Origin of the sequence: Blastococcus sp. CT_GayMR16 (assembly GCF_004570875.1) — a bacterium.
Classification (GTDB): Bacteria; Actinomycetota; Actinomycetes; order Mycobacteriales; family Geodermatophilaceae; genus Blastococcus_B.
Genome location: NZ_SPQK01000003.1, coordinates 281871 through 323382 on the forward strand (window position 1 = coordinate 281871; position 41512 = coordinate 323382).

47 protein-coding genes and 1 pseudogene (1 of these 48 running past the window's edge) are annotated in these 41512 nt (G+C 70.9%); 24 read left to right on the plus strand and 24 right to left on the minus strand.

From position 1 onward, the window contains the following. Window positions 1–663, plus strand: the 3' end of a protein-coding gene (locus tag E4P38_RS06150) for a multicopper oxidase family protein (protein WP_209308961.1). It extends 756 nt beyond the left edge of the window; the window shows 663 of its 1419 coding nt (coding positions 757–1419); its start codon lies beyond the left edge, outside the window; it ends in the stop codon at window positions 661–663. Here E4P38_RS06150 and E4P38_RS06155 read toward each other — a convergent pair. After that, on the minus strand, window positions 624–1280 hold the full coding sequence (locus tag E4P38_RS06155) for a TetR/AcrR family transcriptional regulator (protein ID WP_209308962.1): 657 nt from the start codon (window positions 1278–1280) through the stop codon (window positions 624–626). The genes E4P38_RS06150 and E4P38_RS06155 overlap by 40 nt on opposite strands. Before the next feature lie 72 nt (window positions 1281–1352). Between E4P38_RS06155 and E4P38_RS06160 the strand changes: the two genes are divergently transcribed. Then, window positions 1353–1841: a cupin domain-containing protein gene (locus E4P38_RS06160; RefSeq protein WP_135130874.1), complete on the plus strand. Its 489-nt coding sequence runs from the start codon at window positions 1353–1355 to the stop codon at window positions 1839–1841. A gap of 33 nt (window positions 1842–1874) precedes the next feature. Here E4P38_RS06160 and E4P38_RS06165 read toward each other — a convergent pair whose 3' ends face one another. The 3 genes from E4P38_RS06165 to E4P38_RS06175 all read right to left on the minus strand — a co-directional run bounded on the left by E4P38_RS06165 (window position 1875) and on the right by E4P38_RS06175 (window position 3486). Continuing rightward, complete coding sequence (locus tag E4P38_RS06165; protein WP_245160838.1) at window positions 1875–2486, minus strand: hypothetical protein; 612 nt, start codon at window positions 2484–2486, stop codon at window positions 1875–1877. Window positions 2487–2594: 108 nt separating this feature from the next. Continuing rightward, window positions 2595–2843 (minus strand): hypothetical protein, encoded by a 249-nt coding sequence (locus E4P38_RS06170; protein WP_135130875.1) that lies wholly within the window; start codon window positions 2841–2843, stop codon window positions 2595–2597. A 106-nt stretch (window positions 2844–2949) separates the two neighbouring features. Beyond that, window positions 2950–3486 (minus strand): glutathione peroxidase, encoded by a 537-nt coding sequence (locus tag E4P38_RS06175; protein ID WP_135130876.1) that lies wholly within the window; start codon window positions 3484–3486, stop codon window positions 2950–2952. 154 nt (window positions 3487–3640) lie between these two features. Between E4P38_RS06175 and E4P38_RS06180 the strand changes: the two genes are divergently transcribed. From E4P38_RS06180 to E4P38_RS06205, 6 genes are all read left to right on the plus strand, one after another. After that, a complete protein-coding gene (locus E4P38_RS06180) occupies window positions 3641–4261 on the plus strand; it encodes a malonic semialdehyde reductase (protein ID WP_209308964.1) in 621 nt (206 codons plus the stop codon). Beyond that, the gene (locus E4P38_RS06185) at window positions 4258–4722 is read left to right on the plus strand and encodes a nuclear transport factor 2 family protein (RefSeq protein ID WP_167760464.1); all 465 of its coding nucleotides are present in this window, start codon (window positions 4258–4260) and stop codon (window positions 4720–4722) included. Before E4P38_RS06180 ends, E4P38_RS06185 begins: the two co-directional genes overlap by 4 nt. 74 nt (window positions 4723–4796) lie before the next feature. Beyond that, entirely contained in the window at window positions 4797–6296 is a 1500-nt protein-coding gene (locus tag E4P38_RS06190) for an MFS transporter (RefSeq protein ID WP_135130879.1), read from the plus strand. 330 nt (window positions 6297–6626) lie between these two features. After that, window positions 6627–7166: a hypothetical protein gene (locus E4P38_RS06195; protein ID WP_135130880.1), complete on the plus strand. Its 540-nt coding sequence runs from the start codon at window positions 6627–6629 to the stop codon at window positions 7164–7166. Beyond that, window positions 7159–8001 carry an alpha/beta hydrolase gene (locus tag E4P38_RS06200; protein ID WP_135130881.1) on the plus strand — a complete coding sequence of 281 codons (843 nt, stop codon included), beginning with the start codon at window positions 7159–7161 and terminating at the stop codon, window positions 7999–8001. Before E4P38_RS06195 ends, E4P38_RS06200 begins: the two co-directional genes overlap by 8 nt. Beyond that, window positions 7998–8807, plus strand: a complete 810-nt coding sequence (locus E4P38_RS06205; protein WP_135130882.1) for an acyl-CoA thioesterase domain-containing protein — start codon at window positions 7998–8000, stop codon at window positions 8805–8807. The genes E4P38_RS06200 and E4P38_RS06205 overlap by 4 nt, the downstream gene beginning before the upstream one ends. Here E4P38_RS06205 and E4P38_RS06210 read toward each other — a convergent pair. The 4 genes from E4P38_RS06210 to E4P38_RS06225 form a co-directional block, all read right to left on the minus strand. Beyond that, window positions 8764–9516, minus strand: a complete 753-nt coding sequence (locus E4P38_RS06210) for a TetR family transcriptional regulator (protein WP_135130883.1) — start codon at window positions 9514–9516, stop codon at window positions 8764–8766. The two genes, E4P38_RS06205 and E4P38_RS06210, sit on opposite strands and share 44 nt — an antisense overlap. Then, window positions 9411–10577, minus strand: coding sequence for a thiolase family protein (locus E4P38_RS06215; protein ID WP_135130884.1), 1167 nt, complete (start codon window positions 10575–10577; stop codon window positions 9411–9413). Before E4P38_RS06215 ends, E4P38_RS06210 begins: the two co-directional genes overlap by 106 nt. A 46-nt stretch (window positions 10578–10623) precedes the next feature. Then, window positions 10624–11046 (minus strand): Zn-ribbon domain-containing OB-fold protein, encoded by a 423-nt coding sequence (locus E4P38_RS06220; protein ID WP_167760465.1) that lies wholly within the window; start codon window positions 11044–11046, stop codon window positions 10624–10626. Between the two features lie 162 nt (window positions 11047–11208). Beyond that, entirely contained in the window at window positions 11209–11430 is a 222-nt protein-coding gene (locus E4P38_RS06225; protein WP_135130886.1) for a hypothetical protein, read from the minus strand. Between the two features lie 107 nt (window positions 11431–11537). On the opposite strand from E4P38_RS06225, the gene E4P38_RS22835 reads away from it, so the two are divergent. Genes E4P38_RS22835 through E4P38_RS06240 form a run of 4 tightly spaced genes read left to right on the plus strand, consistent with a single transcriptional unit; the run spans window position 11538 to window position 15068 of the window. Beyond that, entirely contained in the window at window positions 11538–11693 is a 156-nt protein-coding gene (locus E4P38_RS22835) for a hypothetical protein (protein WP_167760466.1), read from the plus strand. A 29-nt stretch (window positions 11694–11722) separates the two neighbouring features. Beyond that, on the plus strand, window positions 11723–12520 hold the full coding sequence (locus tag E4P38_RS06230; RefSeq protein ID WP_167760467.1) for a hypothetical protein: 798 nt from the start codon (window positions 11723–11725) through the stop codon (window positions 12518–12520). Next, window positions 12520–14316, plus strand: a complete 1797-nt coding sequence (locus E4P38_RS06235; protein ID WP_209308965.1) for a fumarate reductase/succinate dehydrogenase flavoprotein subunit — start codon at window positions 12520–12522, stop codon at window positions 14314–14316. Before E4P38_RS06230 ends, E4P38_RS06235 begins: the two co-directional genes overlap by 1 nt. Beyond that, a complete protein-coding gene (locus E4P38_RS06240; RefSeq protein ID WP_135130888.1) occupies window positions 14313–15068 on the plus strand; it encodes a succinate dehydrogenase/fumarate reductase iron-sulfur subunit in 756 nt (251 codons plus the stop codon). Before E4P38_RS06235 ends, E4P38_RS06240 begins: the two co-directional genes overlap by 4 nt. Before the next feature lie 36 nt (window positions 15069–15104). Here the strand turns inward: E4P38_RS06240 and E4P38_RS06245 are convergent, their stop codons facing one another. The 3 genes from E4P38_RS06245 to E4P38_RS06255 all read right to left on the minus strand — a co-directional run bounded on the left by E4P38_RS06245 (window position 15105) and on the right by E4P38_RS06255 (window position 17623). Continuing rightward, on the minus strand, window positions 15105–15461 hold the full coding sequence (locus E4P38_RS06245) for a thioredoxin domain-containing protein (RefSeq protein WP_135130889.1): 357 nt from the start codon (window positions 15459–15461) through the stop codon (window positions 15105–15107). 147 nt (window positions 15462–15608) lie between these two features. Next, complete coding sequence (locus E4P38_RS23795) at window positions 15609–16871, minus strand: flagellin (RefSeq protein ID WP_135130890.1); 1263 nt, start codon at window positions 16869–16871, stop codon at window positions 15609–15611. Between the two features lie 422 nt (window positions 16872–17293). Continuing rightward, complete coding sequence (locus E4P38_RS06255) at window positions 17294–17623, minus strand: hypothetical protein (RefSeq protein ID WP_135130891.1); 330 nt, start codon at window positions 17621–17623, stop codon at window positions 17294–17296. Between the two features lie 118 nt (window positions 17624–17741). On the opposite strand from E4P38_RS06255, the gene E4P38_RS06260 reads away from it, so the two are divergent. The 5 genes from E4P38_RS06260 (at window position 17742) to E4P38_RS06280 (ending at window position 22692) form a co-directional block, all read left to right on the plus strand. Next, window positions 17742–18269 (plus strand): inorganic diphosphatase, encoded by a 528-nt coding sequence (locus tag E4P38_RS06260; protein WP_135130892.1) that lies wholly within the window; start codon window positions 17742–17744, stop codon window positions 18267–18269. Window positions 18270–18381: 112 nt separating this feature from the next. After that, window positions 18382–19086: a hypothetical protein gene (locus tag E4P38_RS06265; RefSeq protein WP_135130893.1), complete on the plus strand. Its 705-nt coding sequence runs from the start codon at window positions 18382–18384 to the stop codon at window positions 19084–19086. A 42-nt stretch (window positions 19087–19128) separates the two neighbouring features. Beyond that, entirely contained in the window at window positions 19129–21201 is a 2073-nt protein-coding gene (locus E4P38_RS06270) for a histidine kinase (RefSeq protein WP_135130894.1), read from the plus strand. Beyond that, window positions 21198–21851, plus strand: coding sequence for a response regulator transcription factor (locus E4P38_RS06275; RefSeq protein WP_135130895.1), 654 nt, complete (start codon window positions 21198–21200; stop codon window positions 21849–21851). The genes E4P38_RS06270 and E4P38_RS06275 overlap by 4 nt, the downstream gene beginning before the upstream one ends. Before the next feature lie 190 nt (window positions 21852–22041). Continuing rightward, window positions 22042–22692, plus strand: a complete 651-nt coding sequence (locus E4P38_RS06280; RefSeq protein WP_135130896.1) for a PilZ domain-containing protein — start codon at window positions 22042–22044, stop codon at window positions 22690–22692. Window positions 22693–23059: 367 nt separating this feature from the next. Here the strand turns inward: E4P38_RS06280 and E4P38_RS06285 are convergent, their stop codons facing one another. Further along, on the minus strand, window positions 23060–23794 hold the full coding sequence (locus tag E4P38_RS06285) for a hypothetical protein (protein WP_135130897.1): 735 nt from the start codon (window positions 23792–23794) through the stop codon (window positions 23060–23062). Between the two features lie 195 nt (window positions 23795–23989). On the opposite strand from E4P38_RS06285, the gene E4P38_RS06290 reads away from it, so the two are divergent. Then, the gene (locus E4P38_RS06290; protein WP_135130898.1) at window positions 23990–24508 is read left to right on the plus strand and encodes a hypothetical protein; all 519 of its coding nucleotides are present in this window, start codon (window positions 23990–23992) and stop codon (window positions 24506–24508) included. Window positions 24509–24620: 112 nt separating this feature from the next. Further along, entirely contained in the window at window positions 24621–25184 is a 564-nt protein-coding gene (locus tag E4P38_RS06295) for a hypothetical protein (RefSeq protein ID WP_135130899.1), read from the plus strand. 73 nt (window positions 25185–25257) lie between these two features. Here E4P38_RS06295 and E4P38_RS06300 read toward each other — a convergent pair whose 3' ends face one another. Beyond that, window positions 25258–25467, minus strand: a complete 210-nt coding sequence (locus tag E4P38_RS06300) for a hypothetical protein (protein ID WP_135130900.1) — start codon at window positions 25465–25467, stop codon at window positions 25258–25260. 373 nt (window positions 25468–25840) lie between these two features. Here E4P38_RS06300 and E4P38_RS23160 point away from each other — a divergent pair, with 373 nt between their 5' ends. The 3 genes from E4P38_RS23160 (at window position 25841) to E4P38_RS06315 (ending at window position 27917) form a co-directional block, all read left to right on the plus strand. Then, complete coding sequence (locus E4P38_RS23160; RefSeq protein ID WP_209308967.1) at window positions 25841–26377, plus strand: hypothetical protein; 537 nt, start codon at window positions 25841–25843, stop codon at window positions 26375–26377. A gap of 181 nt (window positions 26378–26558) precedes the next feature. After that, window positions 26559–26729 carry a helix-turn-helix domain-containing protein gene (locus E4P38_RS06310; RefSeq protein WP_135130945.1) on the plus strand — a complete coding sequence of 57 codons (171 nt, stop codon included), beginning with the start codon at window positions 26559–26561 and terminating at the stop codon, window positions 26727–26729. A gap of 192 nt (window positions 26730–26921) precedes the next feature. Beyond that, window positions 26922–27917: a site-specific integrase gene (locus tag E4P38_RS06315; protein WP_245160833.1), complete on the plus strand. Its 996-nt coding sequence runs from the start codon at window positions 26922–26924 to the stop codon at window positions 27915–27917. 55 nt (window positions 27918–27972) lie between these two features. Here E4P38_RS06315 and ychF read toward each other — a convergent pair whose 3' ends face one another. The 11 genes and pseudogenes from ychF to E4P38_RS06375 all read right to left on the minus strand — a co-directional run bounded on the left by ychF (window position 27973) and on the right by E4P38_RS06375 (window position 39438). Next, window positions 27973–29046, minus strand: a complete 1074-nt coding sequence (ychF, locus tag E4P38_RS06320; protein WP_135130902.1) for a redox-regulated ATPase YchF — start codon at window positions 29044–29046, stop codon at window positions 27973–27975. A 52-nt stretch (window positions 29047–29098) separates the two neighbouring features. Then, a complete protein-coding gene (locus tag E4P38_RS06325; RefSeq protein ID WP_135130946.1) occupies window positions 29099–30304 on the minus strand; it encodes an HNH endonuclease signature motif containing protein in 1206 nt (401 codons plus the stop codon). Between the two features lie 164 nt (window positions 30305–30468). Continuing rightward, window positions 30469–31587, minus strand: a pseudogene (locus E4P38_RS23965) (ResA-like WAxxUGC motif-containing protein). 49 nt (window positions 31588–31636) lie between these two features. After that, on the minus strand, window positions 31637–32383 hold the full coding sequence (locus E4P38_RS06340; protein ID WP_135130905.1) for a GAF and ANTAR domain-containing protein: 747 nt from the start codon (window positions 32381–32383) through the stop codon (window positions 31637–31639). Next, the gene (locus E4P38_RS06345) at window positions 32380–33174 is read right to left on the minus strand and encodes a GAF and ANTAR domain-containing protein (protein WP_209308968.1); all 795 of its coding nucleotides are present in this window, start codon (window positions 33172–33174) and stop codon (window positions 32380–32382) included. Before E4P38_RS06345 ends, E4P38_RS06340 begins: the two co-directional genes overlap by 4 nt. Window positions 33175–33188: 14 nt before the next feature. Further along, a complete protein-coding gene (locus tag E4P38_RS06350) occupies window positions 33189–33557 on the minus strand; it encodes an STAS domain-containing protein (RefSeq protein WP_167760468.1) in 369 nt (122 codons plus the stop codon). A 230-nt stretch (window positions 33558–33787) separates the two neighbouring features. Further along, window positions 33788–35695: an EAL domain-containing protein gene (locus tag E4P38_RS06355; RefSeq protein ID WP_135130907.1), complete on the minus strand. Its 1908-nt coding sequence runs from the start codon at window positions 35693–35695 to the stop codon at window positions 33788–33790. 137 nt (window positions 35696–35832) lie between these two features. Then, on the minus strand, window positions 35833–36465 hold the full coding sequence (locus E4P38_RS06360; protein WP_135130908.1) for a response regulator transcription factor: 633 nt from the start codon (window positions 36463–36465) through the stop codon (window positions 35833–35835). Continuing rightward, window positions 36462–37703 carry a sensor histidine kinase gene (locus tag E4P38_RS06365; RefSeq protein WP_135130909.1) on the minus strand — a complete coding sequence of 414 codons (1242 nt, stop codon included), beginning with the start codon at window positions 37701–37703 and terminating at the stop codon, window positions 36462–36464. Before E4P38_RS06365 ends, E4P38_RS06360 begins: the two co-directional genes overlap by 4 nt. Beyond that, on the minus strand, window positions 37700–38524 hold the full coding sequence (locus E4P38_RS06370; protein ID WP_135130910.1) for an ABC transporter permease: 825 nt from the start codon (window positions 38522–38524) through the stop codon (window positions 37700–37702). The genes E4P38_RS06365 and E4P38_RS06370 overlap by 4 nt, the downstream gene beginning before the upstream one ends. Beyond that, the gene (locus E4P38_RS06375) at window positions 38521–39438 is read right to left on the minus strand and encodes an ABC transporter ATP-binding protein (protein ID WP_135130911.1); all 918 of its coding nucleotides are present in this window, start codon (window positions 39436–39438) and stop codon (window positions 38521–38523) included. Before E4P38_RS06375 ends, E4P38_RS06370 begins: the two co-directional genes overlap by 4 nt. 215 nt (window positions 39439–39653) lie before the next feature. On the opposite strand from E4P38_RS06375, the gene E4P38_RS06380 reads away from it, so the two are divergent. Further along, entirely contained in the window at window positions 39654–40424 is a 771-nt protein-coding gene (locus E4P38_RS06380; RefSeq protein WP_135130912.1) for a TetR/AcrR family transcriptional regulator C-terminal domain-containing protein, read from the plus strand. Between the two features lie 60 nt (window positions 40425–40484). Then, window positions 40485–41512 (plus strand): AlkA N-terminal domain-containing protein (locus E4P38_RS06385; protein ID WP_135130913.1); only part of this gene is annotated, 1028 nt, incomplete at its 3' end.

Consider the following 41512-nt stretch of genomic DNA (forward strand, 5'->3'; position numbering starts at 1 on the left):
AGGGAACTGAACGGCCCGACGGACGTGGTCGACGAGGGCGTCCTGGTCACCGCCGGCGGACGGGCTGACCTCCTGGTCACGTCGCCGGCCCGGGTCGACGTCGGCGCCGGGACCGCGCTGGTGGTGGGCCCGCCGGGTGAGGTCGTCGAGGCGAGCCCGGAGCCCGACCGGCGGGTGGACCTGCTGACCTACGGCACTCCGGCGCCGCTGTCGTTCGACCCGGAGCGGGCGGACCGGTCCTTCGAGTACCGGATCGGCCGCCGTCCCGGCCTCCTCGACGGGAAACCCGGGTTCTGGTGGACCATCAACGGCAACCTCTTCCCCGACGTGCCGATGTTCCACGTCAGCGAGGGCGACGTCGTCCGGATGACCATCGTCAACGGCAGCGGCGACGTGCACCCGATGCACCTGCACGGCCACCACGCCGTCGTGCTGTCCAGGGACGGGGTGCCCTCGACCGGCAGCCCGTGGTGGGTCGACTCGCTGAACGTGGCCGACGGCGAGACCTACGAGATCGCCTTCCTGGCGGACAACCCGGGCATCTGGATGGACCACTGCCACAACCTCGAGCACGCCCGCGACGGCCTGGTGGCACACCTGGCCTACGCCGGCGTCACCGAGCCCTACCGCGTCGGCGGGACGGCGGACAACGCGCCGGAGTGATCGGTCCCCGGCGGCGGTCCGTCGGTGAGGGCGGCGTGCAGGAGGGCCTGGGCGGACCAGCGCATCAGGGTGAGGGCCTCGTTCCGCGGCAGGGCTGCGACGTCGGTCAGCCAGACGAGGGCCTCGATCCCGGTGGCGCTGCGGACGGCGAGGGCGATCCGGTGCACCTGGTCGTCGGACAGTCGGCCGCGCAGCGGTCCGAGCGCCTCCTCGATCCAGCCGATCGCCCGGCCCTGGCGCAGGGGCAGCGCGGCGCGCTCGGCACCCGGCGGTTCCAGGGAGAGCCGCAGCATCGTGCGTTGCTGCTGCTCGGTGTCGCTGATGAGTTCGGTGAACCGCGCGATGACGTCCTGCAACCGCTCCGCGGGATCGTCCGAGACGTCGGGCGACAGCAGGGAGGAAGCAGCCGTCTCGGGGTGCGCTGCCACCAGCAGCGACCGCTGGTTCGGGAAGTACCGGTAGGCCGTGGTCCTGGAGATGCCGGCCCGCTCGGCCGCGTGCTCGACCGTGGGCGCCGTTCCGGCGGTCACCAGGTCTCGAGCCGCGTCGATCAGCGCCTGCCGCGTGCGCTGCTTCTGCCGCCATCTGCCGCTCGACATGTCGGTCTCGGTTGACACACCGCTCACGGTACTGGAGTGTCCTTCATGGGACGCCAGTCCCATAACGGGTGAACGACAGGAGGCCCGGCGATGACAGGTTCCGCGACGCTCCCGGCGATGGTGCGGGCAGCCGGCGAAGGTCCGCGGCGATGGTTCTACGGCGGCGGCGTGCACACCTGGCTCGCTACCGCGGAGGAGACCGGGGGTGCGTTCCTGCTCTTCGAGGATGCGATGGACGCGGGCAAGCGGACGCCGCTGCACACCCACCCCGAGGCGGACGAGACGATGTACGTCCTCCAGGGCGAGATCGTCATGCACCTGGACGGCGCCGAGGAACGCATCGGCGCCGGAGGGCTGGTCGTGGCCCCGCGCGGCCTGCCCCACGCGTTCCTGGTGACCGCGGACGACACCCGGCTGCTCTGCCTGCAGACGCCGGGGTGCTGTCAGTCCTTCTACCTCGGGGCGAGCGAACCGCTGACTCCGGACACGGTCCGGGCCGTCGACTTCGACCGGGTTCGAGCCTCCGGGGTCACGAACGGCGGCATCGAGATCCTCGGCCCGCCACCGTTCCAGCAGTAGCAGCCCCACGGCGCCGTCGGGCGCAGGTTCCCGCTAGCGGCTCTGCAGTGCGTCCAGTGCGACGGCCATGCAGGCCGCGACCCGGAAGTCCAGGCGCGGATCCGGGACGGTCACCTCGTAGCGGTCGCGGATCGCCTTCTGCCGCTCGCTGATCAGCACGGCCTGGCCGGTCGCCTTGTCGACGAAGTCGAAGTGGAAGACGAACGGGACCCAGACGTTCCCGATGTAGGGGATGAAGTCCCAGATCCGGCGCAGGATCGCGATGAAGAGGCGCCGTTCCTGACCCACGGCCTCGATGCCCGGCGCCGAGAGGTTCCAGGTCGAACGAAGCAGGCTCGCGCCGAACGCCTTGCTGAACCAGCCGAGCGGCCGGCCGCCCTCGTCGAAGACATCGTGCTCGGCGTGGACGTCGAGGCGCTGACGGGCCTTGAAGGAGAACACCCGGCGGGTCTTGGACTCGTCGGCGAAGAAGATGACTTCTTCCTTGAGCTTCATCCGCTTCTGCTCGGCCAGCGCCATCAGCGGACCCTCGGTGCCGTCGGGGTTCGCGGCGCGGATCTCGTACCGGTTGACCATCACGGTGATCCGCTGCTTGACGAAGAACTTCGGCACGACCATCGCGGCCGGCTGCTGTTCTGAGGGCATGGTCACGGAGCGTCTCCCGTAGTCGTCGGCGGTAGCGAGACGCCCATCCTGTCCTATGTCCGGCCGCCCGTTCCGCCACCTCGCGCGGAACGGGCGAGCCGGACGTCGTCAGCCGCCGTGGCGGTGCTGCTGCAACTCCTCGCCGGTCTCGGCCGGGTAGTCGGATGCCCGCTCGAACGGTGCGCCCGGGTGCTTGCCCGGCGTGTGGTCGACCTCGGGGTGCACCTGCTCGTAGGAGCTCTCCTCCGCCAGCTGGTGCCCCGTCTCGCTCGGGTAGTCCGCCGCGACCACGGGAGGGTTCACCCCCGCCAGGTCCTGCGCGTCGGGGTGGTCCTTGTTGATCGGCTCGTGCGTCATGACCGTGTCTCCTCTGTCTCGATGTCGTCGTGCAGATGCCCACCGCGAAACGCGGTCGGGGCCTCCGGCGGGGTGAGCGACGCCGGGCCCGTGCCAGGAACGGCGATCAGGGGAGCAGGGCGTCGAGGTCGGCCCGGATCTGCTCGGGCGTCACGGTCGGCTCGTAGCGGCGGACCACCTGGCCGTCGGGCGCGATGAGGAACTTGGTGAAGTTCCACTTGACGTCGTCGGTGCCGAGCATCTCGGGGCGGTTGGTGCTGATGTGGTCCCAGAGCCGGCCGGACTCGGGCCCGAAGTCCCCGGGCGCCTCGGCGCGCAGGTAGGCGAACAGCGGCTCGGCGTCCGGCCCGTTGACGTCGACCTTCTTCAACACCGGGAAGGTGACGTCGTAGCTCACCGAGCAGAAGTCCTGGATCTCGGCGTCGGTGCCCGGCTCCTGCCCGCCGAACTGGTTGCAGGGGAACCCGAGGATCTCCAGGCCGCGCTCCCGGGACTCCCGGTAGATCGCCTCCAGGCCCTCGTACTGCGGAGTCAGCCCGCACTTGCTGGCCACGTTGACGACCAGGACGACGCGGCCCTCGTAGTCGCGCAGCGGTCGCTCCGTGCCGTCGGCGGCGGTCACCGTGAAGTCGTGGGTGTTCATGCGGCGGGTCCTCTCGGCGGTGCTGGCTGACGCGGGACGACGGGCTTTGCCAGGAGGTTATCCCGGCACCCTTCCGGTAACCATGTCCGCAGGCGGCTTCTTCCGGCTATGGTCGAGAAGGTCCGGGGAGTTCCGGACCGCCGAGGAGGCCCACGTGGAGATCCGCCTGGAAGGGCTGCCCCCGCTTCAGGAGCTGGATCCTGACGGCCGCGAGCTCTTGTTCAAGGGTGGGCGCACGGTCTATGCGTTCGACGGTCGGCCGGTACCCGAGGAGACCTTGGCGTCCATCTGGGAGCTGGCCCGCTGGGGACCGACGTCGGCGAACTCCCAGCCGCTCCGGGTCGTGTTCGTGAGTTCGACAGAGGGCCGCGAGCGGCTCGCCGACACCGTGAACCGGGGCAATCGGCGGAAGGTCCTCTCCGCGGGGGCGACCGCGCTGCTGGCCACCGACGACCGCTTCCACGAGCACATGCCCACGGTCATGCCGCTGCGGCCCGACTACCGGGAGATCTGGGAGGAGGACGTCGAGACCCGGTCGGAGATCGGCCGGCTCAGCGCCGCCCTCCAGGCCGGCTACCTCATCCTGGCGGTGCGCGCCCACGGGCTGGCCGCCGGGCCGTTCTCCGGTTTCGACCCGGACGAGGTCACCGCCGCGTTCATGCCGGATACCGGCTGGCGCGCGTTCATGGGTATCAACATCGGCTATCCCGCGCTCGAGGCCGCCCTCCCCCGGTTCCCCCGCATGGACGTCGACGACGTCGTCCGCTGGGCGTGACGGCACCCGCGGCGGACCCCACCGCCAACAAGGACGTCGTCCAGCGGTGGTTCGCCCTGGGGCTCTCCACGCCCGAGGCCCTCGACCTGGTCGCCGACGACGTCCGCTGGCACCTGCCGCCGTCCCTCGCCGTCCTGCTGAAGGACGACGCGTCCGCCGCCGAGGGACACGACGGCCTGCGCTGGGTGACGCGCATGAGCGACGCGGTCTACGCCGAGCGGCGCCCGTCCGAGGTCGACTTCCTGATCGCCGACGGCGACTGGGTCGTGATGCAGATGGTGGTGAACTCCCGCCTGCACACCGGCGACTACCGCAACCGGTACTGCTTCACCATCCGCTGCGCGCAGGGCCGGATCGCCGAGATCTACGAGCACCTGGACTCACTGCACTTCTTCCGCACGGCGCTCGACCCCCCGCAGGCGCTCTCCGACGTCCGCGCGCGCATCGACGACTCGTCCTGACCGGCGTCCGGCCCGACAGCTGACCGACAGGGCCGACGGACGAGGCGTCCACCGGCAGACCCACGGGAGAGTCCATGCAGGCAGTGCCGGTCACCGCGCGCGGCCCGCGCGCGGCGGCGGACCCGCGCGCCGCCCGGCGCATGGTCGCGGTGCTGGCCGGCGCCACCGTGCTCATCGCGCTGATGCAGACCATCCTCGTGCCGCTGCTGAGCACGCTGCCCCAACTGCTCTCCACCACGCCGTCCAACGCGTCCTGGGCAGTGACGTCCACCCTGCTGACGGCGGCCATCGCGACGCCCATCAGCGGACGGCTCGGCGACATGTTCGGCAAGCGCCGGGTACTCCTGGCGTGCCTGGTGCTCCTGACCATCGGCTCGATCGTCGTCGCCCTGACGTCGCAGATCGGCTGGGTCGTGGTGGGGCGCTCGCTCCAGGGTGCGGCCTCGAGCATCCTGCCGCTGTCGATCGCCATCCTGCGTGAGGAACTCCCGCGCGACCGGGTCCCCGGAGGCGTGGCGCTGATCAGCGCCACCCTCGGCGTGGGCAGTTCGCTCGGGCTGCCGGTGGCCGCGGTGGTCGCCCAGAACCTCGACTGGCACTGGATCTTCGCCGGCACCGCCGTCCTCGGCGTCGTCGCGTTCGTAGCGGTGCTGCGGATCGTGCCTCCGTCCCGGATCCGCACCCCGGGACGGATCGACGTCGTCGGCGCGGTCGGGCTGACCGTGGGCCTGCTGTTCGTGCTGCTCGTCGTCAGCAAGGGCAACTCCTGGGGCTGGACCAGCCCCCGGGTGCTCGGCCTCGGCGGAACCGGAGTCGTCGTCCTGGTCGTGTGGGCGTGGTACGAGTCGACCCTGCGCGAGCCCCTCGTGGACGTCCGCGTCTCCTCCCGGCGACCGGTGCTGCTCACCAATCTCGCGTCGGTCATGGCCGGCTTCGCGATGATGGCGACCGGCCTCGTCCCGCCACAGATCCTGCAGGCCCCCACCGGCACCGGTTACGGGCTCGGTCAGAGCATGGTCGCCGCCGGTCTCTGCCTCGCACCCGCCGGCGTCGTCCAGATGCTGCTGTCCCCCGTCGCCGGCCGGATCGTCGTACGGTTCGGCGCCCGGGTCACCCTCGTGCTCGGGCTGGCCACCATCACGCTCGGCTTCGGGGTGGGGCTGCTGACCATGTCGGCGGTCTGGGGCATCGTCGTCTCGTCGCTGATCAACGGGGTCGGCATCGGACTGTCCTTCGCCGCCATGCCGGTGCTGATCATGAGCGCGGTCCCGGTCACCGAGTCCGCGGCCGCCAACGGGCTCAACACCTTGTCCCGCGCGGTCGGCGCCGCCGTGTCCAGCGCCATCGTGGGCCTGGTGCTGGCGAGCCTGACGCTCGACCTCGGCGGCACCGCGTTCCCGACCCACGGGGCGTTCCAGCTGACCCTGCTGATCGGGGCGCTCGGCGGCCTGGTCGGCGTGGCCTTCGCCCTCCTCATCCCCCGGCCGCCGGCCGGCGGGGACGAGATCCCGGACATCCCTGCCCACCCGATGACCGGCGCCGCCGGTCGACGCGCCGAAGGAGTCGCGCCATGACCGTGCACGTGGACCGGATCTTCCACAGCACCCACATCGTCGAGGACATCACCCCGGTGTGGAAGAAGCACATGGAGGTCTTCGGGGCGCTCGCGTTCCGCGAGACGTACCTCGACGCCCTCGACGTCGACATGCTCTGCATGTACATCGCCGACCACGGCTACGAGCCGATGGCGCCGCGCAGCGAGCGGTCACCGCTGATGGCCTACCTCACGGCGTCGGGCAGCAGCATGCATTCGTTCGAGATGTACGTCGACGACCCGAAGGCCGCCGCCGAGGAGGTGCAGCGGCTGGGCGGCCCAGGTCCTCGACGCGAGCGACACCTTCTTCATGTTCCACCCGCGAACGACCGGCGGGATCATCGTCCAGGCGGCCGCCGACGACCGGGACCCGCTCGGCATGACCGGCAACGACCCGTACTACCTGCCGAGCTGGGACCCCGACTGGCTCGTAGGGCACGCCTCCGGCGTCCGGCGACTGGCCGCGATGGTCTTCGGCGTGCCGGACGTCGAGCGCTCCCGCGCATTCTTCACCGCGATCCTCGACGGGAAGGACCTCGGCACCAGGCCCGCGGCCGACGGCACGCAGCGCCAGTTCGTCGACGTCGCCGGGGAGATCCTCTGCCTCGGCGGACCGACGGGCGACGACGCCTTCTCGCAGTACGCCGCCGCTCGCAACTCCTGCTTCTACGCGCTGTGCTGGCTCGTCTCGGACCTGGCGCAGACCGAGGCGTACCTGACCGCCCGCGGACTCCGCGTCACCGGGGACGGCTGCGCGCTGGGCGCCTTCGCCGTCGAGCCCGACGACATGTTCGGCGTCCGGCACGAGTTCACGACCGTCTCCTACCGAGCAGGTGACGGGAATGGCTGACCTGGGCGAGTCGGTCGTCGTCGACGGCGCAGAGGTCCGGTACGGCGTCCGCGGCAGCGGCGACCGCGACCTGCTGCTGGTGCACGGCAGCGGGGCGCACCACATGTGGTGGCACGCCGTCGCGCCGGAGCTGGAGAAGACCTGGCGGGTGATCAGCGTCGACCTCAGCGGGCACGGCGACAGCGGGCACCGCGACGACTACGACGCCGGCACCTGGGCCGAGGAGCTGATGGCCGTGCTGCGCGCAGCCGGCGCGCACCGCCCGCTCGTCGCCGCGCACAGCCTGGGCGGCCGGGTGGCCCTGCTGGCGGCGAGCCGGTACCCCGACGAGTTCGGCGGACTGGTGCTGTTCGACGCCGGCATCTGGGCTCCCGACCACCTGCTGGACCGGCCTCTGCCGCCGCGGACGGTACGACCACCGCGGGTGCACCCCTCCTTCGAGGAGGCGAAGGCGCGGTTCCGGCTCATGCCCCCGCAGCCCCAGCCGCCCGCGGAGCTCCTCGATCCCGTCGCGGAGTACTCGCTGCGGCCCGTCGAGGGCGGGTGGGTGTGGAAGCACGACGGCGGTGGTTTCCCGACGCTCTACGAGGAGCTCATCGAGCAGGCGGCCGCGACGGTCGCCGTCCCGGTCGCCTACGTGTCCGGCGGGGCGAGCAGCGTCGTCGACGACTCCAGGGCCGAGCGGGCGGCGGCGACGATCCCGCACGTGACGGCGGTCCGGCTGCCCGGCGCCCACCACCACCTGACCCTCGAGGTCCCCGAGTCGTGCGCGCGGCTCATCGACGACCTGGGCGGCCGGCAGCTGTCCCAGGCCCACCTGACGGAGGCGCCATGAACGACGATTTCGCAGCCCTGCTGGAGCTGAAGCAGACCGCACCCGACCGGTTCGAAGCCGTCCCGGCGGGCGAGGGGCATCTCTTCGGCGGGTACACCCTGGCACTGGCCCTGCGCGCGGCCGCCGCCACTGTCGCCGACCACCTGCGGCCGCAGTCGCTGCACGCCTACTTCCTCGACCCCGGTCTGGCCGGCCACCCGCTCACTCTCGACGTCCAGCGGTGGCGCGACGGCCGCTCGTTCGCCGTCCGTCAGGTGGCCGTCGGCCAGAACGGCGGGACGCCGTTGCTGCTGACCGCGTCCTTCCACGTCGGGGAAGAAGGCCCCGACTGGCACGAGACGCTCGAGGTGCCGCCGCCCGGCCCGGACGAGTTGCGCACGGACGCCACGATGCTGGGCGCGATCGACCCGGTGGAGTTCCGGCCGGTGAGCGGGCTGCGGGCCGAGAAGCCCGCGGACCAGCTCCCGCGCGTGCACCCCTACTGGGCCAGGCCGCGGCAGCCGCTGCCGGACGACCCGATCCTGCACGCGTGCGCGATGGCGTTCGTGTCGGACTACATGGTGGTGTCCTCGGCGCAGGTGCTGGAGGCGCCGGCGTCGGCCGACAGCCTGGTCGTCACGCTCGACCACGCGGTCTGGTTCCACCGCCCCGGCACCTATGACGACTGGCTGCTCTACTCCGCCGAGCCGGCCTCGGTCGCGGCCGGGCGCGGGCTGGCCCGAGGATCCGTGCACGACCGGAGCGGCCGGCTGCTGGCCTCCTTCAGCCAGGAGGCTCTGATCCGCCCGCCCCGTCCCCCTCGGTGACGACGGCGCGCAGGGCGGCGAAGCTCTCGTCGAGCAGGTCGGCCAGCTCACGGCGGGTGCTCAGCCAGCCTGCGTAGGCCCGTTCCAGGGCGATCGCGGCGAGAGCGGCGGCGAGGTGACAGCGCTCGTCGGGGTGCTCGAGCGACCGTCGGGAGGCCAGCGCCTCGGCCACCGCCGCGTTGTGCTGCGCCGTGGCCCGGGTGTGGTGGCCGGCGAGCGTCGTGGACTCCCCCACCGCCCGGTAGTAGAGCCGGATGCGCTGCTTGAGCGGGGTGAGCAGGGGCGTCAGCGACCGCAGCGTGGCCGCGAGGGCGGCGAGGTCGCCGAGCTCGGCCGGCTGGTCGGGCAGGGCGCGGACGACGGCACGGTTGAAGGCGTCCCCGCCGAACAGGAGCACCCGGTCCTTCGACTCGAAGTACCGGAAGAAGGTCCGGGGCGAGACACCGGCCCACCCGGTGATGTCCTCCACCGACGTGGCGTCGTAGCCCTTGGCGGCGAACAGCGAGAGCGCCGCCTCGACCAGTGCCTGGCGGGTCTCCTCGCGGTGCGCGCTGCGGGCGTCCGGCCGCCGCTCGGCGGCGCCACCCGCCGTACCGACCCCGCTCAGGAGCCGCTCCGCTCCGTCGACACGATCATCGCGCCGGCCTGGGGTCCGTGGGCGTTCCCGATGGCGGCGACCTTCGCGTTCGGGACCTGCCGTGGTCCGCACTCCCCGCGGAGCTGGAGCACCGCCTCCGTGAGGTGCGCCAGGCCGTGCAGGCGTCCCTCGGCGAGCTGGCCGCCGTGGGTGTTCAGCGGCACGCGGCCACCGGGATTGATCGTGCGCCCGCCGTCTACCCAGTCGCCGAACTCGCCGAGGCCGCACAGCTGCAGGGCCTCGACCCAGGAGATGGTGATGTGGGTGAAGCCGTCGTAGAGCTCCAGCAGGTCGACGTCGGCGGGGGTGAACGACGACCGCTCCCAGAGGGTCTCGCCGCAGTTGATCGTGCCGCCGAACAGGAAGTCGTCGCCCACCGACCAGTCGGGCCGGCTGCCGGTGCCGAAGGCCATCGAGTCGATGTAGACGGGCGTCGTCGGCAGGTCGGCCGCCCGCTCGGCCGTGGTGATGACGGCCGCGCACGCGCCGTTGACGGGCAGGTCGCAGTCGAGCAGGTGCAGCGGCTCGGCCAGCATCCTGGAGCTCAGGTAGTCCTCCATCGTGACCGGCTTGCGGAGCACGGCGCGCTCGTTGTCCGCGCTCCACTTGCGCGCGTTGACCGCGATGTGACCCCAGTCCTCGAGTGAGGCGCCGTAGTCGTGCATGCGCCGCTGCATCCGCATGCCCATCGACGGGATCAGCGCCTGCACGCCGTAGACCAGCGCCTCCGACATCCCGTTCGGGCCGGGAGCGGGCGGCGGCGGCACGGCGGCGATCGACCCCGTGTTGCCGGCCGCCTGGGTGATGCAGCGGTAGACGATGGCCGTCTCGCACATGCCGCTGGCCACCGCCATGTAGGCCGCCATCGCGCTCGCCAGGCCGGACGGACCGGAACCCATGATGTCCTGGAAGACGACCAGGTTGGGGATGCCCAGCCCCTTCTGGACGTACGTGGCCATCGGGGAGTCGTAGCCGAAGCTGTACTCGAAGATGCCGTCGACGTCCGCGCCGGTCACCCCGGCGTCCCGCATCGCGTTCTTCGCCGCGATCAGGGCGAGGCGTTCCGGCGACGGCGGGATCCCGCCCCGGGTGATCTCGGAGTAGCCGACCCCGCTGACGGCAACCTTGCGCATGCTGACCTCCGGGCAGAGAGACGAGAAGAGCGACGGCGGGCGGGAGCTAGGCCGGCATGAACTGCGGAATGAGGGTGCCGTCGCCGATGTCCTCGAAGGTGACCCGGACCGGCATGTCGATGCGCACCGCCTCCGGGTCGACGTCGACGATGTTGGTGTACATCCGCACACCGGGCGCGTCGTCGAGGTCGATCAGGGCGATGACGTAGGGCGGCGTGAACGCCGGGTGGAAGCTGTGCCGGACGATGGCGAACGAGTACACCGTGCCGCGGCCGGACACCTCGGAGAACCCGAGGTTCTCGGACTGGCAGTTGGTGCAGAGCGCCGACGGATAGTGCATGAACGTCCCGCAGTCGCCGCACTGCTGGATGGCGAGCGTGCGCTGCTGTGCCGCCTCCCAGAACCCCGCCGTCACTTCGTCGGGGTACGGATGCGGCCGGGGCGGGTTGAAGTCCAGGTCGGCTGTCACGGACGGACGTCCCTCCGGTCGGTGGCCGAGCTGGCACTCGACTGCCACGAACGTAGCCCTGCCGACGTCGCCCTGACCAGTCCCCCTGTGGGCGTGGAGAGGTGGGACCCGAGACCGCTGCTGCTGACAGCCGACTGCCACCACGTCCGCCGGCCCGGGATCTCAGACCCAGGGCGTTCCGGTGTCCCTGCTGCAGACCGGGCAGGCGTGCTCGTCGGCGCCCTCCGGGGGCCAGTCACCGTCGATCACGTCGACCTGCACACCGCACTCCGTGCGGAAGGGAGCGCCCTTCCGCACCGCGGCGGCGATCACGGCGTGCCGCTCCCCGACGGGCCGACCTTCGGCACCGGCCCGCCGCCCGACCACGTACTCGCTGTCACTCATGGGCACGGAGTACCACGGCGGGCCGCTCCGGGCTCGTCGGATGTGCCCCCCGCAGCGGGCGGTGCGGACGCCGGAGCGGGGCGACGCGCCGTCCTCCCCCTTTCCACGTGTCCGACGTCCGTGGTCAGATGCGCTCCTCCGCCGGTGTGGGCGGCGTCACCAGCAAGCTGGAGGCACGGATGTCGGTGGGGCAGAACGGGGCGGCGACCCGCACGGAAGGGTTCGGCACGCTGACCTGCGCATCGAGCCGCACGGCATCGTGACGGCGACCGCTCCCCGCCGGACCGGGGCGGTGACCCCCGGGCGCGGCAGCGGCGGGCCGGCACCGCGCCGCGCGGCAATCACCGCGGGCACCCTGCGCAAGGACCGCTGGTGGCTGCAGCCGCTGATCACCGTCGTCATCCTGGCGGCCTTCGTGGCGTACTCGAGCTTTCGCGCCTTCCAGAACGCGCACTACTTCGCCGAGCCCTACATCTCGCCCTTCTACTCGCCGTGCCTGACGACGGCGTGCGAGGGCGACACGTTCCCGAAGCTGTTCACGGGGCCTGCGTGGATCTCCCCCGCGCTCTACATCCTGGTCATCCCGCTGGGCCTGCGACTGACCTGCTACTACTACCGCAAGACGTACTACCGGTCGTTCTGGCTCTCGCCGCCCGCCTGTGCGGTCGCCGAGCCGCACCGCCGTTACACCGGTGAGACGCGGTTGCCGCTGCTCGGCCAGAACATCCACCGCTACGCCCTCTACGGCGCGCTCGTCTTCAACGTGATCCTCACCTACGACGCCGTCCTCGCGTTCCGCAACGAGGAGGGCGAGTGGGGGCACATGGGGCTCGGCACCCTCGTGCTCCTGACCAACGCCGCGCTGCTGTGGCTCTACTCGCTGTCCTGCCACTCCTGCCGGCACATCATCGGCGGCCGGCTCAACCACTTCTCCCGGCACCCGCTGCGCTACAAGGCCTGGACCCGGATCTCCGCGCTCAACGGGCGGCACGCGATGTTCGCCTGGCTGTCGCTGTTCAGCGTCGCGCTGGCCGACGTCTACGTCTTCCTCCTCGCCACAGGCACGATCAGCGATCTGAGGTTCTTCTGATGGAGCTCGAGAAGCACTCCTACGACGTCGTCGTCGTCGGGGCGGGGGGTGCAGGCCTCCGGGCCGCCATCGAAGCCCACGAGAGCGGCGCCCGGACGGCGGTCGTGTGCAAGTCGCTCCTGGGCAAGGCGCACACAGTGATGGCGGAGGGAGGGATCGCCGCCGCGATGGCCAACCTCTATCCCGAGGACAACTGGCGGGTGCATTTCCGCGACACGATGCGCGGCGGCAAGATGCTCAACCACTGGCGGATGGCGCAGCTGCACGCGCAGGAGGCGCCGGACCGGGTCCGCGAGCTGGAGGACTGGGGCGCGCTCTTCGACCGCACCCCCGACGGCCTGATCAGCCAGCGCGACTTCGGCGGGCACCGGTACGCCCGCCTCGCCCACGTCGGGGACCGCACCGGGCTCGAACTGATCCGCACGCTGCAGCAGCGCACCGTCGCCCTCGGGATCGACGTGTACATGGAGTGCACGGTCACCCGGCTGCTCACGAACGACGACGGAATCACCGGCGCCTTCGGGTACTGGCGGGAGTCCGGCCGCTTCATCGCCTGGCAGGCCCCGTCGGTCGTGCTGGCCACCGGCGGGATCGGCAAGTCCTACAAGGTCACCTCGAACTCCTGGGAGTACACCGGCGACGGCCACTCCCTCGCGCTCCAGGCCGGCGCGACGCTGGTGAACATGGAGTTCGTGCAGTTCCACCCGACCGGGATGGTGTGGCCCCCGTCGGTGCGCGGGATCCTCGTGACCGAGAGCGTCCGCGGCGACGGCGGCATCCTGAAGAACTCCGCGGGCAACCGCTTCATGTTCGACTACATCCCCGACTTCTTCCGCAAGGAGACCGCGGAGACCGAGGCCGAGGCCGACCGCTGGTACGACGACAAGAAGAACAACCGCCGCCCGCCCGAGCTGCTGCCCCGCGACGAGGTCGCCCGGGCGATCAACAGCGAGGTGAAGGCCGGCCGGGGCACCCCGCACGGCGGCGTCTTCCTGGACATCGCCTCGCGCCGTTCGGCGGACTACATCCGCAAGCGTCTGCCGTCGATGTACCACCAGTTCAAGGAGCTCGCCGAGGTCGACATCACGGCCGAGGCCATGGAGGTCGGCCCCACCTGCCACTACGTCATGGGCGGGGTGGAGGTCGAGCCCGACACCGAGGCCGCCCGCGTACCGGGCCTCTTCGCAGCCGGTGAGGTGGCGGGGGGCATGCACGGTTCGAACCGCCTCGGCGGGAACTCCCTGTCCGACCTGCTGGTCTTCGGACGGCGCGCGGGGGCGGCGGCCGCCGAGCACGCGCAGGGGCGGGCCGGCCGGGTCGACCTGCCGGACGAGGCCCTGGCCGACGCGGGACGGGCGGCGCTGGCGCCGTTCGACCGGGAGGGCGGCGAGAACCCGTACACCGTGCAGCACGACCTGCAGCAGACGATGCACGACCTGGTCGGCATCATCCGGACCGCGCCGGAGATGGAGCAGGCCCTGGAACGGATCGAGGAGCTGAAGGCGCGGGTGGCGAACCTCTCGGTGGAGGGGCACCGGCAGTACAACCCCGGGTGGCACCTGGCGCTGGACCTGCCGCACATGCTCATCGTCAGCGAGTGCATCGCGCGGGCGGCCCTCGAGCGGGAGGAGAGTCGCGGCGGGCACACCCGCGACGACTTCCCCGGGCCCGTGGAGGAATGGGGCCGGACGAACCTCATCTGCACCCCGACACCCGACGGAGGGGTTGCGGTCAGACGCCAACCGCTCCCCCAGATGCCGCCCGAGCTGGCCGAGATCTTCGAGGAGGTCTCGTGAGCTACGACGCGGCATTCCGGGTCTGGCGTGGGGACGCGTCCGGCGGCGACCTGCAGGACTTCCGGGTCGAGGTGAACGAGGGCGAGGTGGTCCTCGACGTCATCCACCGCCTGCAGGCGACCCAGGCCGGCGACCTCGCCGTCCGCTGGAACTGCAAGGCCGGCAAGTGCGGATCGTGCAGCGCGGAGATCAACGGACGGCCGCGGCTGATGTGCATGACGCGGATGAGCACGTTCGGCGAGGACGAGACGGTGACGGTCACGCCGATGCGGACGTTCCCGGTCATCCGCGACCTGGTCACCGACGTGTCGTTCAACTACGAAAAGGCCGCGCAGATCCCGGCGTTCACGCCCCGGCCACGGGACGAGGACGGCAACCACCGGATGCAGCAGATCGACGTCGAGCGCTCGCAGGAGTTCCGCAAGTGCATCGAGTGCTTCCTCTGCCAGGACACGTGCCACGTCATCCGCGACCACGAGGAGAACAAGGCGGTCTTCGCCGGCCCCCGTTTCCTCATCCGGCTGGCCGAGCTCGACATGCACCCGCTCGACGTGGTCGACCGCAAGCACGCGGCCCAGGACGAGTTCGGCCTGGGCTACTGCAACATCACCAAGTGCTGCAGCGAGGTGTGCCCGGAGAACATCCACCTCACCGACAACGGCATCATCCCGCTGAAGGAGCGGGTGGTGGACCGCAAGTTCGACCCGCTCACCTGGCTGGGCGACAAGATCGGCCGCCGCCCCAAGGACTGATCAGCCGTCCTGCTCCTCGACGGGCGGCCGCGCCGGCTACCGGCCGGGGAACAGCTCCCGCACCGCGGGCATGTCGAGCGCGCGGACGGTCGAGATGAGCAGCTCGAGGGAGTCGCCGGGCAGGACTCCCGGTTCGGCGAACACGAGAACGCCGTCCCGGAACACCATGAGCGTCGGTATCGAACGAACCCCGACCGCGGCAGGCAGATCCGGTTCGGCGTCGGCGTCCACCCGGGCGAAGACGACGTCCGGATGGCGCTGTGCAGCGGCCTCCAGGACCGGGGTGAGGGCCCGGCACGCGGCGCGTGCTGCACTCCAGAAGTCGACCAGCACGATGCCTCGGGCCAGGACGGCGTCCGCGAAGTCGTCTGCCGAGAGAGTCAGGGTGCTCATGCGGGCCTCCTGCCGTGGAACTGCGCGGCCGAGGTACCCCTGGCACCCCGGCCGCGAACGGGAAAGAGGGGGGAGGCCCGAAGGCCTCCCCCCTCATCCAAGGTGGAGCAGTGGAACTGAGTGCCTCAGCTACTCAGCCGACCGAGGTCAGCGGAGGAGCGAGAGGACACCCTGCGAGGCCTGGTTGGCCTGCGCGAGCATCGCGGTGCCGGCCTGCGACAGGATCTGGTTCCGAGTGAACTGGACCATTTCCTGCGCCATGTCGGCGTCGCGGATGCGGCTCTCGGAGGCGGTCAGGTTCTCGACCGCGACGTTGAGGTTGTTGATGGTGTGGTCGAACCGGTTCTGGATGGCACCGAGGTCGGCCCGCTTGTTCGACACGGTCTTGATGGCCGTGTCGAGCAGGTCGATCGCCGACGTGGCACCGCTGGCGGCGGTGAAGGTCGGGGTGGCCTTGGCGATGTCCTGAGCCGACGCGGACAGGGCGTAACCGCTGGACGTGGTGTAACCGGAGACCGCCACGGCGGGAACCGTGAAGGTGATACCGGAGGCCGTACCCGCGAACGGGGTCGCGCTACCCAGGCCGAACGCCGTCTGGGCGGCGGTGTTCAGTGCGGCCAGCGCCTGGGTGGCGGTGGTGGCCGAGCTGTAGTCCACCGAGCCCAGGTCCAGGGTCTTGCCCGCGAACCCGATCGTGCCGGTCAGGGACTCGTACGCCGCGACGGAGCCACCACCGGTGGTCCAGTCGTTGGCGGACGCGGCCGTGGTCTCGGTGATCGTCATGACCGCAGCGACAGAAGCCGTCGACGCGGTGCTGACGACGGCCTTGCCCGAGGCGGCGGTGGTGCCGGTCTGGAAGGCGTAGGCCCCCACACCGGTCACGTCGACCCCGTCGACCTTGAGGCCGGCGGAACCCATGTTGGTGCCGACGGAAACGGCGATGCTCTCACCAGCGTTGGCGCCGACCTGGAAGTTGGCGGAGAAGGTGCCGTCGAGCAGCTTCTTGCCGTTGAAGGTCGTCGTCGAGGAGATGCGGTCCAGCTCCGACTTGAGCTGGCCGATCTCCGACTGGATGTTGTTCAGAGCGTCGGCGTTGACACCACCGGCGTTGCTGGCCTGGACGGACAGGTCACGCATGCGCTGGAGAATGCTGTGCGTCTCGGTGAGCGCACCTTCAGCCGTCTGCACGACCGAGATGCCGTCCTGGGTGTTGCGGACGGCGACCTTGAGACCACCGATCTGCGAGCGCAGACCCTCAGAGATCGCCAGGCCGGCCGCGTCGTCGGCGGCACGGTTGATACGGAAGCCGGAAGAGAGCTTCTCCAGCGACTTGCTCATCTGGCCGTCGGTGACGGACAGGTTGCGGTACGCGTTGAGCGCCGCGATGTTGTTGTTGACGCGCAGACCCACGATGTTCCTCCTTGGAAGGGTTCCTTTCCCCCGGCTGCATCCATGTAGCCGGAGCCTTGCTGCAGGTGGTTACGGCGGGTCCGCTGGGAAGGTTGAGCTGAAAGGCCTGGTTCTTTTGGGGCGTATGTGACGGGAGGGGTCGATCGCGGTCACATCAGCGCACAAGGGTGCCGATGACTCCGGAGCAGACTTCTCGACTCGCTCCGGCCAAATGCCTGGTCAGAGGGCCGGTCGGCGGCGTTCGCGACCCGTCCCCCGGGTACTCGGGGGACTCGGATCCCGATCGGCCGGTCGAGCAAAAAAAATCCCGCGAAGAGTGAACGCGACCCGTTCGTGGGGGCTCGCTCAGGGTTCGCCGGCGACCGGATGCGGTGCCTCGGCCCACCACGGCGCCCGCCACTCGGGCGCCTCGAAGCCGTCCATCACGTAGATGGACTCACGGGCCACCCTGTCGCCGCGGCTCGAGGATCTCCACGCCGTAGTTCCACGGGCCGCCGTCGTAGCGGATCCGCAACTCCACGACCCAGACGTCCCCCCTCGCCGCGCACCCGGCGGACGTCGAAGTCGACCTTGGTGGCGGGGTAGTGCCGGCGCCACTCCCGGAAGTTCTCGACACCCTCGAACCGCTCCCCCGACTGCGGGAACTCGAGGACGGCGTCGTCCAGGTAGATCTCGTGCGCGACGTCCTCCTGGCGGGCCGCGCTGAGGTCGAAGTAGTGCTTCAGCCCCGCCCGGACGCCGGTCTCGTCCATGGCTGCACCTCCGTCGACGCGCTGCGCAACGATGGCACGATCGTCGGCTGCAGGGCGGCCCGCTTGACGCGGGACACGTGCCGGGTCAAGGTCCAGGTCACCGGTGAGAGGGCGGCGCATGGACGTCGACGTGATCGTCGAGATCCCCAAGGGGTCTCGCAACAAGTACGAGTACGACCTCGCGCTGGACCGGATCCGGCTCGACCGGATGCTGTTCACAGCGACCGGCTACCCCAGTGACTACGGGTTCGTTCCCGACACCCTCGCCGAGGACGGCGACCCGATCGACGCGCTCGTCCTGCTCGCCGAGCCCACCTTTCCGGGCTGCCTGGTGCGCGCCCGCGTGATCGGCGTCTTCTGGATGCGCGACACGAACGGGCCCGACGCCAAGCTGCTGTGCGTGCCGGCGACCGACCCGCGGCACGCGCACCTGCAGGATCTCGGGGACGTGCCGATGCACCAGATCAGCGAGATCTGGCACTTCTTCGAGATCTACGAGGCGCTGGAGCCGGACAAGTCGGCCGAGCCGATCAAGGCGTCGGAGACCCGCGGCTGGGAGCGCCGGAAGGAGGCGGTCCTGGCGCTGGAGGACGCTCAGCGCCGGTTCGCCGAACAGCACGCCCTCCAAGCGGGCACCCACGCGTAGGGCCCTGCGCCCGCCGGATCTCCCGGCTTCCGGGAAGTCGGTGCTCTACCTCCCGGGACATCTCCGTCGCCACGCTCGCGGCATCAACCCGAGCGTGGATGAGGAGGACGTCATGGAGTTCCCGACCCTGGTGCGGCGCGGCGGGCTCGCAGCGCTGGTGGCTGGCGTGGTCGGCGTGCTGTTCGCACCGCTCTACGCGCTGGCCTACTTCCAGACCCAGGACGGCGGCGAATCGCTGAGCGAGTTCGGGCCGCTGGTCCCGTGGCACGAGACTCTCGGCCCGGCCCTCGAGCCGCTGCTCACGTTCGCCTCGCCGGACACGGTCTACCTGACCTACGGCAAGCTCTGGCTGGTCGTGACGCTGGGCTGGCTGGCCGGCACGCTGGCGCTGCACTCCTGGCAGTCGTCCCGGGCAGGGCGGGCGGAACGGTGGGGATTCCGCATCGTCGTCGTCGCGCTGACGTTGCTCACGGCCGGCGTCATCGGCGCCTACTTCGTCGTGCACCTGGCACCGACGGCCCTCGACGCCTCGTTCTCGTGGCTGATGGTGCCGGCCTTCGTGCTCATGGCGGTCGGGTGGCCGCTGTTCGGCGCCGGCACCCTGCGGGCTGGGGTGGCGCCGAAGGTCGGTGGGTGGCTGCTCACGCTGGGCTGGTTCCCCGGGTTCGTGCTGCTCACCTTCGTGCTCGGCCAGCTGACCGCCGCCACACTGCTGCTCCAGGTCGCCTGGATCGTGCTGGGGCACGCCATGTGGTCGCAGGCGCGCAGCCGGACGCCCGACCCCGTCCGGCCGGTGGAGCCTGCCCCGGCGGCCTGAAGCCGTCCGAAGCCGGGGGCCCGGCGCCATCATGTGCCCATCATGAGCGGGAACCAGCAGGTCGCCGGCTCTCCGCCGGTCGCCGGGAGACACCGCGGACGGACGGCGCGCCGGCTCGCCTGGGCGGTCGCCGGGCTCTCCGGTGGCCTCGGGGTAGCGTCCCTGATCCTGATCGCCCGGCACGCGGGAGACCCCCGGGTCGAGATCGACGAGTACTGGCCCGCGGCGGCGATCATGGCGATCGCCTTTCCCGTGGTCGGTGTGCTGATCGTGTCCCGGCACCCCCGGCACGCGATCGGCTGGCTGCTGTCGGGAATCGGGCTGTCGATCGCCGTGGAGAGCGCGACCGGGTGGTACGCGACGGTCGCGCTGCTGCCGGGGTCCGATCTCCCCGCCGGGGAGTTCGCTGCCTGGCTGAGCGCGTGGACCGGGGACGGCGCGTTCGCCTCGCTGTCCTTCTTGGCGCTGCTCTTTCCGGACGGACGACTCCCGTCGCCGAGGTGGCGGCCACTGGCGTGGCTCATCGCCGGGCTCGCCCTCGCGCTGACGCTCGATCTCCTGCTGCGGCCAGGCCCGCTCGACGACCACCCCGCCGTGCCCAACCCCACCGGGATCGAGGGGTTCGAGCGATTCGTCCTGCCGGTCGCCGTCGGAGCCACCCTCTACCTGGGCTCCATCGTCGCGGCCGTCGCCTCCCTCGTGGTGCGGTTCCGCCGGGCGCAGGGTGCCGAGCGTCAGCAGGTGAAGTGGTTCGGCTACGCGTTCGCCCTGATCCCGCCCGCGCTGATCGGCAACGTCCTGTTCCCCGACTGGGCATGGCTGATCGGCGGACTGGCCGTCGCCGCGCTACCAGCAGCGATCGGGGTCGCCGTGCTGCGCTACCGGCTCTTCGACATCGACGTGATCATCAACCGCACCCTCGTCTACGGCACTCTCACCGTGGGCCTGGTAGCCGGGTACGTGGGGGTCGTCGGCTACCTGGGCACCCTGCTGCGCTCGGGCACCGACCTGGCCGTCTCCCTGGTCGCGACCGCCGTGGTGGCCATCCTGTTCGCGCCCGCCAGGGATCGGCTGCAACGTGCGGTCGACCGGCTGCTCTACGGCGAGCGGCGCGACCCCTACGCCGCGGTGGCCGCGCTGGACCGGCGGCTGGCGGTCGCCCTGGCTCCGGACGAGGTGCTGCCGGCGATCGTCGACACCATCCGGGTGGCCCTTCGGCTGCCCTATGCCGCAATCGAGCTGCTGCGGGGGGACACCGTCGAGATCGTCGCGTCCGCCGGGGACCCGACTCCCGGCGGCCCGCTGGTCCTGCCGCTGTCCTACGGCGGTGAGGAGGTCGGCCGGCTGGTGCTCGCCCCGCGCGGGCCGGGCGAGGGGTTCTCCCCGGCCGACCGGCGGCTGATCGACGTGCTCGCGGGGCACGCCGGGGTGGCCGTGCACGGGGTCCGGACGATGGCCGACCTGCAACGCTCCCGGGAGCGGCTCGTGCTGGCGCGCGAGGAGGAGCGGCGGCGGCTGCGCCGCGACCTGCACGACGAGCTCGCTCCCACGCTCGCGGCCCTCGGTCTGAGGGCGGCCACCGTGGGCGAGCTCATCGCCGCCGATCCCGAGCAGGCCGCGAAGGTCAACGATGCGCTGCGGGCCAACATCCGGGCCGCCGTCCGCGATGTGCGCCTGCTCGTACACGACCTGCGCCCGCCGGCCCTGGACGAGCTCGGGTTGATCGAGGCCATCCGGGACCGGGCCGACCGGACCGGCGGCCCGCCGACCACGGTCGAGGCGCCGGCGCCGTTGCCTCCGCTTCCGGCCGCGGTGGAGGTGGCGGCCTACCGGATCACCGCCGAGGCGCTGACCAACGCCGCCAAGCACGCGGCCGCGCACGAGTGCCGGGTCCGGCTGTGCTGCGCCGACGGGCGCGTCCTGGAGGTGGAGGTCACCGACGACGGCGTCGGCCTGCCGGAGCGCCCGCGGTCAGGCGTCGGGCTGATCTCGATGCGCGAGCGCGCCGCCGAGCTCGGGGGCACCTGCGAGATCCATCGACTGCCCCCACCTGCCGGTGGCACGAGCGTGCGAGCGCACCTGCCCCTCCTCGCGCCCGCCGGAGGCCCGCGATGAGCGGCGAACGACCGTTGCGCGTGCTCATCGCCGACGACCACCCGTTGTTCCGGGACGGAATGCGGGGCCTGCTGTCCACGCAGCCCGACATCGACGTGGTCGGCGAGGCGACCACCGGCGAGCAGGCCGTCGCACTCGCCGGTGAACTGGACCCCGACCTGGTGCTGATGGACATCCAGATGCCCGGCCTCGGCGGGGTGGAAGCGACCCGGCGGGTGCTCGCGGAGCGGCCGGACGTCCGGGTCCTCGTCGTCACCATGTTCGACGACGACGCCACGGTGTTCACCGCCATCCGGGCCGGAGCCCGGGGCTACGTGCTCAAGGACGATGACAAGGACGACGTGCTGGGGGCGATCCGCACCGTCGGCCGCGGCGGCGCCGCCTTCGGCCCGGGGGTCGCCGCCCGGCTCGTGGACTTCTTCTCCACCGCGCGGCAGGCGGTACCCAAGGAGTCCTTTCCCGGCCTCACCGACCGCGAACGCGAACTGCTGCACCTGATCGCCGGGGGTGCGAGCAACGCCGACATCGCCCGGCTGCTGTCGCTGACCCCGAAGACGATCGCCAACTACGTCTCGAACGTTCTCGCCAAGCTGCACGTCGCGGACCGAGCGGCGGCCGCTTCCCGGGCCCGCGAGGCCGGTTTGGGCTGAGTGAGGGCGCCGTCCACCGGGTCGTTCGTGAACCGGAGTTCCCCGGCGTCGGAACCGAAACCCCCCATATTCTGGGAGCAATCTCCGCCCAGACACGCATCCGGAGCCCCGCAATCCCTACCGGGTGGCATACCTTGCGCCGGGCTGCACGAGCCGGCGGCGAGCGTCGTCACAGAGCGGAAGGCACCTCATGACCGACCCCATCCTCGACCGCTACATCGATCGGCCCGAGGAGAGCGCCTCGGCCGACGTGACGGTGATCTCGCGCGGGCTCACCATCACGGCACACGTCGAGGTGTCGGATACCTACCTCGTCGTGGTCCGGCCGACCGGGGGCGCGCCCGGCTGGGAGAGCGCCGAGATCCGGCCCGGTGACGCCGTCGAGCTGTACTGGGTCGGCGGTCAGGAAGAGCGGACGCTGGGTGGCACCGTCTCCCAGGTCGAGGACGGGTCCGAGCGGCGCTGGCACCTCACGGTCTCCGGGCAGGCCGAACGCAGTCAGCGGCGCAAGGCGGTGCGTGCTCAGGTCGCCGTCCCCGTGATCATCCCCTGGGCCGGGGCCCAGATGACCGGCAGGACGGTGGACCTCAGCGAGGGCGGGATGCGCGCGCTGATGGACGGGTGGGGACTTCCGCCCGAGTCCGGTACCCCGACGCAGGTCAGCCTCGACCTCGACGACGCCCTCCTGCACCTGCACGGCGAGATCGTGTGGACGACGATCCGCGGCGCGCAGTGGCTGCTGGCGATGAAGTTCACCGAGGTGCCGGAGAAGGCAGGCGATGCACTCCGCCGACGGGTGTTCCAGGCGCTGCGTGACGAGCGGGCCAAGACCGCCGGCTGACGTCAGACGTTGAAGCGGAACGTTCTGAGCGTGCTCGACAGCCGTTGGCAGTCTCGGAAACTCGTGGTTGACCAGCGCATTCGTTGTTGGGCGGCGTTGGTCGACAGCGGCCTCGAATGGAAGCCTTGTTGACTGGTTGTTGACTGACGTCCACGCGGTCGGGCGCGTCGCCCCCTCCCGTTGCGGCTCGGTCGAACCCTGCGCATCGGACATCGTTGAGTGCGCAGGGGGTTCAGGTGGGCCGACGAGGGGCGCGCGTCTCTGAAGGCGGCCTATGGGACACCCCGGGCGGGCGACCCCGAACCCGGTCCCTGTCTCGCCGTAGAGCGGAACCTTCGACATCCCCTGCAAGGAGTCGACCGCCCGATCAGAAGGCATAGGGTTTCCAGCTGGCACCTTCCCATTGGTGCGCGTCGCGGAATCCCTGGGTGTGCAACACGAACGGTCGCCCGTCGTTGTCGACCCTCACAGTCTTGCGTTCGTTGTTGACGAGCAAATCCAGCAACGCGACCCACTCATAGCACTGGATGGGCTCGTCGCTGGGGGTCACGCTAAGGGAAAAGCGGTAGGACTCGCCGGGACCGAGCGTGAAGGCGAAGCTCTTGGTGACTTCGGCGCTTCCGGCCGCGCGTGGGATGACGGTCGAAGCGAACTCGGAAAGTGTGACCGCCAGCTGTTCGTGCACGAGGTCGGCCCCGCCGACGGGACACACGACCGTGGTTCCGGTAGGAGGCGTCGGAGTGCTCACAACCTCGATCCGCAAGGCGTCCACGATCACGCGCAGGTCCTCCCAAGCGGTGATCGTTACCTGCAGTTCCATCAGGCCTGATGGCTCTCCGCCGAGTTCCTCGGCCCACTTCCACCAAGCGGTGCACTTGCCTTTGGGTGGCGAGGGAAGATCGTCTGGCGATCGATTGGGGAAGAAATAGGGAAAGGTGACCCAATTAGGGTCATTCGCGTAGATAATGTCGGGGTCCTGCTCGATGTGAACGTGGATCGGCTCCCGGCCCAGGACCTTGCGCTTAAGCGCGTGCCGGTGACGTCCCCAGGCATAGCCAATCAACCCGGTGGCGACGGGTATCAAAGCCAGCACCAACTCCACGTCAAAGGCCTTTCAGTACGCGATGTCGAGGACCGTGTCGGGGCCGGTTCGCACAGCCTCTGCGGTCTAGCAGGCTAGTGCCTCGAGTTGGCGGGGTCGCGTGCTGACTGCCCCTGAGTGGGCCGTTTAGAGACGCGGGCGCGCCTGACTCGTTTCGAGGGACAACTGTCGGAGGTCCGCCCTAGCCTCGACTGCGTGATCACAGGGAACCCGTTCGGTGTCGGAGCCAGCGGCGAGCGCCGCGCGCGGCGCTCTGGTCGTTGTGCATGCTGCGCTCTGGCCTACGAGTACGAATGGTGGCCGGGTGCCCCCGGCCAGCCGTACTGCGATGCTTGTATCGAACACGCTCGGAGCTCCGCCGGCACCGAGGACTCGCGAGCGCTGGCCCGGCTTCGCGATCATGAGCCGCGGATCAGGGCCTACGCCGACCACGCGGCCAAACGGGCGACCGAGTACGAAGGCCAGGCCAAGAAGGCGAAAGCAGACGGAGCGAGGCAAGCAGCCAGCGCTCTCAGTCAGCGCGATCTCTACCGGCGGTTGCTTTCCGACGTCTACAACCTCCACAGCGAGGCGAAAGGCCAGTGCAAGGCATGCAAGGCCAGGTATCCCTGCGCCACGGTGAAGGTGCTGGAGGGTGGCCCTGGAGGAGCAGGCGACGCCATCATCCGAGCCGCATCACGGCGAGACAGCGTCACCGACGCCGGCTGGGACTGACGCACGGCGAGCCCGTTGGCTGTCTCTAAGCGGCCCATCTAGGGACACCCGCCGGTGTGCCTGGGAGACGCCCTCAGGGACACTCGTCAGGCGCAGGACACGGGGGCGGTGCTTGAGCGAGGACGAGGGACGGATGTTCCGTAGACGGCAGCGACGCGAGCGGGAAGAGCGGGAGGCCGCTCTCCGAGCCTTGGTCAAGGGAACGGTCGACGTGGACGGCATCCGGTCGGTGATCGCCGAGGTCCTCGCGACATTGCCTGCTGGCGCGGCAGAGGTCGTTGAGAGTCGTGGACGGGACCAGCAGTACCCCGACGCGCCCGAGCATGACCTTGACTACTTGCGGCTGCATATCGTCCCCCGCGCCACTGGAGCACTCGACGTCACGATCGACATCTATGACCAGTACCCGGGCGTGGACGTCTTCGTCGGAATGAGCCCGCCCATGGAACTGACGGCCCCGATCAACATCAACCAGGACCCGCCGCGGCCGTTTCTGGACGTGATTCGGGAGGTTCTCCCAGAGGTCGTCGCCGGTCAGGTTGACATCGGAACGTTCCCCGGCGGCGACTTCCACCTCGTGGGGTACTGGAGTGACGGTAGCCGCGAGACGAACTTTGGCTTCTCGAAGAGCTACGCCAAGGACGTCACCTGGTCGGCTGCATCACCGTGGACCTGACCGGCACCTACGGCTGTTTCTGAAGCCGCCTTCAGGGACAGGGTGGCCGCGCACAAGATCCGCAGGACAGGACCTAGGCGACACCTTCTGCCTTGTGGAGTTCGGCCACGAGCCGATGCAGCGCCTCGCGGCTGAGGACGTAGGAACGGACGACGTCCGCTTCCGGGTCGTCCAGCGGAGCCCCTGGCTTGTCCAGGGCGTCCAGCGTCGCCCCTGCGATCTCCAGGACGTACATCGGCTCGTCGTCGGGAGACTGCATCTCGGCCGCCCGCACTTCGGTCACGACGAGGATGTCCGACGGCGGGGCTCCTCGGCCGCCCCCAGTGCGCTTGCGCCTGTTGCTCACCCGCGGACCCTAGCCCGCCCCGGTCAGCGGGGGTCTGATGTTGTCCACGCGAGCCACCAGCTGAATTCGGCCCAGAAAGCCGGGCGCGTACACGCGGAGCGAAGGCCGCCCTGAAGCCGCCTTCAGTGACACCGTGCCCGCCACGCCGCACTCGCCACCACCCCGGATTCGCGGTGTCTCATCGCGTGCGAACTAGCCGCCTCCCGACACTGCAGAACTGCAAGATCACGAGGCCACACACCTCTTGCATCTCGGGATCGGGCAATTCGTGGTGGCGAGTAACTGGAGGCTTGTCAGCACCCTCAGCGACATGGGCACCAAGGGGACGGCGGACTACCGAAGGCGGCGCAAGGAGGCCGAGCGCCGACGTCGAGTGAAGGCTGACCGGACGGCGTTCGAGCCCACGCTTTCAACGGCCGCCGATCACGAAAGCCGCTCACCGGAACGACGAGCCGCGGCCACCGACTGCGCTTGGTGCGGCGGGCCGATCACCCGACGCAGCCGTGGCCCGATCCCGAAGTGGTGTTCGGCCACCTGCCGGCACCGCGCGTGGGAGCAGACCAGGGCCGCAGCGTCGGGCCGGTCCGCCGTGGAGGTAGTCGAGCGGCGCGTCAAGGTCCCCGTCCCTGTCACACCGGCACGCCGCGACTGGCCAGGCCTGCTCGAGGAGCTCGCTCGCCAGATCGAGGACGGCCGCGTCTACAACCGCGACCTACTGGACCTGTCCGATGCGCTCAACACCGTCCTCGAGTCATACCGCCGCCACCCCTATGTGCGCAGTGGATCGGTCGACCACCAGCGCCAGGCGCAGGCGCGGCGACGAGCCCGTCGCGGCCTGATCGGCTGAGCTACGACCGCGCTCGTGGGACTGCAGGTCAACTGGAGAAGCGCCCGCACGCTGGCTGATGCGTGAGGTGGTCGAGCGGTGCTGACAGCAGTTGCGGCCACTCCGCCAGCCACCAGCCGACATCCAGCCCCCGGAGAGCCGCGTGACTCACACCAACGCCTCGACCAGCACAAGCGACCTCATGACCCTCGCGGAGACCGCCGCCTATCTACGGACACCCGTCGCCACACTCCGGTACTGGAGACACCTCGGCGAAGGACCGGCCGGCTTCCGCCTCGGACGCCGAGTCGTGTACCGCCGCGAAGACGTAGATCGGTGGATCGGTGAACGCCAACGGTCTGACGCGTCCTGAGGCGTCGGGCCCTCGGTCTACGTTGGCCAGGCATCTGCACGTCACAGCGCGATTGACCTGGAGGTCACCGTGGCGAGCATTCAGGACCGGTGGCGCCGCAAGGACCCGATCACGGGCCGACTGGTGCCAACAGCCCAGGACGGGCAAGGCTTGCGCTACCGACCTCAGTTCCGCGATCCGTCGGGACGTCAGGTGGCGAAGTCCTTTGCCCTGAAGCGGGACGCCCAGCGCTGGCTCGACGACCAGACGGCGCACGTCGCGCGGGGCACCTACGTCGACCCGGGCGCAGGACGCGTCACCTTCCGCGAGTTCTACGTCGACTGGTCCAGCCGGCAGGTGTGGGCGCCCGGGACGGTTCTGGCGATGAAGCTGGCCGCCGGTTCGGTGCCGTTCGCGGACGCTCCGCTGCGGTCACTGCGCCGCTCGCACATCGAGGGCTGGATCAAGGGCATGGTCAACCGCGGACTCGCCCCTGGCACTGTCCACACCCGGACCAACAACGTGCGCGCCGTCCTCCGCGGCGCCGGCGCGGACCGGCTCATCTCCAGCGACCCGAGCATCGGGGTCGCACTCCCCCGGCGCCGGCGCGCGCAAGCGGCGATGACGCTGCCAACTGCAGCGCAGGTCGGAGCCGTTCTGACGGCGGCCGACGAACGCTTCCGACCGTTCGTCGCGCTGTGTGCGTTCGCCGGGCTCCGGCTCGGCGAGGCCGCCGGCCTTCGGGTCGAGGACATCGACTTCCTCCGTCGCACTCTCACCGTCACCCGGCAGGTCCAGCGGGCCGGAGGAGGTCAGGTCGAGATCCGAGCCCCCAAGTACGGCAGCGAGCGGGTCGTCTTCCTGGCGCCGGGGCTCGTCAGCATGCTTGCCGCGCACATCGCTGCTTACCGACTGGAGAATGGCTGGATCTTCACCGGAGAAGGCGACCAGCCACCGCACCAGAACACCGTCGGCCACCGCTGGCGCACCGCCACGGCGGCTGCCGGGGTCCCCGGTCTGCGGATGCACGACCTCCGGCACTTCTACGCCTCGGGCCTGATCGCCTCCGGATGCGACGTCGTCACCGTGCAGCGCGCCCTCGGGCACGCCTCGGCCACCACGACGCTCTCGACCTACTCACACCTGTGGCCGACCGCCGAGGACCGCACGCGGGCGGCCGCGCAGGCCTTACTCGCGGAATCCTGTTGACTGGGCGTTGACTGGAGACATTCTGCAGGCCATTGACCTGCGCAAATAGGCCGATTTACACGTTGAAGCGGAACTCCACGACGTCGCCGTCCTGCATTACGTACTCCTTGCCCTCGATGCGCACCCAGCCCTTGGTCTTCGCCTGGGCCATGGAGCCGGCCTCGATGAGCTGGTCGTAGGAGACGATCTCGGCCTTGATGAAGCCGCGCTGGAAGTCGGTGTGGATGACGCCGGCCGCCTGGGGTGCGGTGGCGCCGACCGGGATGGTCCAGGCGCGCGCCTCCTTGGGCCCCGCGGTCAGGTAGGTCTGCAGCCCGAGGGTGGCGAAGCCGACGCGGGCCAGCTGGTCGAGACCCGGCTCGTCCTGACCGATGCCGGCCAGCAGCTCGGCGGCCTCCTCGTCGGGCAGCTCGGCGAGTTCCGACTCGATCTTGGCGTCCATCAGGATCGCCTCGGCCGGGGCGACCAGGCCGCGCAGCTCGGCGATGAGCGCCTCGTTGCCGAGCTCCTCCTCGTCGACGTTGAAGACGTAGAGGAACGGCTTGGTCGTCATCAGGCCGAGCTCGCGCAGCGGCTCGGCGTCGATTCCGGCGGAGAACAGCGTCTTCCCGTCGTTCAGGATCTTCTGCGCCTCGACCGCGGCCGCGTGCAGCGACGCGCGTTCCTTGTCCTTGCGCATCTCCTTCTCCAGCCGCGGGACCGCCTTCTCCAGCGTCTGCAGGTCGGCTAGGAGCAGCTCGGTGTTGATGGTCTCGATGTCGTCGGCCGGGCTGACCTTGCCGTCGACGTGCACCACGTCGGGATCGGTGAAGACCCGGATCACCTGGCAGATCGCGTCGCTCTCGCGGATGTTCGCGAGGAACTTGTTGCCGAGGCCGGCCCCTTCCGAGGCGCCGCGGACGATGCCGGCGATGTCCACGAACGACACCGTCGCCGGGATGATCTTCTGCGATCCGAACACCTCGGCGAGCTTCGCCAACCGCGGGTCGGGCACGCCCACCACACCGACGTTCGGCTCGATGGTGGCGAACGGGTAGTTCGCCGCGAGGACGTCGTTCTTGGTCAGGGCGTTGAAGAGAGTCGACTTGCCGACGTTGGGCAGGCCGACGATCCCGATGGTGAGGCTCACGGGAGTTCAGGTTACGTGGCGCCGGCAGGCTGCCCGACGATCCGGCCACTCCTCAGACGAGGAGTGGTGTGCCCATCAGGATTTCGGTGCCGTCGGGTCGCCAGGTGCGCCACCGGCCGTCGGGTTGTCGGACCACCGAGAAGCCGTGGTGGACCTTGGTGTGGTGCTGCTCGCACAGGAGGGCACTGTTCTCCAGCGAGGTCTCGCCGCCGTAGACCCAGTGGATCAGGTGGTGGACGTCGCACCAGTAGGACGGCGCCTCGCAGCCGGCGAACACACAGCTCTTGTCGCGGTGCTCGACCGCTCTCCGCAGTTGCGGGGGGACGACCCGTTTCGTGCGGCCGAAGTCCAGCGGCTGCCCCTCAGGTCCGACCACGATGCGGGTGATGCTGCCGTCGCAGGCCAGCCAACGGGCCCGTCCGGCCGAGATCGTGGCGCCGAAACCGAGTTCTGCGGCGACCGGGCCGGTCGAGGGGTCGACCAGGTCCGCCAGCGGGATGGTCACGACCACGTGCGGCTTCACCGTGCGCATCACCGGCAGGCCACCGGCGGCGAGGGCGTTGTCGGCGAGTTGGACGATCCCGTCGCCCAGCTGCTGAGCTCGGGTGCGCAGGTCACCAGCCGGCCGGTGGGCCTGCGCGATCGACTCCAGCGCCGCCTGCAGCTTCTCCCCGCCGACGGCGTCGAGCTCGCCGCGGATCACCAGCCGTCCGTCGATCAGCTTCGACAGGGTCAGCGACCGGCCTTCGGAGGGGTCGGGCTCGGTGCCGTCGGGGTCGAGTCGGGCGAGGAAGTGGGCGACCACCCGGCCCAGTTGGGCGTGGGGCAGCGTGACTGCGACCTCGGTCAGCGTCGCGTCGATCTGGGCGAGGTCGACGCCCTGCCCGACCGCCTCGGCCTGCACATCCACGGCCGTCACCGGCGCGACGACCGACACCTGCTCGGCGGTGACAGCACCGGCGGCGAAGGCCGCTCGCAGCGCCGGCAACTGATCGAGTGCGCGGCCGTTGCGCACCAACCGGGTGATCTCGGCGGCCGACAGCCGCACATGGGTGCGCAGCCATGACTTCATCGACGTCAGCCCGTCGTGCTCGGCGGCCTGGACCGTCTCGCAGCGCCGGACGGTGCGGGTCAGTTCGGACATGACCCGGTTCGCCAACCTCGCCAGCGCCGACGTGCGGTCCAGCAACTGCGGGGCGACGAGGCAGTCGAGGTCTTCGGACGCGAGCGCGTCGAAGGCCGCTTCCCAGTCGTCCATCGCACCTCCCGCACGTTCGATCACGTGTTCGAAGTATAGCTCCACGACGTCCACCGCGCGAGGGGAATCCCCAGGTCACGCGCCTGTCCACGGACTTCGCGGATCGCTTGTCCCGATGGGTCGAGGACGGGGTCAGCCTGCGGTCGTGGGCAGCCGCGGAACGGTCACAAGGTCTTCGGGTAGTACTCGCCCTCCCCGAGCAGGGCGATCTGCGACCGGAAGTCCGACTCGAAGGGCCAGTCGTCCTCCTCGCCCTTGACCGGCCCCTGGGCGAACCGGCCGGCGGGGCCGCCGATGCGCTCGTTGCTGACCAGCGAGTAGGCCTGTCGCCGGTAGGTCCAGTTGTCCGGCTGGAGCCGATGGCAGGCGTTGAAGTGGGCGATGGCGAGGTCGCGCTGCCCGGCGCGCCAGAGGTGGTCGGCCAGCTCGAAGTGCGCGGCTGCCTCCGACACCTCCCGCGGCCGCGGCTGCGACCGGGCGACGACCTCCGACGAGCTCAGGGCATAGGTGCTCCCGGGACCCTTGGCCGCCCAGTCCCGGATCGCGTCGGCGTAGGCGGCCCGGTCCTGCCCGGTCTGCATCCCGCGGGCGCCGGCCGCACCCTCCGGCTTCGGCGGCGCCGTCCTCGCGCGGCCGAGCCGGGGCATCGACTCGGCGATCTCCGCCGGCATGTGGCTGCCGCCGGCAGGCCAACCCGGCTCCGGCGGGCGCACGATCACGCCGTCCTCGTCGATCCACACGACGTTCGGGATGTTGACGACACCGAACAGCGAGTCCATCCGGTGGGTCGGGTCCAGCAGCGACGGGTGGTCGGGCCGCGCCGCCTCGATGTAGGGCCGCGATGCATCCGGGCCGGACATCTCCAGGGAGACCGTCACGACCTCGAGGCCGAGGGGGTGGAGCTCGGTGCGCAGGGCCTGCCACCCGGGCAGGTCGAAGGCACAGCCCTAGTAGGGAGCCCAGGCGACGAGCACGACCTTCTGTCCACGCAGGGACGACAACCGGAACTCGTTGCCGTGGATGTCGTCGAGGACCAGGTCGGGCGCCTCGGCGCTCACCAGCGCCCGGTCGCCCAGCGACTCCGGCCCGAGCGCCCACAGTCCGGCCTCGTCGTCCCGGACCAGGGCCATGCCGAGCCGATCGGCCGTGGCGGTCAGGTCGAAGCCCCGGCTCCGGTCCAGCGGCACGCAGACCTCCGCCCTGCACGCACCCTCGGGCTTGATCACCCACCCGGTCCCGGCTGCGAACTGCTCGGGCGTCAGGTCGAGCGAGTCGAGGATCACGGGCCGAACCTACTGCCGCGCCGGCTGCGGTCCTGCGCTTTCCAGAAGATCACGGCCGCCTGACCCTCACCCGGTCCAGCAGCTGCTGGGCGGGAAGCCTGCGGGAGACGACTGCCTCGGCGATCGCGGTGAGCCGCAGGTTGTTGTCGCGCGCGTAGTGCCGCAACACCGTGAACGCCTCCTCCATCGGTAGCGACCCCTGCTGGGCAAGCACGCCCTTGGCCTGTTCCAGGACGATCCGGCTCGTCAAGGCTGTCTGCAGCTGCTCGTTCACAGTCTTCTGATCCGTCGTCGCCTTGTCCTGCACGAGTGCGACGCTCGCGACATCCGCGAGCGCCTGCCCCAAGGACAGGTCGTCGGGGCTGAGCGATCCCGCGGTTGTTCCGAACAGGCCCAAGGCTCCGAGCACGTGGTTACGCAGGCGCATCGGCAGGGCGTGCACGCTGACGAAACCGGCCTTCAGCGCAGCCGGTGCGAACTGCGGCCAGCGGTCGGTCTCCTCGTGGAGATCCGGCGCGCTGACCGGCGCTCCGTCGAGGTAGCAGTCCCGACACGGCCCGTCGGCCCGCTGGACCTGGAAGACCTCCAGCTGCCGGGTGCGCTCCGATGACGCGGCCATCACGTGCAGCACACCACGCCCGTCGGCGAGCAGCAGCCCGGCCGAAGCGACGTCGAGCAGATGGGCACAGTCCGCGGTCAGGCCGCTGAGCAGTTCGACCACGTCGTAGCCGTTGGCCAGGCTGCTGGCGAGCTCCACGAAAGCCCGCGTGACGTCGCGCTCCCGGGATGCACTCATCGGGGTCGCTCCGTCGTACCGTCCGGTCCCAGCCACTCGCGGGGTTCCAATGACACGCGGCCCTCCACGATGGCCCAGGCCGTCTCGGCGGCGGTCGCGCCATGGGAGAAGGCGTACGCCCGGAGCCGCACCAGCGCCTCTGTCGGACCGATGTCCAGAGCCCCGATCAGCATCCCGGTCGCCTGGTAGACCTCCACGCGCGACAGCGACTCCAGCTGCTCCCATCCGTCGCCACCCTGCGCTGCGACGTCCCAGTCCAGATCGGAGCTCATCAGGTCCAACAGTGGCAACGCCGCGAGCTCGGCGGCGAGCATCCCACCCGCGAGCGCGGCCCCCCGGAGCTCTCCGGCACGACGCCGGAAGAGGTCCAGGGCCCCGATCTGCTGCGAGGCGATCGTCACCGGCAACGCGAACACGGCGTTCACCCCCGATCGCAACAACGCACCAGCGAACGCCGGCCAGCGGTTCTCTCCCGGGTCGTCCAGGTCCGCGACCAGCACCGGGCTCCCCTGCCGTGTCGCGTCGAGGCACGGTCCTTCACCGAAGGTGAACTGCAGCTCATCGAGTTGGCGGCTCATCTCACCGCTGGACCCGAACGTGCCCTGGGTGCTCCCTTCGTGGGTGAGCGAGACCGATGCCCCGTCCACCTGGAGTAGCTCGACGCAGGCGTGGCAGAGCAGGTCGGCGGCGCTCAGCGCGCTGCCGGCGCCGGACATGGCCTCTGACAGCGCTGTGCGCAGCCGGTTGTCGTCGCTGATCGCTGCCTCCCGTATGCCGCTCCGCAACCGCACTGTCCCACGGCGGCTCACGCCGGCGACATACGTCCGACGGCCTCCGACCATGAGTGCGGTGCGGAGACACTCGCGAGGAGACGGCTCTGCTGCCCGCCGGTGCTGCGGTATGTCCGGAAGGTGCTGTACAGCCACGAGAGCTGCAGCGACATCCCGCGCAGTGTCACGGTCACGCCGGGGCGCTCCGCCACATCGACCGCCTGGAGAAGTGCGCGCACACCGTGCACGTCGCAGAACTCCAGCTCCGCGAGATCCAGCACGACGGACTGGGGCCCGTAGCCGAAGGCGGCGACCAGCTCGTCCCGCAGCCGATCGGCCGTGACCCAGTCGGCCTCTCCGGCCACGACGACGACCAGACACGGCCCGGCGGAGACGGGCGACACCGACAGCCACCCTGCGGTCCGGCATTCCGACACTGGGTTGGCGACCATCACCGAGCCCCTCAACGGACATCACACGAGTGGACGTCACCAGGGGCTGGAGCAACAGCACCGACGATGCGGCGATGAACCAACGCTAGAACGGCCGAACCGATCTGTCACTCGGTTGCGCCCCGCTCGATGGATACCTCCGCCCCCGGGACACAGGGCGGCTCCCCCGCCAGCGGGCCGGGTCACGCCGCCCCACGGTCGGACTCCACGGCCACCCGCCCGGCACCGGACGCAGGACGAGGCGGGCCCGACCGGAGCGCGGAACCGTCGAGACCGGTGCGCAGGATGCTCGAGATGTCCGCCGCCGGCACGGCGTGGCTGTACAGGAATCCCTGCGCGTGCTCGCACCCCATGGCGGCCACCGCGTCGTGCTGCTGCTGGGTCTCGATGCCCTCCGCGGTCACGCTCAGTCCCAGGACGTGGGCAAGGTTGGTGACCGCCCCCACGATCGCCACGCCCGAGGGATCGTGACCGATGTCCGTGACGAAGCCCTGGTCGATCTTGATCGTGTCGACCGGAAAGCGGCGCAGATATCCCAGTGAGCAGTAGCCCGACCCGAAATCGTCCAACGCCAGCCGCACGCCCATCGCCTTCAGGTCGGCCAGAACGCTCGTCGCCCGGTTTCCGTCCTCGATGAAGACGCCTTCCGTCAGCTCCAGCACCAAGGCAGTCGGGTCCATCCGGGTCGCCTCGAGGATCGTGGCGACGGTCGCGCAGAACCCTGCAGTCATGAGCTGGCGGACCGAGACGTTCACCGACACGTCGAGCGGCTGACCGGGATGCTCGGCCAGCCAGTTGCCCCGATCGAGGCAGCTGCGCTTCAGTACCCAGGCGCCGATACCGCCGATCAGACCGTTCTGCTCAGCGATGCTGACGGTGGTCAGCGCCGGGATCGCACCCTGTGTCGGATGGGTCCAGCGGAGCAGTGCCTCGGCACCGACCAGCGCACCGTCGGCGGTGCGCACGATGGGCTGGTACGCCAGGTCCAGCTGCCCTCCGGTCATCGCCGAGCGCAGATCCCGGTCGAGGCGGTTGCGGTCACCGGCAGTGCTCGCACCCCGGAGGTCGATCACCTGATGGGTCGCGCCACCGAGGCGCTTGGCCTGGTACATCGCCAGATCGGCATGGGTGATCAGCTGGTCGGTGACCGTCTCACCCGGACCCGAGTAGGCAATGCCCACGCTCACCGTCATCGTCACCTGGGTACCGGCCAGGTCGAACGGGCTGAGGAACGCCTCGTCCACCCGCCTCGCGAGATTCATCACGTCACCGACGTGCGCCAGGTCCTCGCACAGGATGACGAACTCGTCCCCCGACACCCTGGCCAGCGTGTCGCCAGGACGGACGACTGCGGACAGCCTACGGGCGACCGCGATCAGCAACTCGTCACCGAACGGATGGCCGTAGGTGTCGTTGACCCACTTGAACCGGTCGAGGTCGGCGAACAACACCGCGGCCTGACTGTGCGAGCGGTGGGCCCGCTGCGCGGCGTGCTCCAGCCGCTGCTGCAGCAGCACGCGATTCGGCAGTCCGGTGAGCGCGTCGTGCAGCGCGCTGGCCCGGAACCGGTCGGAGATCTCGAGCGCTTCCTGGCGCGCCTGCGCGTTGAGCAGGTAGGCCGCCGCGACGTCGGCGAGGGTCTGCGCCGCCGCCATGTCCCGGGGGTCCAGCGCCCCCGGGGTATCGCGATACAGGTCCAGGGCGCCGAGACGGCCGGCGCCGTGCCGCAGCGGGAACGCGAAGACCGCCCCCATGCCTGCTGCGATCGCCGCCGGAGCGAAGTCGGGGAAGCGGTTGTCGCGCCGCATGTCCGGCACCGATACCGCCTCGCCGGTCTCGTAGGCGGCCAGGCACGGCCCCTGCCCGAGTTCCGTCTGCAGCCGCTCGAAGTCGAGGGCGTCGGCGTTCGATGCCGCCACGTAATGCGGTGCCATGCCGGGCGAGATCAGCGTCACGCCCGCCGCCGTCACCGCCAGGACGTCCACGATGCGCTCCACGAGATGGTCGAGGATCCCCTGGATCGGGAAGTCGGTGATCAGCGTGCGTGCGAAATCGCTCAGCACCGACGACAGGGTGTCCTCGTCGACCACGCCGCCCCCACCCCACGGTGAAACCAGACCCGCGGGATCTGGACGGGGCACGCCAGCGGCGCGATTCCTGAACGGTACGTCGCCGGTAGGGCGTGCGCATCCCCCGTCGTGCCACACATCGAGCAGGTCTCGCTCCGCTAGTGCCCGGGTCCCGGCAGCAGGCCGCGCTCGACGGCCACCATCACGGCACGAGTGCGGTCGTCGACACCGAGCTTCGCGAAGACCCGCAACAGGTGCGTCTTCACGGTCGCCTCACCGATGAACAGCTCCCGGCCGATGTCCGCGTTCGTCAGTCCCCGCGCCACACCGGCCAGCACCTCGACCTCCCGGGGGGTCGGCGCATCCACCGCGGGTGCCCGCATCCAGGACACCAGCCGTGCGGCCACCGGCGGAGCGAGCACGGTCTCCCCGCGCGCCGCGGCGCGCACTGCATCGGCCAGCTGCGGCAGCGGCGTGTCCTTCAGCAGGTAGCCGGTGGCGCCCGCCTCCACGGCACGCACGATGTCGGCGTCGGTGTCGTACGTGGTCAGCACCAGCACCCGGACCGCCGGATGTGCGGCGGCCAGACGCTCCGTCGCCGTCACGCCGTCCATCCGCGGCATGCGCAGGTCCATGAGGACGACGTCGGGAGCGTGCTCGGCCACTGCGGCCAGCGCCTCGAGGCCGTCGCCGGCCTGGGCCACGACCTCGAGGTCGGGCTGGGCGGCCAGCCAGCCGACCAGTCCGCCGCGGACGACGGGATGGTCGTCGACCACCAGGACCCGGATCATCGGACCGGTACCCGCACCGTCACGCGAGTCCCCTCCCCCGGCACCGAGGTCACGTCGACCGCGCCGCCGACCTCCTCGGCCCGGTCGCGCAGGCCCGCGAGCCCCACGCCCGGGGACGTCGCCGGGTCGAAACCGACCCCGTCGTCCTCCACGTGCACCGAGACCTGGGCGGAGTCCCCCGCGCCCACCCGGCCGACCCGCAGCACGACCGCACTGGCGGACGCATGCCGCCGGACGTTGGCCAGCGCCTCCTGCGCCCCGCGCAGGAGCACGATCTCCTCACCGCGGCTCAGCCCGGTGTCCAGCCCGTCCAGGGCCGAGGTGTCCAGCCTGGTGGCGACGCCGGTCTCCCGGCCGAAGCGTTCGGCGAGGCGCTGCAGTGCCTCCACCAGCGTCGCGGAGTCCAGGGCGACGGGGGCGAATGCGGCGACCATCGCGCGCGCCTCGGCCAGGTTCTCCCGCGCGACCTCCTCGATGAGCGACAGCCGCTCGGCCGCGGAGGGGAGGTCCCCCGGCAGGGCGGCGGCCGCGGTCTGGGCCAGGACGACGATGCTCGTGTAGCCCTGCGCGAGGGTGTCGTGCACTTCGCGCGAGAGCCGTTCCCGCTCGGCGACCATGCCCTGCTGGTGGTGCAGCGTGGCCAGCTCGGCGCGAGTGGACTCGAGCTCGTCGATCAGGACCGCCCGCTGCCGGCTGTGCTCCAGGACGCTGGTCACCCAGACGCCCATCGCGAGGCTGAAGGCCACGCCCACCAGCGTCTGCGCGGGCCCGCGGAACGGTTCGGTCCCCTGCGTCCAGTGCACGAGTGGCCCGACGGTGGCGGCGGCGCCCAGCGCCAGCGTCCACCCGAGGCCCCTACGCAGCCCCGCCACCATGAACCACACCTGCGGAAAGGCCACGAACATCAGGAAGAGCAATTCGGGGAGCACCCAGGCCAGGACGGCGATCACCGCCACCAGGACGAGCAGGTAGATCGCCGACCGCCGGTGGTCGCGAGCAGCCAGCGCCGGTCCCCCCACGGTCAGGTACGCCAGGACGAGGATGCCGAGCGCGCCGAGCAGGACCGCCTGACGGGCGCCGGACTCCTCGACGACGGCGTCCGCCCCCGCCAGCGCCACGAACACGCCGAACACCACGTGCATGACCAGCTGCGTGATCCGCCACCCCCGCTCGGACAGCGGCGATCCGCCGCCGTCACCAGGGACGACGGCGGACCGTAGCTGGGGGCCGGGGATCATCCCTCGCCCCGCCGCCAGCGGAACGTGCGCACGCACACCATGACGCCGATGATCACCCATGCCACCAGCACCAGGGCCGTTTTCCCGTGTTCCCAGCCCCCGGCGACCTCGAAGGCACCCGCCTGCTCCGGCAGGAACGCCGACCGCATCCCCTGGGTCAGCCACTTCAGCGGGAAGACCGCCGCGAGCTGCTGCATCCAGCCCGGCAGCTCGAGGAAGCCGAAGAAGACCCCCGAGAAGAACTGCAGCACGATCGCGAACGCCGACACGGCGGTCGTGGTGGCCCCCGCGCTACCGGGCAGCGCCGAGACCGCGACGCCGAGCACGGTGCCGGCCAGCGCGCCCAGAGCGGCCACCCACAGGAACGTCAGCCAGTGACCCAGGTCCGGCGGCATCGGGACGTCGTAGCCGTAACGGGCGACCGGGAGCAACAGCGCCAGCTGGAGGGCGGCGGTGACCAGCACCTGACCGGCCTTGCCGGCGAAGTACGCGACCGGCGGGGTGCCCAGCAGCTGCAGTCGCTCCAACTGGCCGGTCTCCCGCTCGGCGGCGATCGCCGTCCCCACCGCCTGGAAGCTGGTCAGCATGATGCCGGTGGCCGCGATCCCGGCCAGGAAGTACTGGGCGAACGGGATGTCGCCCGGCCGCTCGTCGCCGCCCAGGATCGACGCGAAGATCACCAGCATCACGACCGGATAGGCGAAGGAGACCACCACCTGCTGCCGCTCCCGGAAGAACAACCGCAGCTCCAGGCGCACCCGGGCGAGGGCGATCCGGGCGGCGGACGGTGGCGCGGGGCGGGCGACAAGCACGGCGGTCATCGGAGCTCTCCTTCCGTGGGGGTGGATGCGGCACCGACCAGCCGGAGATAGACGTCCTCCAGGCTCGGGCGGGTGACGGTCAGGCCGGGCACGTCGCCGGTGACACTGGCGGCGAGCAGGTCGCGCAACACGGCACCCGGAGCTTCCGCGTGCACCTCGCGAGCCGCACCGCCCTCCGTCCAGCGGACGGTGGTCACCAGGCGCAGCTGCCCACCCAGCTCGTCCGGGGGCGCGACCTCCACCAGTCGGCCACCGGCGACGATCCCGACCCGGTCGGCGAGCTCGGCCGCCTCGTCCAGGTAGTGGGTGGTCAGCAGCACGGTGGTGCCGTCGGCCCGCAGGTCGCGGATCAACTGCCAGAACTGGCGGCGGGCCACGGGGTCGAGACCGGTCGTCGGCTCGTCGAGGAAGACCAGCTCGGGACGACCCTGGACGCCCAGCGCGACGGCCATCCGGCGCAGCTGACCGCCGGAGAGCCGACCCACCCGTGTGCCCGCCTTCTCCTCGAGCCCCACCGCGGCGAGCAGGTCCCCGGTCGGCCGGGGGGTCGCGTGATAGCCGGCGAAATGATCGAGGATCTCCCGCACGGTCAGCGCCTGCGGGGCGCCCTCGCCCTGGCTCACCACGCCCATGCGGGCCCGCCACGGACGGCCCACGCGGGCCGGGTCCTCGCCGAGCACCCGGACGGTGCCCTCGTCGCGCTGCCGGACCCCCTCGAGGATCTCGATGGTCGTCGTCTTGCCGGCGCCGTTCGGGCCCAGCAGCGCGAAGACCTCCCCGTGGTGGACGTCGAGGTCGAGGCCGTCCACGACGGCCCGCCCCCCGTACCTCTTGACCAGGCCGCGCACGTGCACGGCGGGTTCCCCTTGTGGAGCCGTCGTCCCCGCGCGGGGTGCGGCCTGTGTCGTCGTCATGCGGCAACCCTGCGACGGCGAGGGGGGCGCGCGGGACAGCCGAAGCGCTGGTCCGCCGTCCACCGGTCGGTGGACGGTCCGGCGCGTGCCCGCGACCTCGATCGAGCCGTAGATTGCCGCCTGACCAGCCACTAGGCCTGCTTCCGTACGTCGTACGCTATTGTCGCCGCTAAGAACGTACGCCGTACGGAGATACCTGGGCAGGGGTGGTACGGATGGCCACGGAGTTCACGGGCACCGGCGATCCGGCGCGCAGCATGGCGCTGCTCTGGCGCACCCCCGAAGCCGGAGGCCGCCGTCCCGGCCCGAGGTCGTCGCTCGACGTGGACCGGATCGTGGCTGCGGCGGTGACCGTCGCCGACGCCGAGGGACTGTCGGCCCTCTCGATGCGCCGGGTCGCCGCCGACCTCGGCGTCGCGACGATGACGCTCTACAGCCACGTACCCGGCAAGGGCGAGCTGGTCGACCTGATGCTCGACTCGGTGCTCGGGAAGCTCTACGAGGACGACGCTCCCGCCGGGAACTGGCGGGCGCGGCTGGAGGCGGTCGCCCGGGCCAACTGGGACCTCTTCCTCCGCCACCCGTGGGCCGTCCATCTCTCGACCGGCCGGCCGCCGCTCGGGCCGCACCTCATGCGCAAGTACGAACTCGAGCTCCGCGCCGTCGACGGGCTGGGTCTGGGCGAGGTCCAGATGGACCTGCTGGTGACCCTGCTCAACGGCTTCGTCCGGGGCTCGGTCAGCGGCGTCCAGGAGAGAGTCACCGCCGAGCAGGTCACCGGCATCACCGAGGACCAGTGGTGGACGGCGATGGCGCCGCACGCCGAGCGGTTCTTCGATGCCGAGCGCTTCCCCACGGCGGCCCGTGTGGGCCCGGCCGCAGGCAACGACCGCCAGGCCGCCCGTGCGCCCGAGCGGTCGTTCGAGTTCGGGCTGGAGCGCCTGCTCGACGGCATCGGGGTCCTCATCCTCAACGCCTCACGCTGACCCACGGCGGCGTCCGAAAACCGCCAGAACCCGTCGTCCCCCACTGGCATGCTCATGCCCATGAGCACGACGTTGGACCACGAGCGCTGCTACCGGGCCGTCGCCGGCCGCGACGCCCGGTTCGACGGCTGGTTCTTCACCGCCGTCCGGACGACGGGCATCTACTGCCGCCCGTCCTGCCCGGCCCGCACTCCCCTGGCCCGCAACGTCTCCTTCTTCACGACGGCGGCGGCCGCCCAGGGCGCCGGCTTCCGCGCCTGCCGCCGCTGCCGGCCCGACGCCGTCCCGGGCTCGCCCGAATGGGACATCCGTGCGGACATCGTGGCCCGCGCGATGCGGCTGATCGCCGACGGCGAGGTGGAGCGCTCCGGGGTGCCGGGTCTCGCGGCGCGGCTGGGCTACTCCGAGCGGCAGCTGCACCGGCTGCTCGTCGGCGAGCTCGGCGTCGGGCCCCTCGCCCTGGCCCGCGCCCAGCGCGCGCAGACCGCCCGGCTGCTCATCGAGACCACCGACCTGCCGATGGCCGACGTCGCCTTCGCGGCCGGGTTCGCCAGCATCCGGCAGTTCAACGACACCGTGCGCGAGGTCTTCGCGACGACGCCGACCGCACTGCGCAGCACCAGCACGGGACCGGACACCGGATCACCCGGCTGGCTCACCCTGCGGCTCGCCGCCCGCGCGCCCTACGCCGCCGACGAGGTGCTGCTCTTCCTGGGCGCCCACGCGGTGCCCGGCCTCGAGGAGTGGGACGGCACGACCTTCTCCCGCGTCCTCGACCTGCCGCACGGGCCGGCGGTCGTGCAGCTGTCGCCCGCTGTGGGCGGCGGCGCGGGCGTCACCGCCCGGCTGCGCGTCGCGGAGCTCCGCGACCTGGGAGCCGCCGTCACCCGCTGCCGGCGGATGCTCGACCTGGACGCCGACCCCGCCGCGGTCGACGACGTCCTCGGTGCCGACCCTGCCCTCGCCCCGGTGGTGGGCACCGCCCCGGGTCGCCGGGTGCCGGCATCCCCCGACGCCGACGAGCTCGCGGTCCGCGCGGTGCTCGGCCAGCAGGTGTCGGTGGCCGGCGCCCGCACCCTCACCGCGCG

Bases quoted from the DNA above. Each gene is read 5' to 3' on its own strand.
- E4P38_RS06170 (WP_135130875.1), bottom strand. From the start codon at position 2,843: ATGACGCACGAGCCGATCAACAAGGACCACCCCGACGCGCAGGACCTG.
- E4P38_RS06380 (WP_135130912.1), top strand. From the start codon at position 39,654: ATGGCCACGGAGTTCACGGGCACCGGCGATCCGGCGCGCAGCATGGCG.
- E4P38_RS06205 (WP_135130882.1), top strand. From the start codon at position 7,998: ATGAACGACGATTTCGCAGCCCTGCTGGAGCTGAAGCAGACCGCACCC.
- E4P38_RS06325 (WP_135130946.1), bottom strand. From the start codon at position 30,304: ATGGACGACTGGGAAGCGGCCTTCGACGCGCTCGCGTCCGAAGACCTC.
- E4P38_RS06375 (WP_135130911.1), bottom strand. From the start codon at position 39,438: ATGACGACGACACAGGCCGCACCCCGCGCGGGGACGACGGCTCCACAA.
- E4P38_RS06235 (WP_209308965.1), top strand. From the start codon at position 12,520: ATGGAGCTCGAGAAGCACTCCTACGACGTCGTCGTCGTCGGGGCGGGG.
- E4P38_RS06275 (WP_135130895.1), top strand. From the start codon at position 21,198: ATGAGCGGCGAACGACCGTTGCGCGTGCTCATCGCCGACGACCACCCG.
- E4P38_RS06270 (WP_135130894.1), top strand. From the start codon at position 19,129: ATGAGCGGGAACCAGCAGGTCGCCGGCTCTCCGCCGGTCGCCGGGAGA.
- E4P38_RS06340 (WP_135130905.1), bottom strand. From the start codon at position 32,383: ATGAGTGCATCCCGGGAGCGCGACGTCACGCGGGCTTTCGTGGAGCTC.
- E4P38_RS06255 (WP_135130891.1), bottom strand. From the start codon at position 17,623: ATGGACGAGACCGGCGTCCGGGCGGGGCTGAAGCACTACTTCGACCTC.
- E4P38_RS06190 (WP_135130879.1), top strand. From the start codon at position 4,797: ATGCAGGCAGTGCCGGTCACCGCGCGCGGCCCGCGCGCGGCGGCGGAC.
- E4P38_RS23160 (WP_209308967.1), top strand. From the start codon at position 25,841: ATGGGCACCAAGGGGACGGCGGACTACCGAAGGCGGCGCAAGGAGGCC.
- E4P38_RS06365 (WP_135130909.1), bottom strand. From the start codon at position 37,703: ATGATCCCCGGCCCCCAGCTACGGTCCGCCGTCGTCCCTGGTGACGGC.
- E4P38_RS06260 (WP_135130892.1), top strand. From the start codon at position 17,742: ATGGACGTCGACGTGATCGTCGAGATCCCCAAGGGGTCTCGCAACAAG.
- E4P38_RS06200 (WP_135130881.1), top strand. From the start codon at position 7,159: ATGGCTGACCTGGGCGAGTCGGTCGTCGTCGACGGCGCAGAGGTCCGG.
- E4P38_RS06245 (WP_135130889.1), bottom strand. From the start codon at position 15,461: ATGAGCACCCTGACTCTCTCGGCAGACGACTTCGCGGACGCCGTCCTG.
- E4P38_RS06165 (WP_245160838.1), bottom strand. From the start codon at position 2,486: ATGCCCTCAGAACAGCAGCCGGCCGCGATGGTCGTGCCGAAGTTCTTC.
- E4P38_RS06310 (WP_135130945.1), top strand. From the start codon at position 26,559: ATGACCCTCGCGGAGACCGCCGCCTATCTACGGACACCCGTCGCCACA.
- E4P38_RS06195 (WP_135130880.1), top strand. From the start codon at position 6,627: ATGTTCCACCCGCGAACGACCGGCGGGATCATCGTCCAGGCGGCCGCC.
- E4P38_RS06265 (WP_135130893.1), top strand. From the start codon at position 18,382: ATGGAGTTCCCGACCCTGGTGCGGCGCGGCGGGCTCGCAGCGCTGGTG.
- E4P38_RS06360 (WP_135130908.1), bottom strand. From the start codon at position 36,465: ATGATCCGGGTCCTGGTGGTCGACGACCATCCCGTCGTCCGCGGCGGA.
- E4P38_RS06225 (WP_135130886.1), bottom strand. From the start codon at position 11,430: ATGAGTGACAGCGAGTACGTGGTCGGGCGGCGGGCCGGTGCCGAAGGT.
- E4P38_RS06160 (WP_135130874.1), top strand. From the start codon at position 1,353: ATGACAGGTTCCGCGACGCTCCCGGCGATGGTGCGGGCAGCCGGCGAA.
- E4P38_RS06215 (WP_135130884.1), bottom strand. From the start codon at position 10,577: ATGCGCAAGGTTGCCGTCAGCGGGGTCGGCTACTCCGAGATCACCCGG.
- E4P38_RS06175 (WP_135130876.1), bottom strand. From the start codon at position 3,486: ATGAACACCCACGACTTCACGGTGACCGCCGCCGACGGCACGGAGCGA.
- E4P38_RS06370 (WP_135130910.1), bottom strand. From the start codon at position 38,524: ATGACCGCCGTGCTTGTCGCCCGCCCCGCGCCACCGTCCGCCGCCCGG.
- E4P38_RS06280 (WP_135130896.1), top strand. From the start codon at position 22,042: ATGACCGACCCCATCCTCGACCGCTACATCGATCGGCCCGAGGAGAGC.